Annotated in this window: 44 protein-coding genes and 1 pseudogene (2 of these 45 only partly in view); 15 read left to right on the plus strand and 30 right to left on the minus strand. The window is 71.9% G+C overall.

Annotation, left to right across the window (positions count from 1 at the left end; translation table 11 throughout):
- From pulA to ACZ9QC_RS30635, 3 genes are all read left to right on the plus strand, one after another.
- Nucleotides 1-4,215 carry the 3' portion of a pullulanase-type alpha-1,6-glucosidase gene (gene pulA, locus ACZ9QC_RS30625; protein WP_472916070.1) on the plus strand. The gene continues 1,212 nt to the left of window position 1, outside the view, so the window shows 4,215 of its 5,427 coding nt (coding positions 1,213-5,427); its start codon lies off the left edge, out of view; it ends in the stop codon at nucleotides 4,213-4,215.
- 85 nt (nucleotides 4,216-4,300) lie between these two features.
- Nucleotides 4,301-5,908: a SpoIIE family protein phosphatase gene (locus ACZ9QC_RS30630; RefSeq protein ID WP_472916071.1), complete on the plus strand. Its 1,608-nt coding sequence runs from the start codon at nucleotides 4,301-4,303 to the stop codon at nucleotides 5,906-5,908.
- A gap of 5 nt (nucleotides 5,909-5,913) precedes the next feature.
- Nucleotides 5,914-6,270: a 5-carboxymethyl-2-hydroxymuconate Delta-isomerase gene (locus tag ACZ9QC_RS30635; protein WP_472916072.1), complete on the plus strand. Its 357-nt coding sequence runs from the start codon at nucleotides 5,914-5,916 to the stop codon at nucleotides 6,268-6,270.
- A 50-nt stretch (nucleotides 6,271-6,320) separates the two neighbouring features.
- On the opposite strand, the gene ACZ9QC_RS30640 is transcribed toward ACZ9QC_RS30635, so the two are convergent.
- From ACZ9QC_RS30640 to ACZ9QC_RS30650, 3 genes are all read right to left on the minus strand, one after another.
- Nucleotides 6,321-7,013 carry a TetR/AcrR family transcriptional regulator gene (locus tag ACZ9QC_RS30640; protein WP_472916073.1) on the minus strand — a complete coding sequence of 231 codons (693 nt, stop codon included), beginning with the start codon at nucleotides 7,011-7,013 and terminating at the stop codon, nucleotides 6,321-6,323.
- A 97-nt stretch (nucleotides 7,014-7,110) separates the two neighbouring features.
- Nucleotides 7,111-9,069 (minus strand): hypothetical protein, encoded by a 1,959-nt coding sequence (locus ACZ9QC_RS30645; protein WP_472921856.1) that lies wholly within the window; start codon nucleotides 9,067-9,069, stop codon nucleotides 7,111-7,113.
- Nucleotides 9,070-9,373: 304 nt separating this feature from the next.
- Nucleotides 9,374-12,502 (minus strand): alpha-N-acetylglucosaminidase, encoded by a 3,129-nt coding sequence (locus ACZ9QC_RS30650; protein ID WP_472916074.1) that lies wholly within the window; start codon nucleotides 12,500-12,502, stop codon nucleotides 9,374-9,376.
- A 115-nt stretch (nucleotides 12,503-12,617) separates the two neighbouring features.
- Here ACZ9QC_RS30650 and ACZ9QC_RS30655 point away from each other — a divergent pair, with 115 nt between their 5' ends.
- Entirely contained in the window at nucleotides 12,618-13,070 is a 453-nt protein-coding gene (locus tag ACZ9QC_RS30655) for a hypothetical protein (RefSeq protein ID WP_472916075.1), read from the plus strand.
- A gap of 137 nt (nucleotides 13,071-13,207) precedes the next feature.
- Here the strand turns inward: ACZ9QC_RS30655 and ACZ9QC_RS30660 are convergent, their stop codons facing one another.
- The 7 genes from ACZ9QC_RS30660 to ACZ9QC_RS30690 all read right to left on the minus strand — a co-directional run bounded on the left by ACZ9QC_RS30660 (nucleotide 13,208) and on the right by ACZ9QC_RS30690 (nucleotide 20,888).
- Nucleotides 13,208-14,779, minus strand: a complete 1,572-nt coding sequence (locus tag ACZ9QC_RS30660; protein WP_472916076.1) for a DUF1996 domain-containing protein — start codon at nucleotides 14,777-14,779, stop codon at nucleotides 13,208-13,210.
- 301 nt (nucleotides 14,780-15,080) lie between these two features.
- On the minus strand, nucleotides 15,081-16,103 hold the full coding sequence (locus ACZ9QC_RS30665; protein ID WP_472916077.1) for an NAD-dependent epimerase/dehydratase family protein: 1,023 nt from the start codon (nucleotides 16,101-16,103) through the stop codon (nucleotides 15,081-15,083).
- Nucleotides 16,104-16,221: 118 nt separating this feature from the next.
- A complete protein-coding gene (locus ACZ9QC_RS30670) occupies nucleotides 16,222-16,854 on the minus strand; it encodes a winged helix-turn-helix domain-containing protein (RefSeq protein WP_472916078.1) in 633 nt (210 codons plus the stop codon).
- A gap of 334 nt (nucleotides 16,855-17,188) precedes the next feature.
- Nucleotides 17,189-18,148, minus strand: a complete 960-nt coding sequence (locus tag ACZ9QC_RS30675; RefSeq protein WP_472921857.1) for a DUF6891 domain-containing protein — start codon at nucleotides 18,146-18,148, stop codon at nucleotides 17,189-17,191.
- Between the two features lie 155 nt (nucleotides 18,149-18,303).
- A complete protein-coding gene (gene glnII / locus ACZ9QC_RS30680) occupies nucleotides 18,304-19,335 on the minus strand; it encodes a glutamine synthetase (protein WP_472916079.1) in 1,032 nt (343 codons plus the stop codon).
- A 335-nt stretch (nucleotides 19,336-19,670) separates the two neighbouring features.
- Entirely contained in the window at nucleotides 19,671-20,369 is a 699-nt protein-coding gene (locus ACZ9QC_RS30685) for an RlpA-like double-psi beta-barrel domain-containing protein (protein ID WP_472916080.1), read from the minus strand.
- A 159-nt stretch (nucleotides 20,370-20,528) separates the two neighbouring features.
- The gene (locus tag ACZ9QC_RS30690) at nucleotides 20,529-20,888 is read right to left on the minus strand and encodes an arsenate reductase family protein (RefSeq protein WP_472916081.1); all 360 of its coding nucleotides are present in this window, start codon (nucleotides 20,886-20,888) and stop codon (nucleotides 20,529-20,531) included.
- A 176-nt stretch (nucleotides 20,889-21,064) separates the two neighbouring features.
- Here ACZ9QC_RS30690 and ACZ9QC_RS30695 point away from each other — a divergent pair, with 176 nt between their 5' ends.
- Together ACZ9QC_RS30695 and ACZ9QC_RS30700 are read left to right on the plus strand one after the other, a co-directional pair.
- Nucleotides 21,065-21,379, plus strand: coding sequence for a hypothetical protein (locus tag ACZ9QC_RS30695; protein WP_472916082.1), 315 nt, complete (start codon nucleotides 21,065-21,067; stop codon nucleotides 21,377-21,379).
- Nucleotides 21,380-21,576: 197 nt separating this feature from the next.
- The gene (locus ACZ9QC_RS30700) at nucleotides 21,577-22,224 is read left to right on the plus strand and encodes a DUF4360 domain-containing protein (RefSeq protein ID WP_472916083.1); all 648 of its coding nucleotides are present in this window, start codon (nucleotides 21,577-21,579) and stop codon (nucleotides 22,222-22,224) included.
- Between the two features lie 233 nt (nucleotides 22,225-22,457).
- Here ACZ9QC_RS30700 and ACZ9QC_RS30705 read toward each other — a convergent pair whose 3' ends face one another.
- Together ACZ9QC_RS30705 and ACZ9QC_RS30710 are read right to left on the minus strand one after the other, a co-directional pair.
- The gene (locus tag ACZ9QC_RS30705) at nucleotides 22,458-23,648 is read right to left on the minus strand and encodes a winged helix DNA-binding domain-containing protein (RefSeq protein WP_472916084.1); all 1,191 of its coding nucleotides are present in this window, start codon (nucleotides 23,646-23,648) and stop codon (nucleotides 22,458-22,460) included.
- A gap of 89 nt (nucleotides 23,649-23,737) precedes the next feature.
- Complete coding sequence (locus ACZ9QC_RS30710; RefSeq protein WP_472916085.1) at nucleotides 23,738-24,694, minus strand: phosphotransferase family protein; 957 nt, start codon at nucleotides 24,692-24,694, stop codon at nucleotides 23,738-23,740.
- 197 nt (nucleotides 24,695-24,891) lie between these two features.
- On the opposite strand from ACZ9QC_RS30710, the gene ACZ9QC_RS30715 reads away from it, so the two are divergent.
- The gene (locus ACZ9QC_RS30715) at nucleotides 24,892-25,185 is read left to right on the plus strand and encodes a hypothetical protein (RefSeq protein ID WP_184894986.1); all 294 of its coding nucleotides are present in this window, start codon (nucleotides 24,892-24,894) and stop codon (nucleotides 25,183-25,185) included.
- Between the two features lie 20 nt (nucleotides 25,186-25,205).
- On the opposite strand, the pseudogene pspAB reads toward ACZ9QC_RS30715, so the two are convergent.
- The 4 genes and pseudogenes from pspAB to glnA all read right to left on the minus strand — a co-directional run.
- Nucleotides 25,206-25,375: pseudogene (pspAB, locus tag ACZ9QC_RS30720) on the minus strand (PspA-associated protein PspAB); the annotation flags it as partial.
- Between the two features lie 79 nt (nucleotides 25,376-25,454).
- A complete protein-coding gene (locus ACZ9QC_RS30725; RefSeq protein WP_472916086.1) occupies nucleotides 25,455-26,885 on the minus strand; it encodes a HEAT repeat domain-containing protein in 1,431 nt (476 codons plus the stop codon).
- 8 nt (nucleotides 26,886-26,893) lie between these two features.
- Nucleotides 26,894-27,151, minus strand: coding sequence for an SCO2583/SCO2584 N-terminal domain-containing protein (locus tag ACZ9QC_RS30730; RefSeq protein WP_045555415.1), 258 nt, complete (start codon nucleotides 27,149-27,151; stop codon nucleotides 26,894-26,896).
- Nucleotides 27,152-27,266: 115 nt separating this feature from the next.
- Nucleotides 27,267-28,676: a type I glutamate--ammonia ligase gene (glnA, locus tag ACZ9QC_RS30735; protein WP_472916087.1), complete on the minus strand. Its 1,410-nt coding sequence runs from the start codon at nucleotides 28,674-28,676 to the stop codon at nucleotides 27,267-27,269.
- Nucleotides 28,677-28,874: 198 nt separating this feature from the next.
- Between glnA and ACZ9QC_RS30740 the strand changes: the two genes are divergently transcribed.
- Nucleotides 28,875-29,342, plus strand: coding sequence for an RDD family protein (locus ACZ9QC_RS30740; protein WP_472916088.1), 468 nt, complete (start codon nucleotides 28,875-28,877; stop codon nucleotides 29,340-29,342).
- Between the two features lie 72 nt (nucleotides 29,343-29,414).
- Here ACZ9QC_RS30740 and ACZ9QC_RS30745 read toward each other — a convergent pair whose 3' ends face one another.
- The 4 genes from ACZ9QC_RS30745 to lipB all read right to left on the minus strand — a co-directional run bounded on the left by ACZ9QC_RS30745 (nucleotide 29,415) and on the right by lipB (nucleotide 32,821).
- Nucleotides 29,415-30,116 carry a DUF4191 domain-containing protein gene (locus ACZ9QC_RS30745; protein ID WP_472916089.1) on the minus strand — a complete coding sequence of 234 codons (702 nt, stop codon included), beginning with the start codon at nucleotides 30,114-30,116 and terminating at the stop codon, nucleotides 29,415-29,417.
- Between the two features lie 150 nt (nucleotides 30,117-30,266).
- Nucleotides 30,267-30,470: an SCO2195 family GlnR-regulated protein gene (locus ACZ9QC_RS30750; RefSeq protein WP_472916090.1), complete on the minus strand. Its 204-nt coding sequence runs from the start codon at nucleotides 30,468-30,470 to the stop codon at nucleotides 30,267-30,269.
- Nucleotides 30,471-30,741: 271 nt separating this feature from the next.
- A complete protein-coding gene (gene lipA, locus ACZ9QC_RS30755) occupies nucleotides 30,742-31,707 on the minus strand; it encodes a lipoyl synthase (RefSeq protein ID WP_472916091.1) in 966 nt (321 codons plus the stop codon).
- 322 nt (nucleotides 31,708-32,029) lie between these two features.
- Nucleotides 32,030-32,821, minus strand: coding sequence for a lipoyl(octanoyl) transferase LipB (gene lipB, locus ACZ9QC_RS30760; RefSeq protein ID WP_472916092.1), 792 nt, complete (start codon nucleotides 32,819-32,821; stop codon nucleotides 32,030-32,032).
- 405 nt (nucleotides 32,822-33,226) lie between these two features.
- Here lipB and ACZ9QC_RS30765 point away from each other — a divergent pair, with 405 nt between their 5' ends.
- The gene (locus tag ACZ9QC_RS30765) at nucleotides 33,227-34,666 is read left to right on the plus strand and encodes a regulator (RefSeq protein ID WP_469072988.1); all 1,440 of its coding nucleotides are present in this window, start codon (nucleotides 33,227-33,229) and stop codon (nucleotides 34,664-34,666) included.
- Nucleotides 34,667-34,810: 144 nt separating this feature from the next.
- Here the strand turns inward: ACZ9QC_RS30765 and ACZ9QC_RS30770 are convergent, their stop codons facing one another.
- Nucleotides 34,811-36,208, minus strand: coding sequence for an NAD(P)/FAD-dependent oxidoreductase (locus ACZ9QC_RS30770; RefSeq protein WP_472916093.1), 1,398 nt, complete (start codon nucleotides 36,206-36,208; stop codon nucleotides 34,811-34,813).
- A gap of 290 nt (nucleotides 36,209-36,498) precedes the next feature.
- On the minus strand, nucleotides 36,499-37,422 hold the full coding sequence (locus ACZ9QC_RS30775; RefSeq protein ID WP_472916094.1) for a TIGR01777 family oxidoreductase: 924 nt from the start codon (nucleotides 37,420-37,422) through the stop codon (nucleotides 36,499-36,501).
- Nucleotides 37,423-37,526: 104 nt separating this feature from the next.
- Here ACZ9QC_RS30775 and ACZ9QC_RS30780 point away from each other — a divergent pair, with 104 nt between their 5' ends.
- Nucleotides 37,527-38,015, plus strand: coding sequence for a GNAT family N-acetyltransferase (locus ACZ9QC_RS30780; RefSeq protein ID WP_472916095.1), 489 nt, complete (start codon nucleotides 37,527-37,529; stop codon nucleotides 38,013-38,015).
- Nucleotides 38,016-38,035: 20 nt separating this feature from the next.
- Here ACZ9QC_RS30780 and ACZ9QC_RS30785 read toward each other — a convergent pair whose 3' ends face one another.
- Nucleotides 38,036-39,220, minus strand: a complete 1,185-nt coding sequence (locus ACZ9QC_RS30785; RefSeq protein WP_472916096.1) for a MarP family serine protease — start codon at nucleotides 39,218-39,220, stop codon at nucleotides 38,036-38,038.
- Between the two features lie 378 nt (nucleotides 39,221-39,598).
- Between ACZ9QC_RS30785 and ACZ9QC_RS30790 the strand changes: the two genes are divergently transcribed.
- Nucleotides 39,599-40,390, plus strand: coding sequence for a peptidoglycan recognition protein family protein (locus ACZ9QC_RS30790; protein WP_316729148.1), 792 nt, complete (start codon nucleotides 39,599-39,601; stop codon nucleotides 40,388-40,390).
- 116 nt (nucleotides 40,391-40,506) lie between these two features.
- The gene (locus tag ACZ9QC_RS30795; protein ID WP_472916097.1) at nucleotides 40,507-40,803 is read left to right on the plus strand and encodes a hypothetical protein; all 297 of its coding nucleotides are present in this window, start codon (nucleotides 40,507-40,509) and stop codon (nucleotides 40,801-40,803) included.
- A 25-nt stretch (nucleotides 40,804-40,828) separates the two neighbouring features.
- On the opposite strand, the gene ACZ9QC_RS30800 is transcribed toward ACZ9QC_RS30795, so the two are convergent.
- The 7 genes from ACZ9QC_RS30800 to ACZ9QC_RS30830 form a co-directional block, all read right to left on the minus strand.
- Nucleotides 40,829-41,347, minus strand: coding sequence for a DUF4240 domain-containing protein (locus ACZ9QC_RS30800; RefSeq protein WP_472921858.1), 519 nt, complete (start codon nucleotides 41,345-41,347; stop codon nucleotides 40,829-40,831).
- A 62-nt stretch (nucleotides 41,348-41,409) separates the two neighbouring features.
- Nucleotides 41,410-42,426 (minus strand): helix-turn-helix transcriptional regulator, encoded by a 1,017-nt coding sequence (locus ACZ9QC_RS30805; RefSeq protein ID WP_472916098.1) that lies wholly within the window; start codon nucleotides 42,424-42,426, stop codon nucleotides 41,410-41,412.
- Between the two features lie 291 nt (nucleotides 42,427-42,717).
- A complete protein-coding gene (gene aceE, locus ACZ9QC_RS30810) occupies nucleotides 42,718-45,420 on the minus strand; it encodes a pyruvate dehydrogenase (acetyl-transferring), homodimeric type (protein ID WP_472916099.1) in 2,703 nt (900 codons plus the stop codon).
- Nucleotides 45,421-45,852: 432 nt separating this feature from the next.
- Nucleotides 45,853-46,494 carry a GntR family transcriptional regulator gene (locus ACZ9QC_RS30815; RefSeq protein ID WP_045555398.1) on the minus strand — a complete coding sequence of 214 codons (642 nt, stop codon included), beginning with the start codon at nucleotides 46,492-46,494 and terminating at the stop codon, nucleotides 45,853-45,855.
- A 257-nt stretch (nucleotides 46,495-46,751) separates the two neighbouring features.
- On the minus strand, nucleotides 46,752-48,605 hold the full coding sequence (sucB, locus tag ACZ9QC_RS30820; protein WP_472916100.1) for a 2-oxoglutarate dehydrogenase, E2 component, dihydrolipoamide succinyltransferase: 1,854 nt from the start codon (nucleotides 48,603-48,605) through the stop codon (nucleotides 46,752-46,754).
- Nucleotides 48,606-48,665: 60 nt separating this feature from the next.
- Nucleotides 48,666-50,054 carry a dihydrolipoyl dehydrogenase gene (lpdA, locus tag ACZ9QC_RS30825; protein WP_184895068.1) on the minus strand — a complete coding sequence of 463 codons (1,389 nt, stop codon included), beginning with the start codon at nucleotides 50,052-50,054 and terminating at the stop codon, nucleotides 48,666-48,668.
- A gap of 302 nt (nucleotides 50,055-50,356) precedes the next feature.
- Nucleotides 50,357-51,904, minus strand: coding sequence for a leucyl aminopeptidase (locus tag ACZ9QC_RS30830; RefSeq protein ID WP_472916101.1), 1,548 nt, complete (start codon nucleotides 51,902-51,904; stop codon nucleotides 50,357-50,359).
- A 490-nt stretch (nucleotides 51,905-52,394) separates the two neighbouring features.
- On the opposite strand from ACZ9QC_RS30830, the gene ACZ9QC_RS30835 reads away from it, so the two are divergent.
- The 3 genes from ACZ9QC_RS30835 to ACZ9QC_RS30845 all read left to right on the plus strand — a co-directional run.
- Nucleotides 52,395-54,428 carry a hypothetical protein gene (locus tag ACZ9QC_RS30835; RefSeq protein ID WP_472916102.1) on the plus strand — a complete coding sequence of 678 codons (2,034 nt, stop codon included), beginning with the start codon at nucleotides 52,395-52,397 and terminating at the stop codon, nucleotides 54,426-54,428.
- A 139-nt stretch (nucleotides 54,429-54,567) separates the two neighbouring features.
- Nucleotides 54,568-56,067 (plus strand): GT4 family glycosyltransferase PelF, encoded by a 1,500-nt coding sequence (gene pelF / locus ACZ9QC_RS30840; protein ID WP_472921859.1) that lies wholly within the window; start codon nucleotides 54,568-54,570, stop codon nucleotides 56,065-56,067.
- A protein-coding gene (locus tag ACZ9QC_RS30845; RefSeq protein WP_472916103.1) for a hypothetical protein crosses the window boundary here: on the plus strand, nucleotides 56,064-57,347 show its 5' portion. It continues 222 nt past the right edge of the window; 1,284 of the gene's 1,506 nt are visible here — the first part of the coding sequence; its start codon is at nucleotides 56,064-56,066; the stop codon falls past the right edge of the window. Before pelF ends, ACZ9QC_RS30845 begins: the two co-directional genes overlap by 4 nt.

Here is a 57,347-nt window from a genome sequence, read left to right on the forward strand (position 1 = left end):
GACGACTATCGGTACACGACCGACAAGGCCAACGCCTACGAGCAGGTCACCTTCCTCGGCAACCATGACATGGGCCGCATCGGGACCTTCCTCAAGCAGGACGACCCCAAGGCGTCCGACGCCGAACTGCTCGCCAAGGACAGGCTCGCCAACGAGCTGATGTTCCTCAGCCGGGGCAACCCCGTCGTCTACTACGGCGACGAGCAGGGCTTCACCGGCGCGGGCGGCGACAAGGACGCCCGCCAGACGATGTTCGCCTCGAAGACCGCCGACTACCTGGACGACGACCTGCTCGGCACGGACCGTACGCACGCCAAGGACGCGTACGACACCAGCGCGCCGCTGTACAAGCAGATCAGCGACCTCGCGAGACTCCGAAGAGCCCACCCGGCCCTCGCCGACGGCGTGCAGACCGAGCGCTACGCCGCCGACGGGGCGGGCGTCTACGCCTTCTCGCGGACGGACGCCCGGACGGGCATCGAGTACGTCGTCGCCTTCAACAACGCGGACGACGCCGAGAAGGCCACCTTCGCCACCGGCTCCGCCCGGATGACCTTCAAGGGCGTCCACGGCACCGACGGCAAGGTGACGAGCGCCGCGGACAAGAAGGTCACCGTCACCGTCCCGGCCCGCTCGGCGATCGTCCTCAAGGCCGTCGGCGCCCTCGCGAAGCCCGCAACCAAGCCGTCCCTGACCCTCAAGGCCCCGGCGGCCGGTGCCACCGGCACGGTCGAGATCGGTGCGGATGTGGACGGCGGACAGCTCAACCGGGTCGTCTTCGCCGCGCAGGTCGGCAACGGCAAGTGGAAGACGCTGGGCTCCGCCGACCACGCCCCCTACAAGGTCACCCAGACCATCGGCGAGGACGTTCCGCCCGGTACCGCATTGCGGTACAAAGCAGTGGTGATCGACCGGACCGGCCGTACCGCGAGCGCCACCGCGACCTCCACCACGGGCACCCCGCCCGCCCCCGAGGTCCCCACCGCCTCCTCGCGCGACTACGCGATCGTCCACTACAAGCGCGCCGACGGCGACTACACCGACTGGCGGCTGTACGCCTGGGGCGACATCGCCGAGGGCGAGGGGACCACCTGGCCCGAGGGCCACGACTTCGTCGGGCGGGACGCGTACGGCGCCTTCGCGTACGTCAGACTCAAGCCCGGTGCCACCACCGTCAACTACCTCGTCATCGACAAGGACGGCACCAAGGACGTCTCGGCCGACCGCTCGATCGACGTGACGAGGACCGGCGAGATCTGGGTCGAGCAGGGCAAGGAGGCCGTGCGGACCGAGAAGCCGGCCGGCGACTACCCCGAGCAGGACAAGACCAAGGCCGTCCTCCACTACCACCGCGCCGACGGGAACTACGACGGCTGGGGCCTGCACGTCTGGTCCGGCGCCGCGAACCCCACGGACTGGGCCAAGCCCCTGGAGCCGGTGCGGACCGACGCCTACGGCGCCGTCTTCGAGGTGCCCCTCACCGACGGTGCCACCAGCCTCAGTTACATCATCCACAAGGGCGACGAGAAGGACCTCCCCACCGACCAGGCACTCGACCTGCGGACCAATGGACACGAGGTGTGGCTGCTGAACGGGCAGGAGAAGTACCTGCTCCCGCAGCCGGCCGGTTCCGCCGCCGCCCTCGACCTCACCACCTCCAAGGCGGTCTGGATCGACCGGAACACCCTCGCCTGGAACGGCAACGACACCGCCGCCTCCACCCAGCTGCTGTACTCGCGCACCGGCTCGATCACGGCGAAGGACGGCGCCCTCACCAGCACCGACGAGCGTTGGCTGCGGCTGAACAGGTCGACCCTCACCGACGCCCAGAAGGCGAAGTTCCCGCACCTGAAGGCGTACACCGCGTGGACCGTCGACCCGCGCGACCGCGACCGGGTCCGTGCGGCCCTGCGCGGCCAGCTGGTCGCCTCCCAGCGCGCGGCCAACGGCGCCGTGCTCGCGGCGACGGGCGTCCAGATCGCCGGCGTGCTCGACGACCTCTACGACGGATCGGCCGCCGACCTCGGCCCGACATTCCGCAAGGGCCGGCCGACGCTCGCCGTCTGGGCGCCCACGGCACAGTCGGTGAAACTCGAACTCGACGGGCGGACGGTTCCCATGAAGCGGGACGACGCCACCGGCGTCTGGTCCGTCACGGGTGAGAAGTCCTGGAAGAACAAGCCCTACCGGTACGTCGTGAAGGTGTGGGCGCCCAGCGTCCGGGGGCTCGTCACCAACAAGGTCACCGACCCGTACTCCGTCGCCCTGACCGCCGACTCCGAGCGCAGCCTCGTCGTCGACCTGGCGGACAGGTCCCTGGCACCGAGCGGCTGGTCGTCGTACACCAAGCCCAGGGCCGTACCGCTGAAGGACGCGCAGATCCAGGAACTGCACGTGCGGGACTTCTCGATCGGCGACGGCACCGTGCCCGCGAAGGACAAGGGCACCTACCTCGCCTTCACCGACAAGGGCAGCGCCGGCTCCCGGCACCTGCGGGAACTGGCGAAGGCCGGGACGTCGTACGTGCATCTGCTGCCCGTCGCCGACATCGCCACCATCCCCGAGAGGAAGGCCGACCAGGCGACCGTCGACTGCGACCTCGGCTCCTACGCCGCCGACTCCGACAAGCAGCAGGAGTGCGTGGCGAAGGCCGCGGCCAAGGACGCGTTCAACTGGGGCTACGACCCGTACCACTACACCGTCCCGGAGGGCTCCTACGCCACCGACCCGGACGGGACACGGCGCACGGTCGAGTTCCGGAAGATGGTGCGGGCCCTCAACGACGACGGCCTCGGGGTCGTGCTGGACGTCGTCTACAACCACACCCCGGCCAGCGGCCAGGCCGACAAGAGCGTCCTCGACAAGGTGGTCCCGGGCTACTACCACCGGCTCCTCGCCGACGGTTCGGTCGCCACCTCCACCTGCTGCGCCAACACCGCGCCCGAGAACACCATGATGGGCAAGCTGGTCGTCGACTCCATGGTCACCTGGGCCAAGGAGTACAAGGTCGACGGGTTCCGCTTCGACCTGATGGGTCACCACCCGAAGGCCAACATCCTGGCGGTGCGCAAGGCCCTCGACGCGCTCACGATCGAGAAGGACGGCGTCGACGGGAAGCGGATCATCCTCTACGGCGAGGGCTGGAACTTCGGCGAGGTCGCCGACGACGCCCGCTTCGTCCAGGCCACCCAGAAGAACATGGCGGGGACGGGCATCGCCACCTTCTCCGACCGGGCCCGTGACGCCGTGCGCGGCGGCGGCCCCTTCGACGAGGACCCGGGCGTCCAGGGCTTCGCGTCCGGTCTGCACACCGAGCCCAACTCCTCGGAGGACAACGGCACCCCGGCCGAGCAGAAGGCCCGGCTGCTGCACTACCAGGACCTCATCAAGGTCGGCCTGAGCGGCAACCTCGCGAACTACCGGTTCACCGACACCGACGGCAAGGAGGTCAAGGGCTCCGAGGTCGACTACAACGGGGCCCCCGCCGGATACGCGGACGCCCCCGGCGACGCCCTCGCCTACGTCGACGCGCACGACAACGAGTCGCTGTTCGACGCGCTCGCCTTCAAGCTGCCGGCCTCGACGAACGCCGCCGACCGGGCTCGCATGCAGGTCCTCGCGATGGCGACGGCCGTCCTCTCGCAGGGCCCGGCGCTCTCCCAGGCGGGCACCGACCTGCTGCGGTCCAAGTCCCTGGACCGCAACTCCTACGACAGCGGCGACTGGTTCAACGCCGTCCACTGGGACTGCCGGGACGGCAACGGCTTCGGCCGGGGCCTGCCCCTCGCGGCCGACAACCAGTCCAAGTGGCCCTACGCCAAGCCCCTGTTGACCACGGTGAAGGTCGGCTGCGAGCAGATCGAGGGCGCCTCGGCCGCCTACCGCGACCTGCTGAGGATCCGTACGACGGAGGACGTCTTCTCCCTCGACACGACCGGACAGGTCCAGTCGAAGCTGTCGTTCCCGCTGTCGGGGAAGGACGAGACCCCGGGCGTGATCACCATGGAACTCGGTGACCTCGTCGTCGTCTTCAACGCCACCCCCGAGGAGCGCAAGCAGACCGTGGACGACCTGGCCGGGACGGCGTACGCGCTGCACCAGGTTCAGGCTTCGGGCGCGGACCCTACCGTCCGCACCGCGTCGTACGAAGCGGAATCGGGGACCTTCGTCGTTCCGGGGCGGACCGTGGCGGTCTTCGCACGATCCGGCCGGTAGGGCGCTAGCTTGGGTGGTGCGGCCGGAGCGAGGATCCGGTCCGCACCATCCGAGCGCCGGCGACGACGAGAGCCTCATGAGCCTGATGGCCGACGAAGCAAGCACCACGGTCCTGGTGGTCGACGACGCCGCCGCCAGCCGGTACGCGATGGGCGCGGTGCTGCGCAGGGCCGGACACAGCGTCGTCCCCGTCGCCAGCGCCGGTGAGGCCCTCGCCGAACTCGACGTACGGCTCCGCTCGGGCGTCCTGCCGGACGTGGCCCTCGTCGACGTCGGCCTCCCCGACATGAGCGGGTTCGAACTCTGCCGCCGGCTCAAGGCACAGTCCCCGACGGCCGCCCTGCCCGTCGTCCACTTCTCCGCCGCGGCCGTCGCCCCCAGCGACCGCTGCCGGGGCCTGGACGCGGGCGGCGAGGCCTATCTGACGGTCCCCGCCGAACCGGAGGAGATCCAGGCGGTCGTCCGCGCCGCCGTCCGCGGCGCCCGGATGCGCACCGGCGCCGAGGCCCTCGTGCGACGGCTCACGCTGCTCTCCGAGACCATCGTCGACGTCCAGGCCGCCCGCACCCTGGAGGAGTTGGCCGGGGCCGCCGCCGAGGGAGCCGCCCGGCTCACCCGGTCGCCCGCCGCCGTGTTCGTGCTCGGCGAGGACGGCCACCTCTACAGCGGCACCTCCCGGGGCCGCGCCCGCACCACCCTCCCCGACGCCGGCGCGCACGACGCCGTGGCCCGGCTCATCCGCAGTGTCACCGACGGCGACCCCGGCCCGCACGACACGGTCGTCCCCGCGCCCCTGTGGCCCGCCGGCTTCTTCCGGCCCGGCGTCACCGAGGACGCCCGCCTCGTCCTCGCCCGCACCGCGAGCGGTACGCCCGTCTGTGTCGCCACACCCGTGCACGGCACCCGGGGCACGGCCTCCGACACCACGGGCCTGGTCGCCCGCCTCGCCCAGGCCACCGCGCTGGCCGCGCAGCCCCTGCTCATGTACCAGGTCGAGCGCCATGTCGCGCTCACCCTCCAGCACAGCTTCCTGCCCAAGCGGGTGCCCGAGTTCCCCGGCCTGGAAGTCGTCGTCCGGTACGTGCCGGCCTCCCGGCAGACCGAGATCGGCGGCGACTTCTACGCGGCCCTGTCCACCCCCGGCGGCCTCCTCACCGCCGTCGGCGACGTCGTCGGGCACTCCCTGGAGGCGGCCACCGTGATGGTGGAGATCCGGCACGCCCTGCGCGCCTACTGCGTGGAGCAGTCCGACCCGGCGGCGCTCGCCCACCGGCTGGACCGGATGCTCCAGCACTACCACCCCGACGTCACCGCCACCGTCTGTCTGGCCCTCGTCGAACCGGGCAGCGGGCGGGTGCGGGTCGCCAACGCGGGCCACATCCCGCCGTTGATCGTCCGCGACTCCGGCGAGGCCGCCTATGTGAAGGCCGCGGGTCCGCTGCTCGGGCTCGGCCTCGAACGGCCCGAGCCCACGGAGACGGTGCTGTGGCCGACGGACCGTCTGCTCATGGTCACGGACGGGCTCGTCGAGACCCGGGGCATCGACCTGTCGCTCTCCCTGGAGCAACTGCGGGCCGCCGCGGCGGACGCGCCGACCGGGACGGTCGCGCTGTGCGACACCCTGCTGCACTGCTTCGGCCGGGACCGGGAGGACGACATCGCGATGCTGGCGTTGCGGCTGCGGTTAGGGTGACCCTCATGCCGCAGATCACTGTTGACTACTCCGCCGTCCTGTCCGAGGGCTTCGACCGGCCCGCGTTCGCCAAGGCCCTCCACGACGAGGTCGTGCGGACCGCCGCCGCGAAGCCGGCGGCCTGCAAGACGCAGTTCCGGGCCACCGAGGACACGGTCGTCGGGCCCGACACCGACGGTCACGCGATCGTCCACGTCACGCTGGGGCTGCTCGCGGGCCGGACCGACGAGACCAAGGTGACGCTGACGGAGAACGTGCTGGAACTGCTGCGGGAGCACGTGAAGGTGGGGGAGGGGCTGGCGTTCCACGCGTCGGCGGAGGTACGGGACCTCGATCCGTCGTACCGGAAGTTCGAGGTCTAGCGCGGCGGCGTCCCGGTCGATCAGAGGTTCAGCCGAAGTCCCGCCGAGGATCAGCCGCGGGCCAGAGCCACCAGGCGGCCCGCGAGGTCACTGAACGGGCCGTCCGCCGGCTCGTCGGCGAGGATGTCGCGGAGCAGGTCCGCCATCTCCGCGTCCTGCGCCGCGCTCACGGCCGCCAGGGCCGCGAAGTCGTGGACGAGTTGGATCTCCAGCTCCTGTCTCGGGATGCGGCGGCCGTCCAGCCAGATGAGGGCCGTGGACTCGGCCAGCGAGATCCAGGACCGGATGACGAGTTCGAGCCGGGCCGGCGGGGCGTCGACGTCCAGATGCGAAAGGATCTGGACATAGGCGGCCTGCCGTACGCCGTCGACGAGAGCGTTGGTACGGGACGAGCCGACGGCCGGGCCACCCCGCATCAGGGCCGAGAACCCGGGGCCGTGTTCGTCGACGAAGTCGAAGAACCGGTGTGTGACACGGAGCAGCCGGGCGCCGAGCGGACCCTCCCGGGGCTCCACGAAACGGTTCGCGAGATCGTCGGAGGCACGCTTCAACGCGGCCTCGTACAGGCTGAGTTTGCCGGGGAAGTAGTGATAGACGAGCGGACGGGAGATACCCGCCGCCGAGGCTATCTCGTCGATGGAGACCTCGTCGGGCGAGCGCCGGCTGAACAGTTCGAGGGCGACCCCGATCAACTGCTGCCGCCGCTCCTCCACACCCATCCTGCGGCGCGCACCGGTTCGCATACGAACACCTTACCGATCGATTCCAGCCGGTCATCGGCTGGATAGCGTATAGGCGTTCGACCCATCCGGTCACCGGTCTGTCGCCGACCGGCCTCGGTCACCGGGCCCGGGCGGGCTGAAGGGTGCTGATCTCCCGGCCGTTCGCCAGCGTGCCCGTCAACTCCGCCCGCGCGCCCTCCTCGACAGGTACGGCGAGAAGGTTGCCCTGCGCCGATCCGCTCGCCTGGCCGCCCAGTTCGACGGAGACGGTGTCCTTGCTCCCGGCGGCCAGCAGATAGGAGACACCGGCGGCGGACTTCCACGGGCCGCCGGCGAGCACATGGGGGTCGGCCGGCCCGCAGGCGGGAACCTCGTCGGCGGCGGCCGTGACATACGCGCCGGCCGGGGTGACGAACTGCGTCATCGCCCGGGTGCCCGCTCCCCGCCAGGTCTCGGTGCGGGTGCACACCCAGTCGGCCGTGCCACTGCCGTCGGGCAACGGCTGGCGCGCGAACCGCCAGGCGTTCACGCTCCGCACCCCCTGCGACCGCACGGCGGCGAGGGAACAGGCGAAGGGCGCCCAGACCGCGGGAGCGGCGGACGCGTCATGGGCGGGCGCACGGGACGGCCGGCCGACGGTGAGATGCGCGGGAATCACCTCGGCCAGATCGCTCAGCAGCCGCGTACCGCCCTCGGCATCGGTCAGCTGGAGCACGTCCCACGACTCGCACGTCCCGGCACGCACCGCCGGACTCGCGAACGGAGCCGTCGTTCCGTCCTTCGCCAGCGCCAGCCTCCGCACCCCGCCGCCGTCCTTCGCCAGATCCCGTACGGCCGCCTCGCGCACCCAGGGCGCCGTCAGGTAGCGGACGTTGCCGTCGACCCGGCCCAGCACCAGGGCGCTCGCGCCGGCGCCGGTCGCCCCGTCCACCCGGGTCAGGTCCAGGGCCGCCATGCCCGGGTCGTCGAGGGGCTCCGCGTACCGGGCGATCCGCAGGCCGTCGTGGAGCAGGACGACCCGGAGGTTGTCGACCTCGCCCGCGTACAGCAGCTGCGGCGGGCCGGGCGGGGGACCGGCCTGCGTGCCGAGGGTGACCGCGACCTGCACGGACTCACCGGGCCGGGCCCACACGGCGAGCGCCCGCCGCAACAGGGCCTTGTCCTTGACGAGATCGCCGCGCGCGGGCCAGGTGGTGAAGTCGGTCCGCCCCGTCGCCCGCCACTCCGTGGCCGTCGCCGTCGTCAACCTGCCCGGATCCAGGGCCGCCTGGGCCGCCGGGTTGCGCGCGTACGGGGGTGCCGCCGCGCCGTCCGGGCCCCACCCGTCCCCGGGCAGGCCGAGGAGCGCCCCGCACACCGCCACGGCGGCCGTGGCGGCCAGCGCGGCCTTCGTGTGCTGGCGGCGGCGCACCAGATCGGTGGGGCGGGCGTGCAGCGAACACGGGTCGAACTCGGGGGAGAGGAGCAGCGCGTGCTGCCGCGCCGGCACCGCGTCGGCCTCCCGCAGCGCGGCCGCCGGATCACCGACCCCGGCCTCTTCCAGGAGCGTGCGGACCGCCGGGTCCGGGAGCCTCTCCAGGCCCCGCAGGACATAGGCGGCCCGGGCCGGTCCGGAGAGCACCGACAGCCGCTGGTCCAGGGCCAGTTCGTCGGCGCCGCCCGAGCGGGGGAAGAGCCGCAGCCCCCACACGCGCGGGAGCAGCGGCGGCAGCTGGGACCGCTTCGGCCACGCCCTGCGCCGCAGCGGGAGTCCGGCCTCCAGGGCGGTGCGGACCACCTGGAGCCGGACATAGGCGTACCCCGGGTTGCGCTCCCGCCCCGCCACGCTTGCCGTGCCCGTCGCCTGGGCCGGGATCAGGGAGGCCGACGCGCGCCCCCTCGGCAGCGCCCGCTGCGTCAGAGCGTGCGCCGTCAGCACACGACGGTTCCGGCCCAGGCTCGACGGCAACGTCAGATAGGCGAGCCGCACCAGCCGCGGATAGTGCTCGACGAGCGCGGCCTCCGCCTGCTCGACGTCCACGACCGACTCCTGAGCGCGGGAAGCTGCGGGGCGCGGGGCGACATCCTGTGACTGCACGTTCAACAGAACGAGCGAATGGTCCGATGGTCACCACACCGTTCCACTGGGGTGGGCCGGGGCGCCCAGGGGGTGGGGGGCGTGTTTCGTCGGCGGCTGCGGGTGAGTGGGGCTTCTCGCGCAGTTCCCCGCGCCCCTAAAGGATTCAGGCCCTGCGGGCCTGAAAAGCGTGGGGCGCAGCCCCCGCTTTTCAGGGGCGCGGGGAACTGCGCGACCAGCCCCCACCGGACGGAAGGCCTGGGGGTCAAAGGGGCGCAGCCCCTTGCGAGGATGGGACGGGTAGGGGCGGCGGGGGCGGAAAAGGTCAGGTGACCGACCACCCACTGAACTCGACCAACCCCCGACCCCCGCTCCCCCCATTCGTCGCACTCATGAAGATCCCCACATCCTGCCCCCCAGCCACCGCCCCCGGCACCCCCACCGACGCCACCACCCGCCAGCTCCCCCCGTCATCGACCGAACACTCCCCCGTGTACGCCCCCACCCCCGTCCGCCGCAACCGCAACAACACTGGCGCCCTCACCCCCGTGATCCGCCGATACGTGTCGAGCGTCCCGTCCCCCGTACTGTCGTACGACAGCACCACCCCGTTGGCCGGCGTGACCGCCAGGTTCAGAAACCCCGCCGCCCCCGCCGTACCGAGGCTGTTGCGCACCACGATCCCCGCCCGCGCCCAGTTCCCGGTCACCGCCTGGGAGTCGACCCGGACCGTGACGGACGTACCGTCGCGCAAGGCCCCCGCCCGGTAGACCGTGCCGAACTCCGTCGTCCCCCGCCACAGGTCCGCCCCACCCCCGTCGATCCCGAACCGACTCCCCAACTGCCCGAAGACGGCACCGTTGTTGGTGTACGTCCGCCACCCGGCGGCCAGCGCCCCGGCCTCGAAGAGCGTCCCGTCGAAGCGCCCCGCGACCCGCTTCTCGCCGCGCGGCCCGTACTTCGCCGTGACCGTGTAGGGCAGCGGCCGCAACGGCCGGTCGAGCGGCACGTCCGGCGCGTCCGCACGCCAGCGCACCGTCCCCGAGCCCGCCGCCGCGACGCTCGCCAACGATGTCGGACCCTCCGGCTCGGCCGTCCCGGCGAAGCCGCCGAGGGCGAAGTCCACCCGCCCGGTCGCCCGCAGCCCGTTGACGTTGCGCAGGACCGCCGACAGCCGCGCGCTCCCGCCCGGCGGCAGCACCGGCGGCGCGGCCGTGACGGTCAACGACCCCTGGTACGGCGCCCGCGCCAGCACGTCCCGCACCCGCACCGCCGCCCGGTACGCGTCCCCCACCGGCCGCGCCGGATAGTCCTTCCGCTCCCGCGTCCACGGCTCCTCGAACGCGAACCAGTCCACGGCCGCCGGAGCGGTCCCCGTGGCGAGCGCGTCCTCCAGCGAGTCCAGCCACTTCTGCCAGCGCGGCACATAGAAGTCGGCCATGAGACCGTTCCACTCCCGGTTGCCGTACTCGTGCAGATTCCCCGTGTCGGACGTGGCCCGCCCGCCCCACACCGTGATCAGCACCTTCGCCGTCCGCTCGAACTCCGCCCGCTCGGCGTCGTTCGTGGCCATCGCCCGCGCGTCGTTCACCCACGGACCCAGCAGGAACGCCGTGTTCGTCCCCGTCACCTCGTCCGACAGCCGCATCAGCCGCAGCCAGAGCGTGGACAGCGCGCGGAAGGTCGCGAGGTCGCCCCGCCGGTAGGCCGCCCGCAGCTGCGGCAGGTACTGGCGGCCGCGGTGCGCGAGCGCCTGCCGGGCCACGTCCACCACGTCGTACCGGTACGCCGGGTTGCGGCGCAGCCCGTCCGCCACGCCCAGCAGCCCGGCGAGGGCCGCGTCGAAGTGGCCCGGGTCGTACGTCAGGGTCCTCGGCGCGTACTCGGCGGCCCGGTCCGCGGCCAGGTCGGGGCGGGCGCAGAACAGGGAATCGTGCGGGTCGCTGCGCTCCACGGCCCGCTGCTGGTAGGCGGTGTCGTGCAACGCCCGCCACGCCCTGCGGGCGCTCGCGTCGCGGCCGCCGTAGCGGAAGTCGGCGTAACGGGAGAACCAGGCCGCCCGGTCGATCTTCTTCGGCGTCCAGGCCAGTTCGGAGAAGAGTTCGAAGGCCGCGGGGTCTCGGTCGGTGGCCTCCGGCATGAACGCCGTACCCACGAGCGCGCTGCCCGCCTTGTCCCGCCAGGCGAAGAACTTGTCGTTCCACAGGTGGGCGCGGGCCCCGATGGTCGTACGGCCGCCGAAGTTGGGGATCGTGCCGAAGCAGTACGGGGTGCCGCCCCAGTCGCGTTCGCGGTTCGTGACGCTGGTGTAGCGGTCGGAGACGCCGTCCACGATCAGCATCTTCGACCGGTCGATGGCGTCCAGCAGTTCGGGCAGCGGGTTCTCCTGCCAGCCGAGGATCACCCAGGTGGCGCCGGGGTGGGCCTTCTGGAGGGCCTTCTCCACGCCCTGCGCGGCGTCCGGCACCGGCACGTCGCCGGCCGTGCCGCCCTCGTGCAGGAGGTCCATCTTGAAGTGGGACGCCTCCCCGTACACGTCCTCCAGGTGCCCGTAGAAGGAGGCGGCGACCCGCGCGAAGGCGTCCGTGCGCGGGTCGAGCCAGTCGGGGCGTTCGAAGCCGTGCCAGATGCCCTGCGGGACGACGTGCGCGTCACCGCCGTTGCGTGCCACGAACTCCTTGGGCACGTGCCCGTAGTAGCCGGGCAGCACCGGCGACATGCCCAGTTCGCGCAGCCGGTCGGTGATCCGCCGGCCGAGGGCCGCCCGGCGGGCGATCAGTTCGGGGGAGAGGGGGCCGCCGTAGCCGGAGAGGTTCTGCAACAGCCACCAGGGCTGGTGCGAGGGCGCGGGCAGCCAGGCCCGGGACTCCTCGTCGGAGTAGCCGAAGTCCTTCAGCAGCCGGTGGTAGACGGCCTCCATCCCCGCGATGACCAGCACCTCGTTGCAGCCGTGCGCCGCCAGCAGATCGATCTGGTGCTCCCAGTACGACCAGTCCGCGTACGGGGCGGTGTAGCCGTCGTTGGTGTCGTTGAGCGCGAAGCGGTGGGGGAGCGCGGTGGATCTCTCCAGGGGGCGGGCGGGCGCCGGGAGGCGCTTGGGAAGGCCGAGCTGGCTGCCGTTCCAGGCGAGGTGCGCCCCGCAGACGTACTTGAGGTACCAGTGGACGCCCATGAGCAGCGTGGCGGGCGTCGTGGCCCGGACCCGGATGCTCCCGGTGGTGCCCGTGACCCGGAAGCGGTCGACGGTGCCGCTGCGGTCGAGCAGACTGAGCCGGAACTGTCCGGCGTGGCCGGGCAGCAGCCGATTGAGCGCGGAGCGCGCGGGAGCCGTATCGAAGGCGGGGCCCTCGCCGGGGCTCTCTGCGGCGTGGGCCGGGGCCGACCACTGCAGGTGGGTTCCGAGGCCGATGACACCGGCCGAGCCCAGCACCGTGCGTCGCGACGGACTGTTCATGTCTGTGTGCCCCCTGTGTCGACAGTGGCGGCACGCTAACGGGGCGACCGTCCGTGAACAACGGTGCGCACGGAGCTGGCGAGTTCACGTCGCCGGAATGGACGCGGAGGTACGGATGAGTTTGACGAGGAAGAGGCTTGCGGGCAGCGCGGCCGGCACGGTCGCCGCTCTGCTGCTGCTGACCGGCTGCGGCTCGGGCGACGACACCGAGGCCGCGGTGCCGAAGACGGCGACCGGGACGCTGGAGCACATCGCGGGCGAGGTGGGCTGCAAGCCGGACATGCAGACGGATGCGGACACCATCCGGCAGGCGCTCTGCACGAACAAGGACGGCGACTTCGACGGCAAGTTCGTCCTCGCGACCTTCGCCACCGACCGGGGCCAGGCGGAATGGCTCGCCGGCGCCAAGGACTACGGCGGCTACTACCTCGTCGGCCGCAAGTGGGTCGCCATCGGTGAGAAGAAGACGGTGGGCGGGCTGCAGAGCACGCTCGGCGGGGAGGTGCAGGAGGGATCCGAGCACATGAACCCCGGCGGCAGCCACAACAGCGGCGGCCACAACGGCTGAGCACGACGGCCGGAGCGGCTGGGCACGGCGGTCGGGGTGCCGGGCACGACGGCCGACCACGAGGGAAGACGAAAGCCGGCGGTGGGAGATCCCACCGCCGGCTTCCTCGTCACTGCGCGGGCGCTACCGCCTGGGTACTACTGGCAGTCCTGACCGCTGTTGATGCAGTCGACCATCTGGTTCATCGTGTTCTGGTCGAAGAAGTTGATGAAGTCGTTGTGGTCGGTGATGGCCTTGTGCAGCTGGTCCGGGAAGGAGTCGATCGCGTACGCGTTCTGCAGCTGCCCGTTCTGGATGGACGGGGCCGGGATGTCGTAGACCAGGCGGACCTGGAGCTGCGGGATGGCCTGGAAGCCGTTGGAGCAGCTGCCGTCCTGCTCGACGAAGTCGACGTGCGTGCGGTGGTTGGCGCTGTCGATGTTCTGGCCGTCCCAGCAGCTCTGGAAGAAGGACGTCCGGACCACGGAGCTGCCCTGCGGGCAGATCGGGTACTTGTCCGTCACCACACGATCCTCGAAGCCCGTGCAGCTCCAGTTCGTGTTGGCGTTGTTCAGACCGTTCACGAAGGACTTCGCGTCACCGGTGATGATGCGCAGCGCGGTCGGCATCGCGACGACGTTGCCCCGCTTGTTGCCGACGAACTTCAGCTCGGCCTGGCTCGGCTCGACGATCTTGCCGACGTTGCCGTCCTGGCCACCGCCGGGCGCGTTGGCGTCGACGTCGTTCGTGCCGTCCTGCAGACGGATGACCGGCCAGAAGTACGAGGACTTGTCGCCCTGGTTCTGGCAGGTGGTCTGCGCGTTGGCCAGGTCCTGGTCGCTCGCGAAGGCGTTGTTGCTCTGGTTGCCGACGTAGTCGTGCTGGTGCTGGGCACCGTTGCTGACACCGGGGGCCACGATCACGTTGTCCGAGTTGCGGAGCTCGTTCTCGTTGGTGCCGCAGCTCGTGGTGAAGCTACCCGTCGAACCGCCGTCGCCGTTGGCCGCGAGGCCGTTGCCGCCCACGCCCTTCGGGCCGCCGTTCGGCTGGACCTGGTTGATGTCGATGAAGTCGCCCGCGACCGGACCGTTGCCGCCCTGGCCGTTGCCACCCTGGTTCTGGCCGTCGCCGCCCTGGTTCTGACCGTCACCCTGGTTCTGGCCGTTGCCGCCCTGGTTCTGACCGTCGCCCTGGTTCTGGCCCTGGCCGTCGTTGTTGCCGCCCTGGCCCTGGCCCTGGCCGCCACCCGCGTTGGTCTGGTTCGGGTCGGCGACGCCCTTGCAGCCGGCGAGCTGGTCCATGCCCTGCGGAACCTGCCCGCCCGCGTTCCGGATGTTGATGCCGATCCGGTCGAGGGTGGCCACTCGCTTGGACTTGAGCGGGTTGATGATGGCGTTGTTGACGAAGCCGGCGTCTCCCGCCTGGGCCTGGCGCGTGTCAGCGAGACGCTTGTAGGCCTCGGTGATCTGCTGGTCCAGCAGCGCCAGCTCCTTGGCGACGCCCTTGCGCGCCCTCTTGGGCACGTTCGTCAGTTGCTGACCGACGTCCGGGCAGTCGATCGTGGCCACCTGCGCGGAGGCCAGCGTGCTGTTCTGCCTGGACTTCGACTCGCCCGCTGAGGCGTAGAAGTTCGCCCAGACCAGGCCGCCGCCCGCGACCGCGAGTGCCGCGGAAGCGGCGATGGCCCGAACGGCCAGCGGCGAACGTCGTTTGCGTGTGTTGCGTCCCATGGAACTCCTCTGACTTCCTTGCGGGGCATCGAGGCGCCCGACAGGAGTGAAGCGGCTCCATCAGATACGCGGTGCGTCCCAGGAGTGTTCAGGCGACTCAGAAATTGCTGCGAGATTCGTGGGACAAACTGGTTTCAACACCCCACGGAACACCGGGAGTTGCCGCCCGTCTACGCCGGGTGCCCGGTGGAGGCCCCGGGCGGGGTCCGTGAAGGGCTCGTTTCGGCGGCCCTGGCCAAGATGCGCGAGAACCGCCGCCCGCGAGCCGATTGCCCGTTCCGCCGCCGAACCGCACCCGCTCCTAGAGCCCCAGCACCTTCGCCTCCACGGCGGGGTCCAGACCCACCGGAGGCCGGTCGGGCCGGTGCGGTGCGACGCCACCGAGCCCCGTCAGCCACTCCCAGGTGTCCCGCACGGTCTCCGTCACGTCCCGGCAGCGCAGCCCGTCCCGCACGGCCCGTGACACGTCCGCCCGGTGCAGCGCGTCGTGCAGGTCGCTCCCCTCGGGCACCCACACCGGCAGCCCCGTCCACGGCGCTATCCCGGCGTCGAGAATCAACTCCGGTGCTGTCCAACGGAGTTCGGCAGTTCCACCGGTCGCCCGTACGCAGGCGTCGAGCAGGGCGCCCATGCTGGCCTCCCCCGGGGGACCGGCCAGGTTGTAGGGGCCGCTCAGCCCCTGCTCCGCCGCGCCGAGCATCCAGTCGGCGAGGTCGCGGACGTCGACGTACTGCAGGGGGAGGTCCCGGGGACCGGGCGCCAGGACCGGGCCGCCCCGGGCGACCCGGTTGAGCCACCAGGGCAACCGGCCGATGTTCTCGTACGGCCCCAGGATCAGCCCGCAGCGCACCAGGAGCGAGCGGTCGGCGCCGAACGCCTCGACCGCGGCGAGCTCGCCGCCCCGCTTGTCGCGGGCGTAGTCCGTCTGCCCGGCGTCGGCCGACGCGCCCTCCACCACGGGCGCCCCCTCGTCGTAGCCGGCGGCCGGGGGCCAGGCGTACACCGAGCAACTCGACACGTACACATACCGCTCGGCCACACCGGCCAGCAGCCGCGCGGTGTCCCGGACGGCTCGCGGCGCCGCCGGCCATGTGTCGACGACGACATCCCACCCGCCCCCGCCGGAACCGGAACCGGCGGTGGAGGCCTCGACGAGCGCCGCGAGCCCGTCCGGCGCGGTGCGGTCGCCCAGCAACGACCGCACCCCGGCCGGAGGTGCGTGCCGTCCCCGGTGGAAGACGGTCACCTCCCAGCCGCGGGCCAGCGCCGACTCCACGACGGCGCGGCCCACGAACTCCGTACCACCCAGCATCAGAAGTCTCATACCGCCGACTCTGCCCGCAGGGTGGCCACCACGGCACGTAAATCTGCTCTCAGAAGATCCGCTCTCAGAAGATCCGCGCGCAGGAGACCCACCGGGGCCCCGAGGCGTGGATCCGCCGTCAACGGCCCAGCGGTGGCGTGTACTTGTATCCGACCCGCCGGACCGTCTGGATCGCCTGACGGAACTCCGCGCCGAGCTTGCGGCGCAGCCGGGCGATGTGGACGTCGACGGTCCGCCCGTCGCCCACATGCCCGTAGCCCCACACCGTGGTGACCAACTGGTCCCGGGTGTGCACCCGGTTGGGGTGCGCGACCAGATGGGCGAGGAGTTCGAACTCCAGGTAGGTGAGGTCCAACGGCCGCCCGTCGACCCGAGCGGTGCGCTGTGCGGTGTCGACGTGGATCAGCTCGTCCCCGACCTCGACGGAAGCGGAAGCGGAGGCGGAGGGGGAGGCGGAGGGGGTGTCGTCCGCGACGGCGAACGGCAGTACCGGCGGCTGCCGGTCGGCCGGCACCAGCACCAGGTAGCCGACCATCGGCGGCCGGCCCGGCAGCGTGGGCAGGGTGTGCTGGGGCGCGGGCAGCCAGGTGGCGCCCGGGGGCAGGAAGTCGGTGATGTCCACGACCTCGTCCCGGCCCACGGCACGCAACCGGTGGCGTGGCGCGGGCCCGGGGGAGGGGACGGCCACGGGGGCGGAGCCCGACGCGGCGGTCAGCGGGGTGGCGGTCGACAGAGAACGGGTGTTCGCCATGAGAGGTCAGCTCTTTCGCGCGAGAAGTTCGTCCGGGAGACCTCGGCGACCGAGTTCGTGGTCGGGGACCCGCCGAGGGACGTACGTCGTTCCGCGCCGACCGAAGGCCGGGGTGTACGGCTTTAGAGGGCCGGCGCGTTCATCGCGCGGCAACACACCCGGTCGAAGTCGTGGTGCTGACGGGAAGGCCAGAAGGGCTCTAGGTCATGGCGACCCGTCGCACGTCGGTTCTGGAAGCTGGCCACGCCCCCATTGAAGCAGACACACGCCCGTCGCAGGAGCCTCCTCTCACGGCTTGGACGCTTCTTGAACATGTCGGGAGTGTGGCGTGACCTCAGCCGACCAGGCGTTTGCGCCAGTCCAGGGGGCTGACGGTGATGGCCGTGCCGGGATCGCCGTCCCACTGTACGGACAGCCCCTGCGCCGCGAGGGCCGCGACGACCTTCCGCCCGACCGCCGCCGTGGTCTCGGCGGAGCCGTCGAACCCGCCGTAGAGCAGCATCAGTCCGTGTCCGGCGGCGGCGCCCTCGGTGCACTGGGAGTGGAAGAACACGAACCCGCGCGCCTCCGGCGGGCCTTCGGCGCCTATCTCGGTCGTACCGCAGGCGCGGCAGCACGTGAAGTTCTCCCGGGCGATGATGCCGTGCGTCCCCTGGAGCGCCTCGAAGGCGAGGGTGAGCCGCTCGGGGTCGGTGACGCCGTCCCAGGTGTCCTGCTCGGCGAGCCGCTCCACCCAGAGCCGGTCGACGAGCTGCCGGGCCTGCGCGCGTGACACGGGCCTGCTGTCACCGTCGACCAGATACTCCTCGGCGGCCTCGGTGAGCTGTGCCCGGTTGTCGTAGCCGCAGCGCAGCAACTCCCGTACCCGCTCCTCGACCTGCTCCCGCACCTCGTCGTCGAGCTCCGGCACCTCCTCGGGGGCGTCGTGCTCGACGGCGGTCCACTCGATGCCGCTGTCCCAGCCCTCCGCCCGCCGGGCCCAGCCGGTCATGGCGTCCGCGACCCGCTCCGGGTCGGTGAGGACGGTCCCGAAGAAGCGGTCGCGACCCTCGCGGTGCTCCAGCTGGTACTCGCCGGTGGTCCCGTCGTCGGCCCGCTGGTGCCAGACCTGGACGAAGACGTCCGGCACGTCCGGTATCCGCTGCACGACCAGGAAACGGTCGCCCTGGTCGCCGATCCGGCGCACCAGCTCACGCAGCCGCTCCGCCGTGATCCGGGAGTACTTCTCCCAGTTCTCCGTCTCCACCTTGACGGCCAGCCGGTCCGTCTCCACCCTGACGGCCAGCCGGTCCATGTCCTCGGCGGCCGGCCGGTCCTTGTCGATGGGCTCGCGCGTACGAGCCGGGTCGCCCCCGTCGATCTTCATGCCCCCACGATCGCACGCTCCACCGACAACGCCGGAGGGCGCCCACCGTGACGGCGGGCGCCCTCCGGGAGCAGCGGGGTGGATCAGACCTGGCCGGCCTTGTCGAGCGCGGTGCAGCAGGTGTCGACGATCAGGCGCGTCACGACGTACGGGTCGACGTTGGCGTTCGGACGGCGGTCCTCGATGTAGCCCTTGCCGTCCTTCTCGACCTGCCACGGGATACGGACCGAGGCACCACGGTTGGAGACGCCGTAGGAGTACTCGTTCCACGGGGCGGTCTCGTGCAGACCGGTCAGACGGTCGTCGATGCCGGCGCCGTAGTTCTTGACGTGGTCGAGCGGCTTCGAGCCCTCGCCCAGCGACTCGCACGCGGTGATGATCGCGTCGTAGCCCTCGCGCATCGCCTTCGTGGAGAAGTTGGTGTGCGCACCGGCGCCGTTCCAGTCACCCTTGGCCGGCTTGGGGTCGAGGGTGGCCGCGACGTCGAAGTCCTCGGCGGTGCGGTAGAGCAGCCAACGGGCCACCCACAGCTGGTCGGCGACGTCCAGCGGCGCCAGCGGACCGACCTGGAACTCCCACTGGCCGGGCATGACCTCGGCGTTGATGCCGGAGATGCCGAGACCGGCGGCCAGGCAGTTCTCCAGGTGGGCCTCGACGATGTCACGGCCGAAGATCTCGTCGGCGCCGACACCGCAGTAGTAGCCGCCCTGGGGGGCCGGGAAGCCGCCCTTGGGGAAGCCGAGCGGGGTGCCGTCCTGGAAGAACGTGTACTCCTGCTCGATGCCGAAGATCGGCTCCTGCGCGGTGAACTTCTCGGCGACCTCACGCAGCGCGGCACGGGTGTTGGACTCGTGCGGCGTCATGTCGATGTTGAGGACCTCGCAGAGCACGAGGACGTCGTCGCCGCCGCGGATCGGGTCCGGGCAGGTGAAGACCGGCTGGAGCACACGGTCCGAGGAGTGCCCCTCGGCCTGGTTGGTGGAGGACCCGTCGAAGCCCCAGATCGGCAGCGCGTCCAGACCGGCGGGCTCACCCGCGATGATCTTGGTCTTGGAGCGGAGCTTGGCCGTCGGCTCGGTGCCGTCGATCCAGATGTACTCAGCCTTGAAGGTCACGGGACACATCCTTCGGGGTGGGTCACTAGGCGCATGTGCGGGTGCTGCGGCGCTGCGGCACTGAAACGCCGCGCTGATGCCGGGCAGCCTGTCAACCTGCGATTTCCCGATCATTGCTCGAATGTGAACCCCGTGTTACCTGGTGACTCTGTGGCACGATTCACGCCGCGGTGTGCCCGGCCGGCCCGGACCCGGCAGGTCCCGGTGGACGCGCTTTCGAATGCGCGCGGGAGGCCGGGCACCGCTGTGCGCGGTGCCCGGCCTCCCCGGACGGCGATCGCCTGCCCTTCACCTCACCGTAACGAGCGGGTCCGCCCCGCCGGTCCGGTCCCGGGTCACCCCACCTTCTCGATCAGCGCGCGGCGGATCAGGAACTTGCCGGGTTCCCGCACCTGTTCGAAGGCGGCGTTGTTCAACAGGACACAACTGCCGGAGACCGAGGTGACCTCCACGGTGGTGGACTTGTTGTTGTCCAGGTTGGTCACCCGCAGCTTCGTCCCCGCCGGAAACTCGTTGCTGGACGCGGCCGGGGCGCCGCCCTCGCCGGAGAGGGTGACGGTGGAGCCGTTGCAGACCTGCTCGCCGGCCCCGGCGTTCCCCGTGTCCCCGGCGTCCGCGCCGCCCGCACCGCCGGCGTTGCCCGCGGCCTCGTCGCCCTGGGGGTCCTGAGCCGACCCCCCGGTCTCCGTGGCCGGCGCGGACGGCTGTGCGGGCTGCGCGGCCTGGGAGCCCTGAGCCGACTCCCCGACGACGCAGTCCGACGCGCCCTGCTGGACCTTGATCTGGGCGATGACCGCCTCGCGGTTGGCGATCCGGGCCGCCGACTGGGCGTCGGGGTTCGCCTTCTGGTCCGCGATGAACCGCTCGTTGTTGCCGAGGGCGGTGGCCAGCCCCTGGCAGACACTGGAATCCGCCGCGGACTGCGCCGCGTTCGACGTGGCCGCCATGGCGAAGGCCCCGCCTCCCGCCACCGCCGCCGCGGTCACGAACAGCGCGACCTTCTTCCTCGTGCTGAGCGTTCTCCTACGCGACATGCGCGCCTCCTGTTCCCGGTGGACCCTTGTCGGGTCACCGGATCGGACGAGTACGCCGCTATGTACGAGATCCCGAACGAAGCTACTCAACGGTCACAGCGAACTCTCAAGTAACGCACGTCACACCGCGGTTGAGGCCCTTACTGCCGGAACCGCCCGCTACCTGGACAGGGCGTCGCGCACCGCCTCGTCCGTGCGGGCCACCACCGCGGTGCCGTCGTCGGCGGTGATGATCGGCCGCTGGATGAGCTTGGGGTGCTCGGCGAGCGCCTTGACCCACCGGTCGCGCGTCTCGGCGTCCCGGGCCCACTCCTTGAGGCCGAGCTCCTTGGCGGCGGCCTCCTGGGTGCGGGTGATGTCCCACGGTTCGAGCCCGAGCCGGTCGAGCACGGCACGGATCTCGTCCTCGCTCGGGACGTCCTCCAGATAGCGGCGGACGGTGTAGTCGGCACCCTCGGCGTCGAGCAGGCTGATCGCGCCACGGCACTTGGAACAGGCCGGATTGATCCAGATCTCCATGCCGACCACCGTAGCCAACGGGGCTCGAAAACCCGTGTTCCACCCCTGTCACAGGACCCGTCAGATCCCTTCTGGCCAGGGGCGATTGTCAGTGGGGGGTAGTAAAATAGAAGCAGTGTTCGAGGGTTGCCGACGGGGGATTTCCGGCGGCGCCCAGACCGCGACAGGAGGATGTCTTGCCCGCTGCCGCACTGAAGTCGAAGCCGCTGCCCACCCAGTCCACCGTCCAGCACCCCGTTCTGCTCGACCTGCCCTACGAGCCGGTGGTGAAGCACACGCTGCCGCCGGGCCGTCCGCGCGAGTGGTACATCACCCACAATCGGCGCCTGAAGGCCATGCGCCTCGCGATCGCCCTGCTCGACTCCGGTGTCTACATGCCGAACCAGGCGCGCAACGAGACGATCCGGAGCACGGCGGAGGTCATCGGGGTGCACCCGCCGTCGGACACCACGTGCCACATGGTGCGGGCGCTGATGCGTTACAGCCGCTGAGGCTGAGCAAAAAGGGGCGATCTCCGGCCGCCAGGGTTGGCCGGAGATCGCCCTAGTCCTGCCCGCCCGGGGTCCATACGATGCGGTCGCCCCTCGGTCTTCACAGCTGCTTCACAGGTTGCCGCTTCAAGGATCACAGGGCACTCGCGCATGCCTATTGGCATGTGCATGACTGTCATTAGATCGGAGAACCCCCCATGGTTCGTGGTCTCCTCCTGGGCGGCGCCGTAGCCGCCCTCTTCGCCAGTGCGCTGCCCGCGCAGGCCGATTCCCCCTTCGAGGACCCGCCCCCGGACAAGATCATCATCAAGGTCGCCACGGTGAACGGCTCCGGCTGTCCCCAGGGCACGGCCGCAGTCGCCGTCTCACCGGACAACACGGCGTTCACGGTGACCTACAGCGACTACCTGGCCCAGGTGGGCGGCGGCGCGCCGTCCACCGCGTTCCGCAAGAACTGCCAGCTCAACCTGATCGTCCACGTGCCCGGTGGCTTCACCTACGCCATCGCCAGCGTCGACTACCGCGGCTTCGCCTCGCTCCAGCGCGGCGCGAGCGGGGTGGAGAAGGCCTCGTACTACTTCCAGGGGTCCCCCGACACGGCGTCCCGGACCCACACGTTCAACGGCCCGCTCGACGACAACTGGCAGGCCACGGACGAGACCGACTGGGCCCAACTGGTGTGGGCGCCCTGCGGTGTCGAGCGGAACTTCAACATCAACACGGAGCTGAGGGTCAACCGGGGGACGTCGCCGGCGGGCAGCACGAGCTTCATGACGATGGACTCGACGGACGGGGACATCAGCACGATCTATCACCTGGCCTGGAAGGAGTGCCCCGGCAAGTGAGCCGTGGTGCCGGGTGCGCCTCTCTCCGAGGGCACCCGGCGCTTGGGTCGGTCTTTCGGCCGCGGGCCGGTGGGGCGTCTCGCGCAGTTCCCCGCGCCCCTGAAAGCCGCTGAGAAGCACGGGGCGCAGCCCCTGCTTCTCAGGGACACGGGGAACTGCGCGAGCAACCACGAACCACCCGTACCCGCCGACGAAACACGCACCCCCGAGTCATCAGGCGCCCGGCACCCCCGTCACGCGCCGCCCACCAGCTCCTTCTCCAAGGGCGTCCGGAACCGAGGCGTGACCCGGGTGTCACCCACCCACCCCGCAAGCCGCGCGGCCTCCTCGCGGATCCTCTCCTCGGCCTCCCGCCCCACCCCGTCCGTGTCCAGCAACCGCCACACGACCTCCCCGTCCGCCCGCTGGGCCCACCCGCCCACCACCCGGCCGTTCCACCACACCGTCGGGCCGACGTTGCCGCTGTAGTCGAAGAGGGCGGGGCGCATCCCGGGGTCGAGGTACCAGTCGCGTTCGCGCCACCCCATGGCCGTCGGGTCGAGCGCCGGGAGCAGCGCGGCCCACGGCTCGCCGGAGTCGGGGACCGGCTCCTCGTCCTCGGCGGTCACGAACCCCGTGCCCTCGTCCAGCGTCACGGCCCGCGCCCCGATCGCCGCCAGCGCCCGCCGCACCTCGGTGACACGCCACCCCGTCCACCACTTGAGGTCCGCCTCCGTCGCCGGGCCGCAGGCCGCCAACCACCGGCCCAGCAGGGCCGCCTGTGCCTCGGCCGCGTCCAGCTCGGGGTGCGCGGGGGCCACGGCCCAACGGAACTGGCTCGACGTCCAGGAGCCGAGCGGCCGTCCCCGGACAACCCTGCCCTCCACGCCCAGCACCTTGAGCAGACGGGTCGAGACGGTGTGCGTCCCCTCGTAGCTCTTGCCCGCCGCGTACACGAACCGCTCCCGCAACCTCGGCTCGTCCTCGGCGAGTTCGGACGCCGTTGCCTGGCCCCGGCGGGCCAGCGCGGTCAGCGCCGAATCCTGGACGTCCCTCAGCCAGGCCGCGTCGGGGGCCCCGGCCGCCGCCATGTCCTTGAGCAGCGCGGCCCTCTCCCGCGCGGCGACCGTGAGACCGGTCGAGGCGTGCACCACGGCGGTCAGCTCCGTGGGGAACACGAAGACGGTGTGCCGCATGCCGTGCATCCGGACGAGCGTGCGGTCCGTGTAGAGCGCCCGCTCGGTCTCGGCCACCGTCCGCGTGGCGTCGGCGAGCCGTGCGCCCACGGCCAGGAACACGGTCGCGGGATCCGAGCCGTGCAGTGCGACGAGCGTGGCGGCCACCTCCTCGGGACCCGCCGACCGCGCCGATCCGGCCAACCGCTGCCGCAGCCCCAACCGCACGCGCCGCTCGCCCACCCCGATGTACCGCCGCACGTCACCCATGCCGGCCATCCTCCCGGACCCCACTGACAATCCGGGCCCACCGAAAGCCCCGCACGACCGTGGGAGCCGGGCTCTTCCCGGCTCCCTCCCTACGCGTACCGCTCCAGCACCCCGCCCACATACGCCTCCAGCCGCGCCGCCAGCACCTCCGGCGTCAGATCCGTCCGGCCCAGCTCCCGCCAGGGCCCCGCCAGCTTCTCCGCGTCGGGCGCGTACCCGAGGGCGTCCAGCAGCAGCCAGTACAGGTGGTCCCGGTCCTGGGAGAGCCGGCGCCCACCGCGCGCCTCGTACCGCGCACGGAACCCCGACCCGTACTCGGCGCCGTACAACAACGCCACGGTCGTCGAGCAGTGCGCCACATCCAGATCCGCGGGCCCCCACGAGGTCTCCACCCAGTCCACGACCCCGCCGATCCGCAGATCCCCGCGCCCACCCGCACCCGCGCCCGCCCCCGTGAACAGCACGTTCCCCGGATGGAAGTCCCGGTGCAGGAAACACCCCTCGTACGCGGGAGCCTCCCGCCGGATCACGTCCACGGCCCGTTCCCACAGCGGGCCCCCGGGCGTGGTGGCCCGGTCGGGCGAGGTCCAGGCCTGGTAGGTGCGAGGCCGTTCGTCGGGTACGACCGCGTGGATCCGGGCGAGCTGTCCGGCGAGCAGGTCCAGCCGCTCCTCCAGGTCCGCGTCCTCCGCCACCCGCACGGACCCCGGCAGCAGGGACATCAACAGCGAGGGGTGGTCCGTGAGTTCGGCCGTCGGGTCGACGGCGTGCAGGACGGGTGTGGGGATGTCGTCGTACGGGGCGAGCAGGATGAGTATCCCGGCCTCGCGGCTCAACAGCCCCGGCGCGTGCAGCCGGAAGAACGGTTTCACGAACGACCGCAGGACGAGATCCGTCCCGTCGTCGAGGGTCAGCCGGCGCATCCGCGACGTCCAACCTCCGCGCAGATCGGTCCAGTTCCGTACGGCGCGGCCCTCGGGGAGCTGTTTGCCCACCCATGCTCGGGTCGCCGCCCACTCCTGACCGTCGAAATCATCGAATGTCATGGAGGCAGCATCCCCGAGGATCCCCGTGGATCCCCGATAAATGGGATGCCCCCGCACCCGTCACACGAGCATCCTGGAACCGCGGAGCGAAGGCCCCCGGAACACCGGGCCCGTGCACGACGGGCACCACTTTCCGGCCCCGGGGCTACTCTTCCCCGCACAGTCATCACCCACGCCACGCCCCGAGGAGTCCCGTCATGGGCACCTTGATCCTGTCGGCGACCGTGGTCCTGGTCGTCATGGGTTTCTCCAACCAAGTCCTCTGGCTGGCCGCTGTCGCCCTGCTCTACCTGTACGTCCGCTACGGCCGCACGGGGGGAGGCTCGGCGACGTCCTCGCCGGGTCCCCCGGCGGGCGGCGGCGCGGCTCAGCCCTCCTCCTATCGCGCGTACCGCGATCGCCGTGACCAGCAGGCGAAGTGGGAGCGCCGCTACCGCCGTGAACGGCCTTTCGAGACCCGTCGGCAGGAGCGCGACAAGAGCAACAAGTGACGGCGTCCCCGGGGTCGGGGTCACAGCCCCGGGGCGCCCCGATCGGGAACCACCGGCTCAGCTCGGGTTCGATCCGCAACTCGTCCCCGAGCACGGCCCGGACCCGTAGCTCCAGCGCGTTGTCCCGCCGCTGCCCGCCACCGGGGAGCGGCGCGAACGGATGGAACGTCCCGCGCTTGTAGAGCTGGACGATCCCGATCCGGTCACCCATGAACCGGTCTGAACCGGTCTGAACCAGTCTGAACAGGTCGCGATCGGCCCGCTCGGTATCAGGCGCCGAGCCCGGCCTCCCGCTTGCGCAGCCGCAGTACGTGGTCGCTGAACAGGTGGTGGCCGCGATCGAGCAACGCGCCCACCTCCGGGTCCCCGAGCCGCACCTTCGCCGACGGATGCCACCCCTGCACGGACTGCCCGGCCCAGGTCCGCAGTCTGTCGTCCGCGTCGTCCAGCAGTGCGACGGCCGCCCGCAGCCGGGCGACGCCACCGCGAGCGTCCAACAAGCGGAAGGCGGCCACCCGCACATGCCGCGGCCGCTCGGGCCCCAGCCGTCCCGTCAGCCACTCCTCGGGCAGCTGTTCCGCCGACGGCAACAGCGCGAGGGTCGCCTCACGGACGACCCCGGGCTCGGGATCGTCGATCAGGGGCCGCAGCCGCCGTAGGTCGGACACGTCGAGCAGCCGCAGGGCCGCCACGGCACGGGCCCGTACGCCGGGCACCGGATGGGCGAGAAGCGGCCACAGCAGTCCGGCGTCCGCCCGTTCCCCGCACTCGGCGAGCCCGATGACATGCCCCGGCCGCAGCGCCGGATCGTCCGCCGCCGCGCACCGGGCCCGGTACAGCGGCGCCGGATCGGTCCCGCACCGCCGTACGACATACCGGGCGCAGGCCCGTACCAGCGCGGACCGGTCGCCCAGGAACGCCACCGCGTCCTCCGGCCGCCCGGCCCGCCGCAGCGCGGTGACCCCTGCGGAGCGGGCACGGGGATTGCGGGCGCCGAGAAGGAGTTCGAGCACGTCGTCGTACGGCGCCTCCGCCACGGCGGCCAGCGCGGCGTCCGCGCACAGGTCCTGCACGACGACGTCGCCGTCCCGGGCGGCGGTACGGGCGAGCTGGGCGGGAGAGAGGAGCCGCTCCTCGACCACCAGCCGGTAGGCGAAGCGGCGGACGGCGGGATCCGGGGCCGTGAACAGGGGCGCGAGCAGGTCCGTCGGGGTCCGGCGGAGCACCTCGGCGAGCAATTCGACGGCGAAGGCGCCCCGGTCACGGCGTCCGGCGAGCAGGATCAGCGGGGCCAGGACGACGGCCGCGCTCGGGTCGAGCGCCGCACGCAGGAGGGAGCGAGCACGCTCGCGCACCGGCCCGGCCCAGTCGGCGGCGCGCACGACGAGCAGCGGCACCAGATCCGGATACGCCGTGGCAGGCCGCAACGCCGCCTCACGCACCCGGCCGTCGTGGTGGCACAGGGCGAGGGCGAGCCGTGCCTCGGTGGGTGCCACCCGGCGCGCGCGGATGCCGAGCCAAGTGCGCCGGCCCTCGACCTCGTCCCGCGTCGGCAGCAGGTCCCGGCTCACCCAGCAGCGCGTGCCCGCGTCCAGGTCGAGCCAGGCGCGGGGCGCGGTGACATCGACAGAGTCCCGCAGCTCCCCGCCCCGTACGAGCCGCAGCGCGGCTTCGCCTCCGCCCCGGAGGTCTTCGCGCATGCCCGACCTCAGTACGAAGAGCGGTAGTTGACGTACCCGATGAGTGCGATCAGCCCTGCCACGCACCCGAAGACGATCACCGTCGACACCCAGGACGACCGGCGTGGCGTCCTCGGCCCCGGGTCGGCGCGGAAGGGCTGTGGCGCGGGCGGGTTCTCCTTCCAGCGGGCCGCGAGCATCCGGGCCCGCGCGGAGGGCTCCTTGTGCTCGGCGCCGTCCGCCCACTTGATGTCGAACTCCCGCTCGTCGTCGTCCTGTTCGGGCATCCCCGTGTCTCCCCGTCATCTCTCGAACAGTCGTGCCAGAACCATACGACGACGCCCCCGTCCCGGGAAACGGGAACGGGGGCGCCGCCGTGAAGACGTACGGACTACGCGTCGATCACACGTCGAAGTACAGCTCGAACTCGTGCGGGTGCGGGCGCAGCTGCAGCGGGGCGATCTCGTTGGCGCGCTTGTAGTCGATCCACGTCTCGATCAGGTCCGGCGTGAAGACGTCGCCCTGGAGGAGGAACTCGTGGTCGCGCTCCAGCGAGTCGAGGACGGCCGGGAGCGAGGTCGGGACCTGCGGGACGCCCGCGTGCTCCTCGGGGGCCAGCTCGTAGAGGTCCTTGTCGATCGGCTCGGCCGGCTCGATCTTGTTCTTGATGCCGTCGAGGCCCGCGAGCAGCAGGGCCGAGAAGGCGAGGTACGGGTTGCCGGAGGAGTCGGGCGCGCGGAACTCGACACGCTTGGCCTTCGGGTTGGAACCCGTGATCGGGATACGCATGGCCGCGGAGCGGTTGCGCTGCGAGTAGACCAGGTTCACCGGGGCCTCGAAGCCCGGGACCAGACGGTGGTAAGAGTTCACCGTCGGGTTGGTGAAGGCCAGCAGCGACGGGGCGTGCTTGAGGATGCCGCCGATGTAGAAGCGGGCGGTGTCCGACAGGCCCGCGTAACCGGCCTCGTCGTAGAAGAGCGGGGAGCCGCCCGACCACAGCGACTGGTGGACGTGCATGCCCGAGCCGTTGTCACCGAAGATCGGCTTCGGCATGAAGGTCGCGGTCTTGCCGTTGCGCCAGGCCACGTTCTTCACGATGTACTTGAAGAGCTGGAGGTCGTCGGCCGCGGCGAGCAGCGTGTTGAACTTGTAGTTGATCTCGGCCTGGCCGGCGGTGCCCACCTCGTGGTGCTGGCGCTCGACCTGGAGGCCGGACTTGGCCAGCTCCAGCGAGATCTCCGCGCGCAGGTCGGCGAAGTGGTCGACCGGCGGGGTCGGGAAGTAGCCGCCCTTGTAGCGGACCTTGTAGCCGCGGTTGTCCTCCAGCGCACCGGTGTTCCAGGCGCCGGCCTCGGAGTCGATGTGGTAGAAGGACTCGTTCTCCGAGGTCTTGAAGCGCACGCTGTCGAAGACGTAGAACTCGGCCTCGGGGCCGAAGTACGCGGTGTCGGCGATACCGGTGGACGCGAGGTACGCCTCGGCCTTCTTCGCCACGTTCCGCGGGTCACGGGAGTACTGCTCGCCCGTGATCGGGTCGTGGATGAAGAAGTTGATGTTGACCGTCTTGTCGCGGCGGAACGGGTCGACGCGCGCGGTGGACAGGTCGGCGCGGAGCGCCATGTCGGACTCGTGGATGGCCTGGAAGCCGCGGATCGAGGAGCCGTCGAACGCGAGCTCCTCGGCCGGGTCGAAGGCCTCGGCCGGGATCGTGAAGTGCTGCATCACACCCGGCAGGTCGCAGAAACGGACGTCGACGAACTTGACGTCCTCGTCCGCGATGAACTTCTTGGCCTCGTCGGCGTTCTGGAACATCCAGCTCCTCCTACTCCCGACGTCTCGTGCCGGGGTGGTAGTTCGTTCGTGCGGCCAGTGCGGTGGCACACGCTGCTCTCGACCCTAGGGACGGGTGATTTCTCGTACGTGACCCATTTGTTTCGCACAAGTTAACCGGACATCCCACCCCGGACCCCACCTGTCCGTATGGCAGAACGGTCGCAGTACCGTGGTCGGGTGGACAAGAGGCAAGCAATCGGATCGTGGCTCTCCGGCCCCCGCGAAGCCGCGGAGGCGGCCGGAGTCGACTTCGGGTACAGGGGAGAGCAGCTCGGTCTGCCGGAGGAGGGGCCCGGCTCCATCGCCCGCCCGGGCCGCCGTCTCGGGGCCCTCGCGGTCGACTGGGGTCTGTGCCTCTTGATCGCATACGGCCTGATCACCGACGGCTACGACCAGGCCACCAGCAACTGGGCCCTGCTCATCTTCTTCCTGCTGCACGTCCTCACCCTGGGCACGGTCGGCTTCACCCCCGGTAAGCGCCTCTTCGGCCTCCGTGTCGTCGCCCAGGACACCGGCACGGTGAACCCCTGGCGCGCCGCCGTCCGCTCGGCCCTGCTCTGCCTCGCCATCCCCGCCCTGGTCTGGGACCGCGACGGCCGCGGCCTGCACGACCGGCTGGCCCGCACGGTCGAGGTCCGGATCTGAGGTTCCGGCACCGAGTACGACGATGGGGGCGCCCGGAGTGATCCGGGCGCCCCCATCGTCGTACTCATGTCGTCAGCGGGCCTTCGGGCCGCCCCTGGGCATGCGCATGCCCTTGGGCATCGGGCCCTTGGGGAGCGGCATGTTGCTCATCAGGTCGCCCATGGCGCGCAGCCGGTCGTTGGTGGCGGTCACCTGGGGGCCGGAGAGGACGCGCGGCAGCTTGAGCATGGTCGTGCGGAGCTTCTTCAGCTCGGTCTGGCCCTCGCCCGTGCCCACGACCAGGTCGTGCACGGGGACGTCCGCCACGATGCGGGCCATCTTCCGCTTCTCGGCGGCCAGCAGGCTCTTCACCCGGTTCGGGTTGCCCTCGGCGACCAGGACGATGCCGGCCTTGCCGACGGCCCGGTGCACTACGTCCTGGCTGCGGTTCATCGCCACCGCGGGCGTCGTGGTCCAGCCACGGCCCACGTTGTCCAGGACCGCCGCCGCGGCACCCGGCTGGCCTTCCATCTGGCCGAACGCGGCCCGCTCGGCACGCCGTCCGAACACGATCGCCGTCGCGAGGAAGGCGAGCAGGAGGCCCAGGATGCCGAGATAGATGGGGTGACCGATCAAGAAACCGATCGCGAGGAAGACACCGAAGGTGATGATTCCGACAGCCGCGAGTACAAGACCGATCTTCTTGTCGGCCCTGCGGGTCATCTTGTACGTGAGAGCGATCTGCTTGAGTCGCCCGGTGTTCGCAGCGTCCGCTGCGGGTTCCTTCCTCGCCATGGCACGAAGTCTACGTGTCCGGGGAAGCGAGGACGACGGCGGTGCCGGTGGGGACCGGAGACCGGCGGCTGCGCTGGGGAAGCGGCGCCGGGCGGCGGCGGTGCCGGCGTGGTGCGGCGTTCATGCGGAGCGGTGGTTCGTCGTGCGGTGTTACGAGGTGCGCGAGGAGACGGCCGCTTCGAGGACGCGCTCGGTCTCGACACGGTCCTTGGCGCGGCGGCGGTCCTCCAGGACGGAGGTCCAGGCGTTGCGACGGGCGGTGCGCTGACCGCTGCTCATGAGCAGCGATTCGACGGCACGGAGTGCATCGGTGAATGACGGGATCGCTGTGGCGCGAACGGGCGCGGCCTGCATGGGAGGTCCCCCTCGGAATGGTTCTGCTCTGGCTAGGACCCTGTACCGGGCGTGAAACCAGGGTCACTGATTGGTGTTACCAGGGCGTGACCGACCGGTCAAACGCCAGTGAAGCCTTGATACGCGGCTTTTGAACCCCGACGCGGCCCTGACGCTGCCCTCATCTGCGAGGACGGTCAGGACCGCGGTCAATCGGCCATTACCGGCGAGTAGCCTCTTGTGCTCGGATTCACACGAATCGAGTGGCACTCCGTGCCATTTGGCGTAAGGGTCAGACGGCCTGCGAGGCGACGTAGGAACCCCGCTTCTCGACAGCCATCTGGTACAGGCGGCCGGCGCGGTACGAGGAACGGACCAGCGGTCCGGACATCACCCCGGAGAAGCCGATCTCGTCGGCCTCCTGCTTGAGCTCGACGAACTCCTGCGGCTTGACCCAGCGCTCCACGGGGTGGTGCCGGACGCTCGGGCGCAGGTACTGGGTGATGGTCACCAGCTCGCAGCCCGCGTCGTGCAGCTGCTTGAGCGCCTCGCTGACCTCCTCACGGGTCTCGCCCATGCCGAGGATCAGGTTCGACTTCGTGACCAGACCGTAGTCACGGGCCTCGGTGATGACCTTCAGGGAGCGCTCGTAGCGGAAGCCGGGGCGGATGCGCTTGAAGATCCGGGGGACCGTCTCGACGTTGTGCGCGAACACCTCGGGGCGGGAGGCGAAGACCTCCTCCAGCAGCTCCGGGACGGCGTTGAAGTCGGGCGCCAGCAGCTCGACCTTGGTCTGGCCGTCCGCGCGCTCGGCGGTCTGCTGGTGGATCTGCCGCACGGTCTCGGCGTACAGCCAGGCGCCGCCGTCCTCCAGGTCGTCGCGGGCGACGCCGGTGATGGTGGCGTAGTTCAGGTCCATGGTGACCACGGACTCGCCGACACGACGGGGTTCGTCGCGGTCCAGCGCCTCGGGCTTGCCGGTGTCGATCTGGCAGAAGTCGCAGCGCCTGGTGCACTGGTCGCCGCCGATGAGGAAGGTGGCCTCGCGGTCCTCCCAGCACTCATAGATGTTGGGGCATCCGGCTTCCTGGCAGACGGTGTGCAGGCCCTCGCTCTTCACGAGGCTCTGCATCTTCGTGTACTCGGGGCCCATTTTCGCCCGGGTCTTGATCCACTCGGGCTTGCGCTCGATGGGGGTCTGGCTGTTGCGGACCTCCAGGCGCAGCATCTTGCGTCCGTCGGGTGCGACTGCGGACACATCGGCTCCCTGTGCTTCGATTCTTCGGCGTCCACCAGGGTACGCCCGTACGGTTCTCGGTCCCCGGGGTGGTCAACCTTCGGCTTCGCGGCGACATTCCCTCGCGTTCGCGCTCCGCTCGGGGGTGGGTGGCTGTGCGCGGGTCCGGTGGGGGCCGGTCGCGCAGTTCCCCGCGCCCCCGAAAAAGCGGGCTGCGTCCTGCTTTTCCGGGCCGAAAAGCACCGGGCGAAGCCCCTGCTTCTCAGGGGCGCGGGGGACTGCGCGAGAAGCTCCACCGGCCCGCGCCCGCCAACGGATCGGACCCCCCGCCTCCTGACGCGGCTTACGCCGACGCCCGCTCCACCACCCGCGGCTTCATCTCAGCGTTCTCCAGCACATCCCGAAGGTGGCGCTCGGCCACCGGCAACACCTCGGCGATCGTGATGTCGCGGCCCAGTTCGGCCGCGAGTGAGGCGACCCCCGCGTCACGGATCCCGCACGGGATGATCCGGTCGAACCACTTGTTGTCCGGGTTCACGTTCAGCGCGAAGCCGTGCATGGTGACCCCCTTCGCGACCCGGATCCCGATCGCCGCGATCTTGCGGTCCTCACGCCGCTGCCCCGCGTTGGACGGCGCGTACTCCGGCCCGTTCATCCGGGGGTCGAACTCGTCGTCGGTCATCCGGGGGTCGAGGTCCAGCGACAGCCCGCCGAGTCGTTGCTCGACCGGGTCGCCGAGCACCCACACGCCGCTGCGGCCCTCGACCCGGGTGGTCTCGACGCCGAACTCCGCGCACGTCCGGATGAGGGCCTCCTCCAGGCGCCGTACGTGTGCCACCACGTCGACCGGCCGGGGCAGCTTCTGGATCGGGTAGCCCACCAGCTGGCCGGGGCCGTGCCAGGTGATCTTGCCGCCGCGGTCGACGTCGATCACGGGGGTGCCGTCGAGGGGGCGCTCGTTGTCGGCCGTGCGCCGCCCGGCCGTGTAGACCGGCGGGTGCTCCAGGAGCAGCACGGTGTCGGGGACCTCGTCCGCGAACCGCGCCGCGTGCACCCGGCGCTGCTCGTCCCAGGCCTCCTGGTACTCGACGGCCTCCGTGCCGAACCCCATGCGGACGAACCGCAACCCACTCACGGCAAGCGCCTCCCTCGGCGGTGCAGCCGGGCGGCGGCACCGCGATAGCCCTGTGGCTCTGTCAGGCGCGTGACGCGCCCAAGCCACTGTACGACCGCGGGCTCGCGCACTGTTCGAGCGCCCTCCGGCACCGACGGCCGTCGTACGCGGCGCGGGGGTGCGGGCCGATGCTCGTCGTACCGATCGGCCGCCGGGCGTACGAGGGGCCCAGCCGGCGCGTGTCGGAGGCCACCCACGTCAGCCGTGCGGCAAATCCTCACACGATCGGATGAATGGACGCGGAAATGTGCGATCGGACGCTTACTCTCCGCTACATTCGCGCCGTTCACAAGGCCGCAAAAGGCTTCTCACCAGGCAATCCGGGAAACCCCGCCGACACCCGGAAGGCAGGAGACCGCACCGCAGATGACGGAACGACCCGCGCAGCGCACCCCCAACCGCCAGCTCGCCGCCCTCATCGCAGAAGCGGGGTTCTCGAACGCGGGACTAGCGCGCCGTGTGGACCAGCTCGGTCTCGAACACGGCCTCGACCTGAGATACGACAAGACGTCCGTCACCCGCTGGCTGCGCGGTCAGCAGCCCCGGGGGACGACTCCCGCACTCATCGCCGAGGTGTTCACCCGCCGCCTCGGCCGCCGGCTCACCGCCCAGGACCTCGGCCTGGACGCCTGCGCCCCCGTCTACGCGGGCCTGGAGTTCGCCGCCACCCCCGAGGAGGCCATCGACATCGTCGGCGGCCTGTGGCGCAAGGACTCCGGCAGCCACGCCGAACTCCGCAAGATCGCGTTCACACCCGCCGGGCTGGTCGTCCCCAGCCGCGACTGGCTGATCGGCCGGGCCGACGACCGGGTCGGCCGGGGTGATCCGGGCGCCACCCGGGTCCCCCCGCAGGGCCGCCCGGCCGTCCCCCGGCAGCGCAGCCAGACCGAGCGCGGCCCCGGCCAGAAGGTCACCGGCGGGGACATCGCCGCCCTCCGCTCGGTGGGGGAGCTGTTCCGCGCCCTCGACGACGCGTACGGCGGCGGCCACGCCCGCCAGGCCCTCGTGCGCTACCTGGAGCACGAGGCCGAGCCCATGCTGCGCGGCGCCTACGGCGAACAGATCGGCCGACGGCTGTTCGCGGCCGCCGCCGACCTGACCCGGCTGGCCGGCTGGACCTCGTACGACATCGGCGCGCACGGGCTCGCCCAGCGGTACTTCGTGCAGGCGCTCAGGCTGGCGCAGGCGGCGGGGGACCGGGCGTACGGGGCGTACGTGCTGGTCACGATGAGCCGTCAGGCGGTCTACCTGGGGCACGGGCGGGAGGCCGTGCAGCTCGCGCGCGTCGCCCAGCAGGGCGTCGGGTCCGCCGTGCCGCCGGTGGTGCAGTCGCTGCTGCACTCCGTAGAGGCACGCGGGCACGCGGTACTGGGCGAGGTGCGGGCCTCCACGGCCGCGCTGGTCCGCGCCGAACGCGCCCTGGAGACGGCCCGCCCCGGGGACGAAGTCCCGTACTGGGCGCGGTTCTTCGACGAGGCGCAGCTCGCCGACGAGTTCGGGCACAGCCACCGCGACCTCCAGCAGTACCGGGCGGCCGCCCAACACGCGGAACGCTCCCTGCAGTTGCGGGCACCCGCGTATGCCCGCAGCCGCCTCTTCTGCCGAGTCGTCCTCGCCTCCGCCCGCCTCGGCCTCGGCGAACTCGACCAGGCCTGCCAGCTCGGCGCGGAGGCCGCGGGCCAGGCCGCCGAGATGCGGTCGGTCAGGGCCGTGGAGTACGTCCGCGACTTCGAACGCCGACTGGAGCCGTACCGGGACGCGGCCCCCGTGCGGGGCTACCGGGACAAGGTGGCGGCGCTGATGTAGGCGCGCGGCACACGGTAGGGGCGCCCGGAGTTCTTCCGGGCGCCCCTACGCCGTTCACACGGCCCCGCGAGGGCCCTGGGGCAGCCGAGCGGGTCCCCACCGTCCCGCAGGCCCCAGGGGCCTCCCGGTCGGCCCCGCCGGGTCTCACGCGGCCGTTTCCAGCGGCTCCTTAAGGAACGTCGGGTGGGCGTCCAGGTCGGTCAGGACCGCATGGGCGGCCCGGCGGGCGGAGTGCAGGGCGCCCTGGACGGTGCTGGTGTCACGGTGGTCGCCGCAGACGTAGAGGCCGGCGAGCAGACGCACCGGGCGGCGCAGGTCGTGCGGCGCGGGCATCGCGGGGACCGCCTCGGGGACGTGGTACGCGGCGAGCAGTTCCCAGCGGGTCGTGGACGTGCGGTAGAGACGGGCCAGTTGGGCGCGGACCGTGGCGTCGAGGTGGGCGGCGTCCGGGGGAGTGCCGAGGACCGTGGAGGTGATCAGGGCGCGGCCGGCCGGCGCCCGGCTCGGGTCGACCTGGCTGATCACCGCCGTGTGCGAGACGGGTCCACTGCGGTCGGCGTCGAGGAGCAGCGCCGGTTCGGTCAACGGAGGCTCGTCCGTGGCGTGGTGCAGGACCGTCACCGGGTGGAACCCCGGCACGCGCAGACCGGGGAGCAGTTCGGCGGCGGACCGGGCGTCCGTGGCCAGCACCACGGCCCGGCAGGCGAGTTCCCCGTGGTCCGCCGTGGTCACCGAGGTCGTGCTGATGGCGGTCACCCGCACGCCGGTACGGACCGAGCCCGGCGGCAGCGCCGCCGCGAGGAGTTCCGGCAGGGTGTCGGCGCCGCCCTCCGGGACGCAGAGCCGGCCGGTCGCGTAGGTGTGCAGGGCCAGGTCGGCGCAGCGGCTGGAGGTCGCCAGCGCCGGGTCGGCGAGCAGCGCGGTCAGCAGGGGACGGACGAAACCGTCGATCGTCCGGGGCGGGAAACCCCGGGTCGCCAGGGCCTGGGCGGCCGGGACCTCCGCCCGGGTGAGCAGCCGTTCGGGCGCGGTCGCGGCGAGCCGGGCCAGAGCCATGGCCAGCCGGGACTGGTCGGCGGGAGCGCCCAGCCGACCGGGCCGGGTGCCCGTGGAACGGCCCTGCGGGCGGCCCTGGTTCCGGGGGAGCCTAGGGGCGCTTGCGAGGGCGCGCGCGGCTGTGAGTGCGCCCCTCGCGCTTCGCAGGACAGGGGTGGCGCCGGCCCGCTGATGACGTCCGTCGGAGTGCAGCAGGACGCCGGGGGCGAACGGGCGCAGGGCCAGGGTGTCCACGCCCGGGGTGCGGCGCAGTTCCGGGTACGACGTGGAGAGCAGATGCGTCGTCCGGTCGAGGCGGAAGCCGTCGATCTTCTCCGTGGACATACGGCCGCCGACGGCGGGGGCGGCCTCCAGGACGAGGGTCCTGAGACCCGCCCTGGTCAGATGTCCGGCCGCAGCGAGGCCGGCCACGCCGGCTCCTACGACGATGACGTCCACGTTCGCCGTGTCCGCCTGGTACGCCGACTGGTGCACCGACTCAAGCACGTGCCCCTCCCGAGGTCGCGCGGCTGCGGGGACGTTATGCCCCCAACACCCATCTGAAATACCTGAGTTCGGCACGAGAGTGAAGGCGGGGCCCGGCTCCGGGGAAGGAGCGTGTGACCTCGCACGGAGGCATGGGCGGGGTGCGTGTGCGCCGGGCGTTCGGGGTGTGTGGGTTCACTGGCGACCGCGGGACGAAAAGCCAGGGGCGCAGCCCCGGCTTTTCAGGGGCGCGGGGAACTGCGCGAGAAGCCCCACCGGACCCGCACCCGACGACGTACCCCCGGCACCACCTACCGCCCCGCCGCCACCCGAATCGCGTCCTCGATCTCCGGATACCTGAACGTGAACCCCGACTCCAGCAACCGCGAGGGAACCGCCCGCGTGCTGCCCAGGACGTCACCGGCGACACCCCCGAGCGCGAGCCGCAGCGCGGGCGCGGGCACCGTGAACAGGGTGGGCCGGTGCAGCACACGCCCCATCGCCGCCGTGATCTCACGGTTGGTGCGCGGGGTCGGCGCCGTCAGGTTGAACGGTCCGGACAGCGACGGCGTGAACAACAGGTGCCGCAGCGCCGCGACCTCGTCGTGCAGGGAGATGAAGCTCCAGTACTGGCGGCCGTCCCCCATCCGCCCGCCCAACCCGGCCTTGAACAGCGGGAACAGCGGACCCCACGCGCCCCCGCCCTGGGCCACCACCAGCCCCGTACGGGCGAACGCCGTACGGATCCCGGCCTCCCGCGCGGCCCCGGCCGCCCCTTCCCATTCCACGCACAACGCGGACAGGAACTCCGACCCCGGCTCCGCCGACTCGTCGACCACCCGGTCACCGGTGTAGCCGTAGAACCCGATCGCGCTGCCGTTCACGAACACGCTCGGCGGGGTGTCGAGCGCGGCGGCGGCCTCGGCGAGCGTCCGGGTGCCGCGCACCCGGCTCTCGCGGATCGTCGCCTTGTACGCGTCCGTCCAGCGGCGGGACGCCACCCCCGCGCCGGCGAGGTTGACGACGGCCGCGCACCCCGCGAGCCCCGCCCCGTCGACCCGTCCCGCGTCCGGGTCCCAGCGCACCTCGCCACGTGCCCGGGGCTCCCGTCGCACGAGCCGGAGCACCTCGTAGCCGTCCTCGGTCAGGGAACGGGCCAGCGCCGAACCGATCAGGCCGGACGCACCGGCGATCGCGATACGAGAACCGGGCGGAACGGGTGATTCGAGGGTCATGCCCACTATCCTGCCCGGCGGGCGGGGCGAACGGCGGCCCGGGGCTCGCGAAGCAGCCCGAACCGGCCGCCCGACAGCCGGTTCGCCGCCGTACAGTGGCCGCCATGCCCGTTCCGTACATACGCCTCGCGACCTCGGACGACGAGGACCCGCTCGGTCGCCTCGACCGCGAGACCTGGTCCACGCTGCACTCCGTCCAGGAACGGCCCGCACAGCCGTACGAGCCGTTCTTCAACGAGCGGTACGGCCCCCACGACCACCTGGTGGCCGAGATCGGCGGCAGAGTCGTCGGCTACATCCGCCTCGCCCTGCCCTCCAGCCTCGCCTGTCACGCGCACGTCCGCCAGATCCAGGGTCTCGCCGTCGCGGACGAGGCACGCGGCTCGGGCGTCGCACGCGCCCTGTTGCGCGCCGCCCAGGACGAGGCCCGGCGGCGCGGCGCACGTCGGCTCACCCTGCGCGTCCTCGGCCACAACACGCCCGCCAGGAAGCTCTACGAGTCCGAGGGCTTCGTCGTGGAGGGCGTCCTGCCGGAGGAGTTCCGGATCGACGGGGCCTATGTGGACGATGTGCTGATGGGCCGTCGACTCTGAGGCGTCACGCCGTCACGCCGTCACGCCGTCACGAGGTCGCCCGTGTCCACCGGGGCCGTCGCGTTCGCGGCCCGCTCCGCGTCGGGGACGACCTCGTCCACGGTGAGTACGTAACCCGTCTCCGCGTCCGAGGTGGAGCGGGCGAAGACGACGCCGAAGACCTTGCCGTCGGTGGTGAGGAGGGGGCCGCCGGAGTTGCCCGGGCGGACGGTGGAACGGATGGAGTAGATGTCGCGGGTCACCGAGTCGGTGTTGTAGATGTTCCGGCCGGTCGCGTCGATACGGCTGGCGACCGTGGCCGCCTGGAGGTCCAGACCGCCGTCCTCCGGATACCCGGCCACCACCGCCGCGTCACCACGCCCGGCACTGTCGTCGAATCGCAGCAGCGGGGCCCGCAGACCCGGGACGTACAGCACCGCCACGTCCTTGTCCGAATCGAACAGCACCACCTTCGCCGCGTACGCCTTGCCCACGCCCCCCACCCGCACGGTCGGCTCGTCGATGCCGGCCACCACGTGGGCGTTGGTCATCACCCGCTCGGTGGCGAACACGAAGCCGCTGCCCTCGCGGCCCTGGGTCCCCGCGACGCCCTCGATCTTCACCGTGCTGCGCTTGGCCGCGTCGGTCGCGGCCGGGGTGACGCTGTCGCCGGAGGGCTTGGCGACCTCGGCCGTCGCCTCGTTCTCGAAGGGGTTGAAGACCTGCGGGAAGCCCGCCTCGGTGAGCGCCGAGGTGGCGTTGGAGAACCAGGCCGGGGTGGTCTCCGGCATGGTGTTCTGCACGGCGCCGAGCAGCGCGGAGTTACGGATCGAGTTGGTCACCACCGCCGACGAGGAGGCCCCGAGGACGCTCGCGGCCACCCAGGCCACGATCAGCACGGCGACCGTGTTGGCCGCGGCCCCGCCGACGCCGTCGGCCACCCGTAGCGGACTGCGGTCGATCTCCCGGCGCAACCGCAGCGCCAGCCGGCCCGCCAGCTCGTGCCCGATCACGCCCGGCACCAGGACCGTCAGCACCGCCGTGATCGTCGCCGCCGGGGTTCCCGCCTCCACCAGCTCCATCATCCAGGGCAGCACCCAGACGCCTATCGCCGCGCCGCCCACGAAACCGGCGAGGGACACACATCCCGCGACCAGGCCGCGACGGTAACCGGACGCCGCGTAGGCCAGGATCACCAGCATCAGCAGGATGTCGAGCACGTCCACTCCGACCGCCTCTCTCTAGGGACCCTGTAGTACGCGCGGCACGGGGACAGTGATCAGCTCCGCCCGCGCGGCAACCCGAGGGCCCGCGCGAACCGGCCATCGGCGCGCCGTCTCCGCCCCGAATAGTAAAAACGCCCCGGACCACGGCGTTGGTTCCTTCCGCTTCCCCCGGGTGGCCCACTCCACATCGCGGCCCGCGCGCATCCGGGTGACTGTGGGGCCATGCGTGTGTTCCGGATGTCGCGGGGGGCGCGAATACGGCGGCTGCCGCGCGTGTGGCGCCGCCGCACACGGACGCCGCGCGCCCCGGACCCGGCCCGGCAGCGGCCGCGCCGGTCCCATGGCCGCAGGCGCCCGGCCCGGGAGCGTATGCGCCGGATGCGGGAGCGGATGCGCCTGGCCCGGGAGCGGGTGGACCTGCCGCGGCCGGTCCTCCTGCTGCTGGCCTGCCTGCCGGGGCTCGCGGCCGTGCTCGCCCTGGTGCTGTTCGCGATCGGCGCGGACCGTACGGACGAGCGCGCCGACGGGCCCGCCACGACCCGGCCCGCGCTGCCGCACCAGGCGCCCCGGCCCCCCATCGTGCCCAGGTCCCGCTGGCTGGAGAAGGACGCGCCCACCCAGCCGCCCGCTCGCTACGACGACGAGGTCGCCGCCGTCTTCATCCACCACACGGACTCCCCGAACGGGTACGACTGCGCCGACGCCCCCCGCATCATCCGCGGCCTCTACACCGGCCAGACCGGTGCCAAGCACTGGGACGACATCGGCTACAACTTCCTCGTCGACCGCTGCGGCACCATCTACGAGGGCCGCGCGGGCGGCGTCGACCGCGCCGTCACCGGCGCCCACACCCAGGGCTTCAACCACCGCACCACCGGGATCGCCGCCCTCGGCACCTTCACCGCCGGGGTGCCCGTCCCGCAGGCCATGACCGACGCGATCGCCGCGCTCGCCGCGTGGAAACTGGGCCTCTCCGACAGCGACCCCCGGGGCAGCGTCCGGCTCACCTCCAGCAACAGCCTCAGCCGTTACGCCGCCGGCACCACGGTCCTGCTGCCCACCCTCGCGGGCCACAGCGACGGCTTCATGACCAGCTGCCCCGGCGCGGCCCTCGCCGAGCGCCTGCCCGCGATCCGGGAACAGGCGGCCCGCCTCCAGGGCCGCTCCTAGCCCGACCGCTCGCGGCGACCACTCACCCGTTCACAGACAGCGCGCCGCCGGCTCACAGAGTTCTCCGAGATCCGCGCCCTACCTTCGTCGTGTCACGCCGACCGGAGGTGGGGAAAATGATCAGCAGCCGTACGGAGCACACGTCCCGCGCGCCGAGGAAGTCCTGGACCTCGGCCCTGTCCTCGGCCCTCAGGAGCCCGTGGACGGTGGCCTGCGCGACCGCCGTCGTCGTGCTCGGTCCGTCCGCCGTCACCGCGTCCGCGCTGGAGCGCGCCAACTCGGCGCCCCTGCACGGCGCCTCGGCCCCCGCGCACCCGGGCCCGGGCGAGGAGCGACGCCAGCACGGCGGGCCGTACACCACCGAACAGCACGCCTACCTGCCGCGCCCGACGAACCGCGGCCTGCGCGCCTGAACCCGCCGCGCCCCCGTCCCGCGACCTAGGCCTGGAAACGCTCCCAGAGCTTCGGGCAGCGTTCCGCGAGCGCGGAGTCGTCCTCGAAGTCGAGCGGGGTGCCCTCGGGTTCGCCGGGCGGGGGCGGGATGCCGAGGTCCGGGGCGACCACACCGGTGAGCTGCTCGTACGCCTCGTCCGCGGCGTAGCCCAGTTCCTCGCCGTCCCCGTCGATCTCCTCGTCGAAGTCGTCCAGCAGATCGGCGAGCGCGTCGGGGTCGTGCACCGCGCCCTCGAAGACCTCCCGGCCCTGGCCGATCAGCCAGCAACGGAAGTAGTCGAACGCGTCGTCACTGGCACCGCCCAGCAGCACCGTGGCGGCGGCCCAAAGGTCCCAGGTGTACGCGCGGTTGTAGCGGGACTCGAAGTGCCGCGCGAAGTCCAGCACCGCCTCCGGGTCCAGTCGGCCGAGCCGTTCCACGAGCAGGTCGGCCTGGTCCTCGGGATCGCCCTCGGCATCCTCCCGGGCCGTGTCCACCAACTCCCAGAACTCCGTCTCGTCCATCACTGGTCCAGCATCGTGCCTGGGAGGGTGGGACGCACGTGGAAGAACGACCCATTCTTGCCTCAGGGCGCCCCGTACAGCCCGGCGAGCCGGCGCGCGTCCTCGGCGAACCGCTCCCGCAGCCCCTCGGGAGCCAGCACCTCGACCTCCGCTCCCAACGCGGTGAGCTGGATGTATGCCACCTCCTCCGACTCCACGCGGAGGGCGACGGTCACCCGGCCGTGCTCGTCGGGGGCGTCGGCCACGGCACTCAGCGCGTCCCGGGCCGACACGGGGTCCACGACGTACGGCAGCCTCCGCACCCCCTCCGCCGACAGCCGCACGACGACCTCGGCGCGCAGGATCGACCGGGCGAATCGTTCCGCCTGCTCGTCCCAGTGGGCCGGGAGATCGAACTCCTCGTCACGCGTGAAGCGGTCGTCGCCGGTGTCGACGCCGGTGAAGCGGTCGATGCGGTAGGTACGGAAGACCCCCGGACCCGGCCGGCTGCCCGGGCCGGAAGGGGCGCCCGCGTCGGGGACCCTGGCGCACAGGTACCAGACGCCGGCCTTGAGCACGAGACCGTACGGCTCCAGGCCGCGCTCGACCTCGGTGTGCCCCTTGCGGTACCGCGCGACGATCCGGCGGTCGTCCCAGACCGCGTCCGCCACGGTGGGCAGCAGCTCGGGGGTCTTCGGCTCCTTGAACCAGCTCGGCGCGTCGAGGTGGAACCGCTGGGAGGCCGTGCGGGAGGCGTCGCGGAGGGAGGGGAGGAGGGCGGCCGAGACCTTCAGCCGGGCGGCGGAGGCGGCGTCCTCCAGCCCCATCTCCCGCAGCGCGCCCGGCACACCGCTGAGGAACAACGCCTCGGCCTCCGTGCGGGCCAGCCCCGTCAGCCGTGTCCGGTACCCGCCGATCAGCCGGTATCCGCCGGCCCGGCCCCGGTCGGCGTAGACCGGGACGCCCGCCTCCGACAGCGCCTGGGCGTCCCTGGTCACCGTCCGCTCCGACACCTCCAGTTCCCGCGCGAGTTCGGCGGCGGTCATGGAGGGCCGGGACTGAAGCAGCAACACCATCTTGATCAGCCGGGCAGCACGCATGGGGCCATGATGCCGGGCCGATGTGACAAAAGGGGGTGCGATGTCGGGTGCGTTGTCCGGCTGCGGGTGGGCGGGGGTTGCTCGCGCAGTTCCCCGCGCCCCTGAGAGACCAGGCCCTGCGGGCCTGAAAGACCACGGCCCCGCCGGCCTGGAGAAGCGGCGGGGCCGCGGGGTGAAGAGCGCGGGGCGCAGCCCCGGCTGTCAGGGGCGCGGGGAACTGCGCGACCAGCCCCCACCGGAGCCGCCCCCGCCGACGAACCCGCGCCCCCCGAGTCATGAGGCGCCCGGCCCCTACAACCCGTACCGCTCCCGCGCCTCCTTCACCGCCGTCGCCTTGACCTCACCCCGCCGGGCGAGCTGCGCCAGCGCGGCCACCACGATCGACTGCGCGTCGACGCCGAAGTGCCGCCGCGCCGCCTCACGCGTGTCGGACAGTCCGAAGCCGTCCGCCCCGAGCGACGAGTAGTCCTGCTCCACCCACTGCGCGATCTGGTCCGGGACCTGCCGCATGTAGTCGGAGACCGCCAGCACCGGCCCCTCGGCCCCCTGCAGCGCCTGCCGCAGGAACGGCACCCGCTCCTCCCCGCGCAGCAGCGCGGCGTCGGCCTCCAGCGCGTCCCGCCGCAGCTCGCTCCAGGACGTCGCGGACCAGACGTCGGCCGCCACCCCCCACTCCTCCGCGAGCAGCTTCTGCGCCTCCAGGGCCCAGTGGATCGCCGTACCGGAGCCGAGCAGCTGCAGGCGCGGCGCGTTCGCCACCGGGGAGAGCCCCGCCGACTCGGCCGTGTTGAAGCGGTACAGGCCCTTGACGATGCCCTCGTCCACGCCCGCCACGGCCGGCTTCGCGGGCTGCGGCAGCGGCTCGTTGTAGACGGTCAGGTAGTAGAAGACGTTCGGGTCCTCGCCGGGGGCGGCCTCGCCGTACATCCGTCGCAGACCGTCCTTGACGATCGCCGCGACCTCGTAGGCGAACGCCGGGTCGTACGTCAGCGCCGCCGGGTTGGTCGCCGCGATCACCGGGGAGTGGCCGTCGGCGTGCTGCAGGCCCTCGCCCGTCAGGGTCGTACGGCCGGCCGTCGCGCCGACGAGGAAGCCACGGCCGAGCTGGTCGCCGAGCTGCCACATCTGGTCGGCGGTCCGCTGCCAGCCGAACATCGAGTAGAAGATGTAGAACGGGATCATCGCCTCGCCGTGCGTCGCGTACGACGTCGAAGCGGCGATGAAGTCGGCCATCGAACCGGCCTCGGTGATCCCCTCGTTGAGGATCTGCCCGTCCTTGGCCTCCTTGTAGTACATCAGCTGGTCGCGGTCGACCGGCTCGTACGTCTGGCCCTTCGGCGAGTAGATCCCGAGGGACGGGAAGAGCGACTCCATACCGAAGGTGCGGGCCTCGTCGGGGACGATGGGCACCCAGCGGCGGCCGGTCTGCTTGTCGCGGACCAGGTCCTTGACGAGCCGGACGAAGGCCATGGTCGTCGCCACGTTCTGCGAGCCGGAGCCCTTGTCGAAGGAGGTGAAGGTCTTGTCGGCGGCGGCCGGCAGCGGGGCCAGCGCGTGCGTGCGGCGGGCCGGGGCGGGACCGCCGAGCGCGGCGCGGCGCTCCTGGAGGTAGCGGACCTCGGGGGAGTCGGCGCCCGGGTGGCCGTAGGGCACGACCCCGTCGACGAAGTCGCTGTCCTTGATGGGGAGTTCGAGCAGATCACGCATCTGCTTGAACTCGTCCGTCGACAGCTTCTTCATCTGGTGGTTGGCGTTCTTCGACGCGAAGCCCTCGCCGAGGGTGAAGCCCTTGACGGTCTGGGCCAGGATGACGGTCGGCGCGCCCTTGAACTCGACGGCGGCCTTGTAGGCGGCGTACACCTTGCGCGCCTCGTGACCACCGCGCGAGAGGTGGAAGCACTCCAGGATCTTGTCGTCGCTCAGCAGCTTCGCCATCTCGACGAGCGCCGGGTCCTTGCCGAAGAAGTCCTGGCGGATGTAGGCGGCGTCACGGGTCTGGTACGTCTGCACCTGGGCGTCGGGCACCTCGCGCAGACGGCGTACGAGCGCGCCGGTGGTGTCCAGCTGGAACAGCTCGTCCCAGGCCGAGCCCCAGAGCGTCTTGACGACGTTCCAGCCGGCGCCCCGGAACTGGGCCTCCAGCTCCTGCACGATCTTGAAGTTCGCGCGGACCGGGCCGTCGAGGCGCTGCAGGTTGCAGTTGATGACGAAGGTGAGGTTGTCCAGGCCCTCACGGGAGGCCAGGGCGAGTGCCGCCGTGGACTCGGGCTCGTCCATCTCGCCGTCGCCGAGGAACGCCCAGACGTGGGAGTTCGAGACGTCCTTGACGCCGCGGCTGGTGAGATAGCGGTTGAAGCGCGCCTGGTAGATGGCGGAGAGCGGGCCGAGGCCCATGCTCACCGTCGGGAACTCCCACAGCCAGGGCAGCCGGCGCGGGTGCGGGTACGACGGGAGGCCCTCGCCGCCCGACTCGCGGCGGAAGTTGTCCAGGTGGGACTCGTTCAGCCGGCCGTCGAGGAAGGCGCGGGCGTAGATGCCGGGGGAGGCGTGGCCCTGGATGTAGAGCTGGTCGCCCGAGCCGTCGGCCTCCTTGCCCTTGAAGAAGTGGTTGAAGCCGGTCTCGTAGAGCCAGGCGGCGGAGGCGAAGGTGGCGATGTGGCCGCCGACGCCGTATTTGGAGCCACGGGTGACCATCGCGGCCGCGTTCCAGCGGTTCCACGCGGTGATACGGCGCTCCATCGCCTCGTCACCGGGGATGCCCGGCTCGGCGGCGGTGGGGATGGTGTTGACGTAGTCCGTCTCGAGCAGCTTGGGCAGCGCGATGCCGTTGCCCTCCGCACGCTCCAGGGTGCGGCGCATCAGGTAGGCCGCGCGGTGCGGCCCGGCCGCCTTGGTGACGGCGTCCAGCGAGGCCTGCCATTCGGCGGTCTCCTCCGGGTCGCGGTCGGGGAGCTGGTCGAGCGCGCTCGGCTGGATGGCGTTGGAGTCGGTCATTGCGCCGCCTTCCTCAGTCGAAGGGGGTTCCCTCATCGGTAAGGGTTCGGGGGTGCCCTTGGTCTTTGGCAGGACAGGGCTGGGGCTTCGGTGGAAGCCCGTCGGCGACTGTAACCCGCTGATCGATGATCGATCAAAGGGTTGCGGGCAAAATATCTTGATCACGAGAAAGTCGGCACGGGGTGCCTTCGGCGACGACACCGGGTGCCTTGCCGATCCGGGGTTTGTGCAGGTGGGGCGGCGTTTGAGCGGGGGTTCGCTCAGGGGGGTGGGTGGGTTGGGGTGCGTTGGTGGGTGCGGCTCCGGTGGGGCTTTCTCGCGCAGTTCCCCGCGCCCCTTGAAAGCATGGAATGAGCCCGGGTGACCAAGGAACGCGGGGAACTGCGCGACCAGCCCCCACCGGGCCCGCAGCCGAAAACGCACCCCCGACGACTACGCCGGCTCGTCGTCCGTGTGCGGGGCGCAGCCCAGGACGTGGGCCTTGACCAGATCAGCGATCCGCGGGTCACGGCGGCGGAACGCGGCCACCAACTCCTCGTGCTCCTCGGCGTACGACTGCTGGACCGTCCCCAGCCACCGGATCGACAGCGCCGTGAAGACCTCGATCCCGAGCCCCTCCCACGTGTGCAGCAGCACCGAGTTGCCCGCGGCCCGCACCAGCTCGCGGTGGAACGCCACCGTGTGCCGCACCTGGGACGTACCGTCGGCGTTCCGGTCGGCCTCGTACAGCGCGGCCACGTGCGGCTCCAGCGCCGAGCAGTCCTCCGCCAGCCGCTCCGCCGCCAGCTCCGCCGCGATCGCCTCCAGGCCCGCCCGAACCGGGTAGCTCTCCTCCAGGTCGGCCGCCGTCAGGTTCCGCACCCGTACGCCCTTGTTCGGCGCGGATTCGATCAACCGCAGCGACTCCAGCTCGCGCAGCGCCTCCCGCACGGGAGTCTGGCTGACCTCCAGCTCCGTCGCGATCCGCCGCTCCACGATCCGCTCGCCCGGCTTCCACCGTCCGCTCACGATCCCCTCCACGATGTGCTCGCGGATCTGTTCGCGCAGCGAGTGGACGACGGGCGCGGTGGTCATGCGGGCTCCTTCGGCGGGGGACAGAGCCCCAAGGGCGTTGACCTCTAGACAATAAAGCCGTGGCCGTTCGGGGGAGAGGCGCACGGGGGTGCTTTCGCGCAGGTGAGACGAGACTTACACGCTCCCATCGGCGACCGGTTTGTAAAGACCCGTACCGGCCAGGCTCAAGGGCCTCGTCCGGGACGCGGCCCGAACACAGCGGTGCCCCGCCCGGAGAACTCCGGGCGGGGCACCGTCGTCACACGTGCACCCAGGGGCTACAGACCGAGCTCGACCTCGAACTCGCCCGCCTCCAGGATCGCCTTGACGGCCGTCAGGTAACGGGCCGCGTCGGCGCCGTCGACCAGACGGTGGTCGTAGGAGAGGGTCAGGTAGGTCATGTCGCGGACGGCGATGACCGTGCCCTCCTCCGTCTCCAGGACGGCCGGGCGCTTGACCGTGGCACCGATGCCGAGGATCGCGACCTGGCCCGGCGGCACGATGATCGTGTCGAAGAGCGCGCCGCGCGAACCCGTGTTGGAGATCGTGAAGGTCGCGCCGGACAGCTCGTCGGGCGTGATCTTGTTGGCGCGGACCTTGCCGGCCAGCTCCGCCGTGGCCTTGGCGATACCGGCGATGTTGAGGTCACCGGCGTGCTTGATGACCGGGGTCATCAGGCCCTTCTCGGAGTCCACCGCGATACCGATGTTCTCGGTGTCGAAGTAGGTGATCGTGCCCTCGGCCTCGTTGATCTTGGCGTTGATGGGCGCGTGCGCCTTCAGCGCCTGGGCGGCGGCCTTGACGAAGAACGGCATCGGGGAGAGCTTGACGCCCTCGCGTGCCGCGAAGGAGTCCTTCGCGCGGGCGCGCAGCCTCATCAGACGCGTGACGTCGACCTCGACGACCGACGACAGCTGCGCCTGCTCGTGCAGCGCCTTGACCATGTTGTCGCCGATGACCTTGCGGATGCGCGGCATCTTGACGGTCTGGCCACGGAGGGGGGACGCCTCCAGGGAGGGCGCCTTCTTCGCGGCGGCGACCGGGGCTGCGGCGGCCGGAGCCGGGGCAGCGGCGGCGGCCTTCGCGGCCTCGGCGGCGGCGATGACGTCCTGCTTGCGGATACGACCGCCGACGCCGGTGCCCTTGACGGAGCCCAGGTCGACACCGTTCTCGGCGGCGAGCTTGCGCACCAGCGGGGTGACGTAGGCGCCCTCGTCGGTGGCCTGGGTGGCGGCGGACGCGGGCGCGGCCGGAGCGGCGGCCGGGGCCGGGGCGGCCGGGGCGGGAGCCGGGGCGGCCGGAGCAGCGGCGGCGGGCGCCGGAGCCGGGGCAGCCGGAGCCGGAGCCGGGGCAGCCGGAGCCGGAGCCGGGGCAGCCGGAGCCGGAGCCGGGGCCGGAGCGGCGGGCGCGGGAGCCGGGGCGGCAGGGGCCGGGGCGGCCGGGGCCGGGGCAGCGGCGGCGGGCGCCGGAGCCGGGGCGGCCGGGGCAGCCGCCGGAGCGGCACCGGGGGCGCCGATGACGGCCAGCTTGGCACCGACCTCGGCGGTCTCGTCCTCGGCGACCGTGATCTCCAGCAGCACACCGGAGGTGGGCGCCGGGATCTCGGTGTCGACCTTGTCCGTGGAGACCTCGAGCAGCGGCTCGTCGGCCTCGACGGAGTCGCCGACCTCCTTCAGCCAGCGGGTGACGGTGCCCTCGGTGACGGACTCGCCGAGCGCCGGGAGGACCACGTCGGTGCCCTCGGCGGAGCCGCCGCCGGTGGCCGCCTCGGCGGTCGGGGCCGGAGCGGGCGCGGCCTGCTCGGTGGAGGGCTGGGCCGCGGCGGGCTCGGGGGCCGGCGCCGGAGCCGGGGCCTCCTCGGCGGCCGGGGCGGGGGCGGCGGCGGGCGCGCCCGTGCCGTCGTCGATCAGCGCCAGCTCGGCGCCGACCTCGACGGTCTCGTCCTCGGCGACCTTGATGGAGGCGAGGATGCCTGCGGCGGGGGAGGGGATCTCGGTGTCGACCTTGTCGGTCGAGACCTCGAGCAGCGGCTCGTCGGCCTCTACACGCTCACCCTCGGCCTTCAGCCAGCGGGTGACGGTGCCCTCGGTGACGCTCTCGCCGAGCGCCGGAAGGGTTACGGAAACCGCCATGGTTTCTGTTGCTCCTTAACGATTGCGGAAGTCTGGATCGTCGCTTCGTCGACCGAGGGGTCAGTCGTGCGAGTGCAGCGGCTTGCCCGCGAGGGCCAGGTGGGCCTCGCCGAGCGCCTCGCTCTGCGTCGGGTGGGCGTGGATCAGCTGGGCGACCTCGGCGGGGAGGGCTTCCCAGTTGTAGATCAGCTGGGCCTCGCCCACCTGCTCGCCCATGCGGTCGCCGACCATGTGGACGCCGACCACGGCACCGTCCTTGACCTGGACGAGCTTGATCTCGCCCGAGGTGTTCAGGATCTTGCTCTTGCCGTTGCCCGCGAGGTTGTACTTCAGAGCGACGACCTTGTCCGCGCCGTAGATCTCCTTGGCCTTGGCCTCGGTGATGCCCACGGAGGCGACCTCGGGGTGGCAGTACGTCACCCGGGGGACACCGTCGTAGTCGATCGGAACGGTCTTCAGGCCGGCCAGACGCTCCGCGACCAGGATGCCCTCGGCGAAGCCGACGTGCGCGAGCTGGAGCGTCGGGACCAGGTCACCGACGGCGGAGATGGTCGGGACGTTCGTGCGCATGTACTCGTCGACCAGGACGTAGCCGCGGTCCATGGCGACGCCCTGCTCCTCGTAGCCGAGACCGGCGGAGACCGGGCCACGGCCGACGGCGACGAGCAGGACCTCGGCCTCGAACTCCTTGCCGTCGGCGAGGGTGACCTTGACACCGTCCTGGGTGTACTCGGCCTTCGAGAAGAAGGTGCCCAGGTTGAACTTGATGCCGCGCTTGCGGAAGGCGCGCTCAAGAAGCTTCGAGCTGTTCTCGTCCTCGACGGGGACGAGGTGCTTCAGGCCCTCGATGACGGTGACCTCGGAGCCGAAGGACTTCCACGCGGAGGCGAACTCGACGCCGATGACGCCGCCGCCCAGGATGATCGCGGACTTGGGCACGCGGTCCAGGACGAGGGCGTGGTCCGAGGAGATGATGCGGTTGCCGTCGATCTCCAGGCCCGGCAGCGACTTCGGCACGGAGCCGGTCGCCAGCAGGACGTGACGGCCCTGGACACGCCGGCCGTTCACATCGACGGAGGTCGGGGAGGACAGACGGCCCTCACCCTCGATGTAGGTGACCTTGCGGGAGGCGACGAGACCCTGCAGACCCTTGTAGAGGCCGGAGATCACGCCGTCCTTGTACTTGTGCACCCCGGCGATGTCGATGCCCTCGAAGGTGGCCTTCACACCGAACTGCTCGCTCTCGCGGGCCTGGTCGGCGATCTCGCCCGCGTGGAGCAGGGCCTTCGTGGGAATGCATCCCCGGTGCAGGCAGGTGCCGCCGACCTTGTCCTTCTCGATCAGGGCGACGTCCAGGCCCAGCTGCGCCCCGCGCAGGGCCGCGGCGTAACCACCGCTACCACCGCCGAGGATCACTAGGTCGAAAACGGTGCTGGCGTCGTTCGCCACGTCACGTCCTCCATGCATGTGCGCCGTACGCCGGTCGTCCGAGACCCGCGCGGCGGCTGGTGTCCGGCCGCTCTTCTTCGGCCCTGTGGTGGGGGCCCTGTCCTGCCGAGCCCCATCTTCGCACTTGTCGCGGGCGAACGAGACGCCGGGCCGGGGTGTGAGACACCACACGCTCAGATGTGACAGAGGGCCGAGGGGCCGCGCCCCGTCAGGGGCGCGGGGAACTGCGCGACCAGCCCCCACGCCCCCGCACTCGCCGTACTACCGAGTACCACCGACCGGATCGAGTTCCTGGGCGAACATCACCCCAGGTCGCCGGAGGCAGCCCGCTCGGCCAGCCGCACCAGCGTCCGCACGGCGGTCCCGGTCCCGCCCTTCGGCGTGTACCCGAACGGGCCGCCCTCGTTGAACGCCGGCCCCGCGATGTCCAGGTGCGCCCAGGTGATGCCCTCGCCCACGAACTCCTTCAGGAACAGCCCGGCGACCAGGCCGCCGCCGTACCGCTCGCCCATGTTCGCGATGTCGGCGGTCGGCGAGTCCATGCCCTTGCGCAGGTGCTCCGGCAGCGGCATCGGCCACGCCGGCTCGCCGGACTCCTCCGCCGCCTCGTGCACCGCGGAGCGGAACGCGTCGTCGTTGGCCATGATCCCGAAGGTCCGGTTGCCCAGCGCCAGCATCATCGCCCCGGTCAGCGTCGCCACGTCGACGATCGCGTCCGGCTTGTCCTCGGACGCCTTGGCGAGCGCGTCGGCCAGGACCAGGCGGCCCTCGGCGTCGGTGTTCAGCACCTCCACCGTCTTGCCGCTGTACATGCGCAGCACATCACCCGGGCGGGTGGCGGAGCCGGACGGCATGTTCTCGGCGAGGGCGAGCCAGCCCGTGACGTTGACCTCCAGCTTGAGCCGGGCGGCGGCGACGACCGCGGCGAACACGGCGGCGGCGCCGCTCATGTCGCACTTCATCGTCTCGTTGTGCCCGGCGGGCTTGAGCGAGATACCGCCCGAGTCGTACGTGATGCCCTTGCCGACGAACGCCAGGTGCTTCTTCGCCTTGGAGCTGGTGTACGACAGCTGCACCAGCCGGGGCGTGGCCGCGGAGCCCGCGCCGACGCCGAGGATGCCGCCGTAGCCGCCCTTGGCGAGGGCCTTCTCGTCGAGGACGGTCACCTTGATGCCGTGCTCCTTGGCCGCGGTCTGCGCGACGGCGGCGAAGGCCTCGGGGTCGAGGTCGTTCGGCGGGGTGTTGATGAGGTCGCGGGCGCGGTTCAGCTCCTCGGTCACCGCGATCGCGCGCTCGACGGCCGCCTTGTGGGCCTTGTCGCGGGGCTTCGCGCCGAGCAGGACGACGTCGGCGAGCGGCGCCTTGCCGTTCTTCGCCTTCGCGTCCTTGTCCGAAGGGGCCTGCCCCTTGTAGACGTCGAACGAGTAAGCGCCCAGCAGCGCGCCCTCGGCCACGGCGGCCACGGCGGCGGCGTCGGCCACGGGCAGCGCGAACGCGGCCTTCTTCGTGCCGGTCAGGGCGCGGGCCGCGGCACCGGCCGCGCGGCGCAGCGTCTCCGCGGCGAACGTGCCGTCCTTCTCGGGCACCGCGCCCAGGCCCACCGCCACCACGAGCGGAGCCTTGAAGCCGGACGGCGCGGGCAGCTTGGTCACCTCGCCCTCGGCGCCCGTGGCGCCGAGGGTCTCCAGGAGGCCGGCCAGCTTGCCGTCGTACGCCTGGTCCACGGCCTCGGCACCCGGCGCTACGACCAGGTCCCCGGACCGGGATGCAGGGCCCTTCGCGACACCGACCACGAGCGCGTCGGCCCGGAGGCCCGACACGGCGGCGGTGCTGAGAGTGAGAGCAGTCACGGTGGTGAAATCTCGCTTCCGATTGAGTTTCGGTGGCCGAACGGATGGGTCGACGTGCCGGGAACGAGCCTAGGCCCTTGTTCGGCCCATCGGACCTGGGGCGTCGGCCGGTTGCGCCGCGCCCTCCGTATGGCGTCCGCTGCGACCAGCCTCCCCGACTTTGCCTCCCGGACGTGCAGGGAGATCCCCATGGCTGAGGGATAGGGGGATCCCTTATCGCGACTGCGCGGGGCGCGCATCCATGGTCCTCGCGCGTGGTGCCGACGGTCTTCGCGCGTAGCGTCGGCCACCGGTTTCGATCATCCCTGCGGGCGTTCACCCCTATGTGGCTTCATGGTCATTTTCGTGCCCTCATGTGCCCTGACCTGGGTGAGACTCGTCCCGCCGGTGAGTGATCAACTCATCTCATCGGTCTGCATCGTTTCCACTGCTTCCCCTCGGTGCGGCCGTTCAGTCCGGCCCCGGGGGACTTCTCGGGGAAAGGGCGAACATGGCGCACAGCGTGGCCGGATGGAGAGGTGCCGGAGCCTTCGTGGCGACGACGAGCCTGCTGGTGGCGGGCCTCGGCATACCGGGAGCGTCGGCCGCCGCCGCACCGCGTGTCGACCTGCGGGTGCTGGTGGTGGACAACGGCGACAGCCCCGTCCAGGCCATCACCGCCGAACTGAGGAGCACCGGTGTCCCGTACACCCGCGTGAACCTGAACGACGCGAACCGCCCGACCATCGACGCGGCCTTCCTGAGCGACACGGCCGGTGGCACCCCGCGCGCCCGGTACCAGGGCGTGGTCCTGCCCAACGAGGCCCCCTTCGGCCCGGGTTCGGCCGAGCAGACCGCCCTGGAGACCTACGAGCGGACGTACGGCATCCCGCAGGTCGACGCCTACACCTGGGCGCACCCCGGGGTCGGCCTCGACCACACGAGCGAGGGCGGCTGGGCCGGTTCCCTCGACGGCCGCGAGGCCACGGTGACCGACGCCGGCCGGGCGAGCCGCTTCGGCTACCTCGACGGGCGGTTCACCTTCGAGGACAACTCCGCCTCCACCCAGGAGAGTTACGGCTTCGTCGCCCGGCCCCGCACCGGCTACACCAGCTATGTCGACCTCCCGGTGCCCGGCGGCAGCGGCCGGGGCAGCCTGGTCGGCGAGTACGCCCACGACGGACGCCGCGAGCTGGTGGTCACGTTCGCCTACAACCAGCACCAGCGGCAGTTCCGGGTACTGGCCCGGGGCATCGTGGAGTGGCTGACGGACGGCGTGCACCTCGGCCGGAGCCGGAACTACTTCGGCGTCCACATCGACGACGTCTTCGCGCCCGACAGCCGCTGGGACACCGAGAACAACTGCACCCCCGGCAGCTTCAACTGCGGCGACGGGGAGGGCGCCCAGGCCGAACCCATCCGGATGACGGCCGCCGACGCGGAGTACGCCGAGCAGTGGCAGCGGTCCAGCGGCTTCACCCTCGACATGGTCTACAACGGCGGCAGCGGCGAGGAGTGGAAGGAGGCGAACGGCGGCACGGACGCCCTCGCCGACCGGCTGATCGCCGACAGAGCCGCGTACCGCTGGATCAACCACACCTACACCCACCAGTACCTCGGCTGCCTCCAGGACACCTCGACCGTCCCGTGGAGCTGCGCGAAGAACACGGACGGCACCACCCGCTACCTGAGCCGGGCCGACATCGCCGCGCAGATCCGCGACAACCACGCGTGGGCGGTCGCGCGCGGCCTGCCCGTGCGGCGCGACGAACTGGTGACCGGCGAGCATTCCGGCCTGCGGACCCTGCCGCAGCAGCCGGACGACAACCCGAACCTCGCGGGCGCCCTCGCCGACAACGGTGTCATGTGGATCGCCTCCGACAACTCCCGCGAACCGGCCCAGCGTCCGGTCGGCGCCGCGCTGACCGTGCCGCGCCACCCGATGAACGTCTACTACAACGTCGGCACGGCCGCGGAGATGGTCGACGAGTACAACTGGGTCTACACCTCGGCGGCCGACGGCGGCAGCGGCGTCTGCGAGAACGACGCCGCCTCCACCTGCCTGGCCGCCCCGCTGGACCCGGCCACCGGGTACACGTCGCACATCGTCCCGCAGGAGGTCCGCACGGCCCTGCTGCACGCCGTCGGCAACGACCCGCGACCGCACTACGCGCACCAGTCCAACCTGGCCGAGGAACGGCTGCTCTACCCGGTCCTGGACCGGGTGCTCGCCGACTACCGGGCGCTCTTCGCCTCCGACACCCCGCTGGAGAACCCCCGGCACAGCGCGGTCGGCACCGAGCTGAGGCGCCGGGCCGCCTGGCAGACCGCGCTCGCGAACGGCACGGTCACGGCCTACCGGATCGGCACGACGGTGACGGTGACGGCGCCCAGGGGGACGGAGATCCCGGTGACGGCCCCGAAGGGGACCGTGCAGCAACTATCGGTGGGCACCACCGCGTTCGGGACCCCGTACGCAGGCGCCCGCTCGGCCTGGACGACGCCCGCGACACTGCAGTCGGCCGTAAAGCTGAAGTTGCCGTAGAGCGCCCCGAAGGGGCGCGGGGAACTGCGCGATCGACCCCCACCGACCCGCGGTCGGCGTCCGGGCCCGCAGTTCCCCGCACATCATCCGAACAAGCAGGGGGAGCAGCGCAGCCGTGCGTACCGGCAGTCATGTCACCATGCTCACCGAAGGCACCTATCCGCATGTCCACGGCGGGGTCAGCACCTGGTGCGACCAGCTCGTCAGAGGCATGCCCGACGTCGAGTTCCACCTCGTGTCGCTCACCGGAACCGGCCGCGAACCCGTGACCTGGGACCTGCCGCCGAACGTGTACCGGCACACCTCCGTACCGACCTGGGGCCCGCGCCCCGGCCGCGCCCGCGCCCCGTACGGCGCGGCCCGCCGCCGCTTCACCGACTCCTACGAGCGGCTGCTGCTCTCCGTCCTCGACCCCGACGCGCCCCGGGGCTTCGAGGAGGCCCTCCACGAGCTGGCCCGACTCGCCCGCGAGGGACGCCTGTCGGCGGCCCTGCGCACCGAGTCCGCGCTCCGCTCGCTGATGTGGATCTGGACGCTGCCCCACCTCCCGACGGCCGCCGCGCACCCCACGGTCCACGACGCGCTCACCGCGACCGACCTGCTGGAACACTCCCTGCGGCCGCTCGGCGCCCGGATCCCCGAGGACTGCGTGGCCCACGCGGTCAGCGGCGGCCTCGCCACCTTGCCCGCGCTCGCCGCCCGCGCGCTGGACGGCGTACCGTTCCTCCTCACCGAGCACGGCATCTACCTGCGCGAGCGCTACCTGGGCCACCGCGCCGCCGACCAGCGCTGGCCCGTCAAGGCATTCATGCTCGGCTTCCACCGCGAGCTGACCAGGGCCGGCTACCGCGCCGCCGACCTCATCACCCCCTGCAACCGGTACAACCGCCGCTGGGAGGAGCGCGGCGGCGCCGACACCGACCGGATCCGCACGGTCTACAACGGCGTCGACCCGGCCGCCTTCCCACACGCCGGCCCCGAACCCGAGGTGCCCACCCTCACCTGGTGCGGACGCGTCGACCCCATCAAGGACCTGGAGACGCTCCTGCACGCGTACGCCCTCATCCGCGCCGAACTCCCCGGGACCAGGCTGCGGTTGTTCGGGCCCGTGCCGCCCGGCGGCGAGGAGTACCGCACCGAGCTGGAGAAACTCGCCGCCGAACTGGGCGTCACCGACGGGCTCACCTTCGAGGGCCGCATCAGCGAGGTGTGGCGGGCCTACGCGGCCGGACACGTCGTCATGCTCTCCTCGATCTCGGAGGGCTTCCCGTACTCCCTCATCGAGGCCATGTCCTGCGGCCGTACGACCGTGGCGACCGATGTCGGAGGGGTCCGCGAGGCGGTCGGCGACACCGGGATCGTCGTGCCGCCCCGCGAGCCGGAGACCATGGCCGACGCCGCGCTCGCCCTCCTGCGCGACGACGAACGCCGCCGCGGCCTCGGGGAGTCGGCGCGGCGGCGGGTGATCGACCGGTTCACCCTGCGCCGGTCCGTGGACGCCTTCCGCATGATCTACCAGGAACTCGCGGGCCGGGACGACATCGTGTACGCGCCCGCGCCCGCCACGGTCGCCGACTGGACCGCCGAACTGCGCGACCCCTGGTACCGGACCGGCACGACGGACGGAACCGACCGATGAGCGGCCACCCGACCCCGCCGCCCCCGGGCGCACGGCCCGCCCCGCTGCCCGGCGTCCCCCGGCCGCGCCGCCCGCGCCGGGCCGAGCCCGATCCCATCGACCGACTGGCCGAGCGGCACCGGGAGTTCATCGCCGCCGCCGTCCACCCGGACGAGATCGCCGCCCTGCTGGAGTCCGACGGCATCTCGGACGCCCGGACCCGCGCACGCTACGGCTGTCGCAACTCCTTCGCCCTCGCCGAGGAGCTGTACGAACGCGTCGAGCGCGCCCACCCCGAACCGGCCGGGCCCGCGCACGACCCCTGGCGGATCGGCCTGCTCGGCTGCCTCCTGCGGGGCGTCGTCTTCGCCCTCCCCGGTCTCGCCTACGTCCTCGGCGCGCCCCTCCTGGCCGGCCCCCGCGACGGCTCCGGCCTGCCCGCCGGCACGGTCCCGCTGCTGGCCGGCGCCCTGTGCGGCTGGATGTGGAACCAAGGGCTCGCCCACCGGGCCTACTCCTGGCTCGCCCTGGGCGACCGCGACGCATGCCGCCGCTCCCTGGCCCGCGGGGTCCCGGCGGGCGCCCTGCTCTGCACGGCGGTCGCCTGCCTGGCGGCCGACGGCGACCCGGGCGCGGTGGCCTTCGCCGCCGGCGAGGCCTGCTACCTGGGCGCCGCGACCGTCCTGCTCGTCCTGGGCCGCGAACGGGCCCTGCTGCACTGCCTGTTGCCCATGACCGCGGGAGCACTGGTCGCCCTGGCCCGGCCGGTGCCCGACTGGGCCGGACTCACCCTGCTGACCGCCTCCCTGGTGACGGTCGTGCTCCTCGCCCTCCACGAGGTGGCGCCCGCCCTGCGCGAGCGGGGCGCCGCGGGCCGCCGGCCCCGACCCGCCCCCCTCCTCGGCACGCCCGGCGGGGTCCCCGGGCAGGGCCCCGCGGCGCCCCGGCTCTCCGCCTCCGTCCCGTACGCCGTCTTCGGCCTCGGCACCGGAGTGCTGGTGCTCCACGCGACGCTCGGGGAGGTCGTCGCCCACGGGGGCGGCACGGCCGCCGCACCCGCCGCCGTGGCCCTCACCCTCAGCATGGGCCCCGCCGAATGGCTGCTGTACCGCTTCCGCAGCGAGGGCCTCGCCGGACTGCGCTCCACCCGCACACCGGGCGCCTTCTGGCGGGCCACCGCCGTGACCCTGGTCCAGTGCCTGGCGGGCTACCTCGCCACCCTGCTGGTCCTGGCCCACGCCACCGCCGCGTTGTGGCCCGCGGCCCCGGACCTCGACGGCGTCCATCTCGCCGGCCTGCTC

It is taken from the genome of Streptomyces sp. HUAS MS02, from assembly GCF_055702265.1.

What these genes read in the sequence shown, in the direction of transcription:
- ACZ9QC_RS30630 (WP_472916071.1), top strand. Translation starts at nt 4,301, where the DNA reads ATGGCCGACGAAGCAAGCACCACGGTCCTGGTGGTCGACGACGCCGCC.
- ACZ9QC_RS30635 (WP_472916072.1), top strand. Translation starts at nt 5,914, where the DNA reads ATGCCGCAGATCACTGTTGACTACTCCGCCGTCCTGTCCGAGGGCTTC.
- ACZ9QC_RS30640 (WP_472916073.1), bottom strand. Translation starts at nt 7,013, where the DNA reads ATGCGAACCGGTGCGCGCCGCAGGATGGGTGTGGAGGAGCGGCGGCAG.
- ACZ9QC_RS30650 (WP_472916074.1), bottom strand. Translation starts at nt 12,502, where the DNA reads ATGAACAGTCCGTCGCGACGCACGGTGCTGGGCTCGGCCGGTGTCATC.
- ACZ9QC_RS30655 (WP_472916075.1), top strand. Translation starts at nt 12,618, where the DNA reads ATGAGTTTGACGAGGAAGAGGCTTGCGGGCAGCGCGGCCGGCACGGTC.
- ACZ9QC_RS30660 (WP_472916076.1), bottom strand. Translation starts at nt 14,779, where the DNA reads ATGGGACGCAACACACGCAAACGACGTTCGCCGCTGGCCGTTCGGGCC.
- ACZ9QC_RS30665 (WP_472916077.1), bottom strand. Translation starts at nt 16,103, where the DNA reads ATGAGACTTCTGATGCTGGGTGGTACGGAGTTCGTGGGCCGCGCCGTC.
- ACZ9QC_RS30670 (WP_472916078.1), bottom strand. Translation starts at nt 16,854, where the DNA reads ATGGCGAACACCCGTTCTCTGTCGACCGCCACCCCGCTGACCGCCGCG.
- ACZ9QC_RS30675 (WP_472921857.1), bottom strand. Translation starts at nt 18,148, where the DNA reads ATGGACCGGCTGGCCGTCAGGGTGGAGACGGACCGGCTGGCCGTCAAG.
- ACZ9QC_RS30685 (WP_472916080.1), bottom strand. Translation starts at nt 20,369, where the DNA reads ATGTCGCGTAGGAGAACGCTCAGCACGAGGAAGAAGGTCGCGCTGTTC.
- ACZ9QC_RS30690 (WP_472916081.1), bottom strand. Translation starts at nt 20,888, where the DNA reads ATGGAGATCTGGATCAATCCGGCCTGTTCCAAGTGCCGTGGCGCGATC.
- ACZ9QC_RS30700 (WP_472916083.1), top strand. Translation starts at nt 21,577, where the DNA reads ATGGTTCGTGGTCTCCTCCTGGGCGGCGCCGTAGCCGCCCTCTTCGCC.
- ACZ9QC_RS30705 (WP_472916084.1), bottom strand. Translation starts at nt 23,648, where the DNA reads ATGGGTGACGTGCGGCGGTACATCGGGGTGGGCGAGCGGCGCGTGCGG.
- ACZ9QC_RS30710 (WP_472916085.1), bottom strand. Translation starts at nt 24,694, where the DNA reads ATGACATTCGATGATTTCGACGGTCAGGAGTGGGCGGCGACCCGAGCA.
- ACZ9QC_RS30715 (WP_184894986.1), top strand. Translation starts at nt 24,892, where the DNA reads ATGGGCACCTTGATCCTGTCGGCGACCGTGGTCCTGGTCGTCATGGGT.
- ACZ9QC_RS30725 (WP_472916086.1), bottom strand. Translation starts at nt 26,885, where the DNA reads ATGCGCGAAGACCTCCGGGGCGGAGGCGAAGCCGCGCTGCGGCTCGTA.
- ACZ9QC_RS30730 (WP_045555415.1), bottom strand. Translation starts at nt 27,151, where the DNA reads ATGCCCGAACAGGACGACGACGAGCGGGAGTTCGACATCAAGTGGGCG.
- glnA (WP_472916087.1), bottom strand. Translation starts at nt 28,676, where the DNA reads ATGTTCCAGAACGCCGACGAGGCCAAGAAGTTCATCGCGGACGAGGAC.
- ACZ9QC_RS30745 (WP_472916089.1), bottom strand. Translation starts at nt 30,116, where the DNA reads ATGGCGAGGAAGGAACCCGCAGCGGACGCTGCGAACACCGGGCGACTC.
- ACZ9QC_RS30750 (WP_472916090.1), bottom strand. Translation starts at nt 30,470, where the DNA reads ATGCAGGCCGCGCCCGTTCGCGCCACAGCGATCCCGTCATTCACCGAT.
- ACZ9QC_RS30765 (WP_469072988.1), top strand. Translation starts at nt 33,227, where the DNA reads ATGACGGAACGACCCGCGCAGCGCACCCCCAACCGCCAGCTCGCCGCC.
- ACZ9QC_RS30775 (WP_472916094.1), bottom strand. Translation starts at nt 37,422, where the DNA reads ATGACCCTCGAATCACCCGTTCCGCCCGGTTCTCGTATCGCGATCGCC.
- ACZ9QC_RS30780 (WP_472916095.1), top strand. Translation starts at nt 37,527, where the DNA reads ATGCCCGTTCCGTACATACGCCTCGCGACCTCGGACGACGAGGACCCG.
- ACZ9QC_RS30790 (WP_316729148.1), top strand. Translation starts at nt 39,599, where the DNA reads ATGCGGGAGCGGATGCGCCTGGCCCGGGAGCGGGTGGACCTGCCGCGG.
- ACZ9QC_RS30795 (WP_472916097.1), top strand. Translation starts at nt 40,507, where the DNA reads ATGATCAGCAGCCGTACGGAGCACACGTCCCGCGCGCCGAGGAAGTCC.
- ACZ9QC_RS30800 (WP_472921858.1), bottom strand. Translation starts at nt 41,347, where the DNA reads ATGGACGAGACGGAGTTCTGGGAGTTGGTGGACACGGCCCGGGAGGAT.
- ACZ9QC_RS30805 (WP_472916098.1), bottom strand. Translation starts at nt 42,426, where the DNA reads ATGCGTGCTGCCCGGCTGATCAAGATGGTGTTGCTGCTTCAGTCCCGG.
- aceE (WP_472916099.1), bottom strand. Translation starts at nt 45,420, where the DNA reads ATGACCGACTCCAACGCCATCCAGCCGAGCGCGCTCGACCAGCTCCCC.
- ACZ9QC_RS30815 (WP_045555398.1), bottom strand. Translation starts at nt 46,494, where the DNA reads ATGACCACCGCGCCCGTCGTCCACTCGCTGCGCGAACAGATCCGCGAG.
- sucB (WP_472916100.1), bottom strand. Translation starts at nt 48,605, where the DNA reads ATGGCGGTTTCCGTAACCCTTCCGGCGCTCGGCGAGAGCGTCACCGAG.
- ACZ9QC_RS30835 (WP_472916102.1), top strand. Translation starts at nt 52,395, where the DNA reads ATGGCGCACAGCGTGGCCGGATGGAGAGGTGCCGGAGCCTTCGTGGCG.
- pelF (WP_472921859.1), top strand. Translation starts at nt 54,568, where the DNA reads ATGCTCACCGAAGGCACCTATCCGCATGTCCACGGCGGGGTCAGCACC.